The following is a 57671-nucleotide window of genomic DNA, read 5'->3' on the forward strand; positions in this document are numbered from 1 at the left end:
GCGTCACGAGAAAAACGTGTCACTACAAGGAATTCGGCAGAAATTAACTAAGTAGTTGAATTCTCAAACCACAGGTGCCGATTTCAGGCCAAAATCGGGCTGGAAGTGTCGAACTCGGGGGGACTCTTCCGCTGGTGGCCAAACGGCAGTCGCCTCGTAAAGCAGGCGGCTATGCGTCGATTCTGCGATGGCGTGCCACGGGCTTATCGCTACGATCACGGCGAGCAACAAGGCTCGGGGCATTCGCGGTTTATGCACTATTCTTGTTGCGCCCATCGCCCTGACTCCTCACAAGACTTACTTGGCCAATTCATTGGCACCGGGAAGCGTCAATAACATCGAACCCACTCCGGCACGACTGATACCCTGCTTGAGCGGGGAGTTCGGCCGAACACGCCAATCCTTCTCATTGTTGAAATTCTGTCTGGCCAGTTCGACGTCCTCTCGGGCCCCCAACACCACGCCACTCCACATGGTCCGAAAACGTGACTTTGGTAAGACCACAGTGCCGGCCGCCGGATCGCCCACCAGTACCTCGTCGTCATCGGTACCTTTGATGACCACGAAGTGTTTGTAACCATTCGTATTGATCAAGGTGATGGCCGGCATGCCGATCTTGACGAAGTCGTCCAGTGCCAGCTTGAAGCCATCCGCATCCAGGCCTCGATAGTCCAGGTAACGTTTCATGTCCAACATCGAAAAGCCCTGGGCCTGGATCTTGTTCCTGTTGCCCTCGCGAATCATGGTCTTGAATACCTCGGCTTCACCAGTCTCGCGCCCATAGTGATAGGTCAGGAGCGTTGCGACTGCCGCCGAACCGCAACTGAAGTCATACTGCTGTCGAATGACATTGTCCCAGCGCATCTCACGCAGGCTCTTGGCCTCGACATTGAAGCTTCCGAATGATCCGGCGATCGTGACCGCGCCAGCCTGGACACCGGCAGTTCCTGTCGCCCAGGCAAACACCACAAGCACAGCCGTAAATATGATGGATCGTTGTCGCATAAAGGCCTCTTCCAACGCATGAGCCAGACGAGATCGAAGTCGCATCGAACTCGGGATTACTCCGCCAGGTAGATACTGATACCTACCGCACTGGTAACCGCGTTGTTATGGCCGGTCATGATGTTGAACAGACCCACACCATCGAAACTGTCCAGGGAACGTGACTCGATCGTAATGGGTCCCGAGAACACGCTTCCTGCATTGACCGAGTTGCCACTGGCGATCGTTTTCAGATCCTGAATACTTTGCACGTTGACGAGATCGATGTTCTCGCGTCCACGAAACTGATCCAACTCATCGGCGCTGAGACCATTCAGATCACTCAATGTATCGTACCGCAGCACAGGGTCGGCTTCTTCGGAGGCGAAAGCAGCATCAATAGAGACAACGGTTATGATCATCGTTGCAAGGAAGAGGGGAACGCCCGTCTTCGAATAGCGTTGTAGTTTAACGGGGGTGACCATGATGGTGTGCTCCCAAGCAAACTCGAAAGGGCCGGCGAACATCAGGTTCGCCGGCCTCGGCGCAGATGGCCGATCGATTAGTTACCGATACTCACACCGCTGTGGGCTGCGATGTTGGTCGCGGCCTGCTGCGAGTTGTAGAGACCGCTGGATACGTTGACGTTGGCGACACCGCCGAAGGCACCCATCGATAGGCTGGCGTTGCCGGTGTAGAGCATGCCGCCGTCTCCATCGCCACCGTCGCCGCCATAGCCTCCATCGCCGCCGTAAGCTGTGGCGTCACCACCAGCCGCATCGGCATAACCGCCGTCACCGCCTTCGCCATAGGAGTAGCCGCCATCACCGGATTCGGCATAGCCACCATCACCGCCATAGCCGCCGTCTCCGCCATAGCCGCCATCGCCATCGCCAGCGTCGCCGCCATACCTCCTGGAGTTGCCTCCTTCGCCATCGCCGCCATCACCGCCATAGCCCCCATAACCGCCATCGCCACCATGGGCATAGGAGTCACCGCCGTCGCCACCCTTGCCATCACCACCGTTACCGCCGTAGGAATAGGTGTTCGAATCGGCGTCGGCATAGTCACCGTTGCCACCATCGCCGCCACGGGCACCATTACCGCCATACACTCGGACACTCGAACCGGAGACCGAGGAATCCAGAGTCTGATAGGCCACCACGTCGACCTTGGTGTTGTAGGAGTCGCTCATGGCCCAGGCGTTACCGCCATCGCCGGTGCTGCCGCCATCGCCGCCCCGACCGCCATAGCCGCCCCAACCGGTACCGGTACCGCGTCCATCCGCATCGCCGGAGGTGGCTTCGCTGTAGATATTGTTGTCGTCGCTGTAGTCATCGGCCCGACCATAGTTGTCGGAGTAGGCATCGCTATACCCTTTGCCATACCCCTTACCGTAGCCATCACCGCCATAGCCGCCATCGCCGCCTTTGGAATAGCCTCCATTGCCCCCGACAGCGAGAGCATCGGCATTGGCGGTAGATACAGCCAACGCCAATGCCAGCACGGAGCATCCGCTTATTACGTACCTATTCATGATGTTTCTCCACAGATTGTCATGCACGACTGTTGTTTCCCGTTGACCCGAGCCGATACTCGAGATGTATCGTGATCCCTAGGGTTTTGCTCGCGATCATCAAGAGACCAGCATTATCTATGCCAACAAACTGTTACAATTAATAAACTATTGAATAAAAAGAGTATTTAGAACCGAACAAAGCCCGGAGCAAGCATCAAGCGGAGAGAAGAACGGAAAAGAGAGAAGAAGTGTGAGGCATCTGTTTCGTAAAACTTACACTTTTTCATGAAAAGATATTCGAGGCATATTTTTTATAGAAAAAACAATTAATATGCCGATTTACTGAAGTGAAACGTCCTTGTTACTCCCTTGAGTTACTGTAAAGGAACCGCCGGCACTCAATGAAAACCCAGCTGATTTCCGTATGAGTAGGCCAGCGATTCTTTACCCCTTTCGCTCCAGCCGCAGTTGCTCCTGGATCAATTCCACCAGCCTCAGATTGGCATCCTTTGCCGTGGTGTCCAGGTGGATCAGATGGCGGCGCTCGTCATCATCAAAGGGCTCGAACTCGTCGAGCTGGTGCTCGAGCACCGCTAGACCTGCCTCGGAAGGATCGCCACTGCGCCGGGCGCGTTTCTCGATTCGCTGGCGGAGCGTCGCCTCGTCAGCCTCGAAACTGATCAGCAGTACGGGCAGCCCACGCCCCTCGGCCTGGTGACGCAATAAGTCTCGTTGCTCACGCTTGAGGCAAGTGGCGTCGATGCATACCGGTCGCCCTGCCTCGAGCAGAATCCCGGTCAAGCGTGCCAATTGTGCATAGGTTTGCGTGGTGGTCTCGCCGGTGTAGATATCCATAGCCTGCTGGGCGCTGTCGGCCTCTGGCTCGAACCCGAACAGCCGCTTTCGCTCGACATCGGAGCGCAGGCGCACATTGCCCAGCTTACAAACCACTTCGGCGGTGAAACGGCTCTTGCCACTACCTGAAACCCCCACACCGATCAGCAGATAAGGGAAATCGAACTCGGCATAGCGAGCCGCCAGTTCGATATGCTGTCGATAGGTGGCCATGACTGCAGATCGATCAGATGAATGCAACTGCGGCTGGTGATAACGCAGAATGGCGACCTTGGCGCGAACAAGGGCTCGATAGAACTTGTAGAAAGGCAACAATCGCACCAGGGAGTGATCCCCGGAAAGTTCGAGATAGCGATTGAGGGCATGATGCGCAAGGCCTTCTTCGCCACGAGCCTCGAGGTCCATGAGCAGGAATGCGAGATCGCCGCCCACGTCGTTCCAGCGCAACTCATCATTGAACTCGATGCCGTCGAACATCGAGGCTCGCCCTTGGTGATCCACGGCATTACCCAGATGCACCTCGCCGTGAGTCTCGCGTACATAGCCCTCTCGACGGCGCCGCTTGAACTCGCTATCGAATCTTTCTAACGCCTCTTCGGCCCAGGTCTGCAGAAAGGTCAGTTGCTGGCGATCCTGCTCATCCTCGAGCCGCGGCGCGATCAACGCGAGCTCATGCTCGATGCTGCGTTGCATGCTCTCCCGAGTGCCCAGTTCGCTTTCTTCCGGCGCGCGCTCGGCCTGTTCGTGGAACATCACCAGTTGATCGATCAAATCGTCGAGCAATTCCAGGGACAACTCACCGCCTGCCTGGAGCGTACTGAACAGATGCCGATTGCTGAAATGGCGCATCTTCACCGCATACTCGAAGGGCGTCGAGGCATCATTGATCCGAGGCGAATCGAGACTACCCGAAATCGGTACCGCCTCAAGATACAGTGACGGTGCCAGACGCCGATTGAGACGCACTTCCTGCTCGCAGAAATGCCGTCGCTTGTCCAGGGTCGAAAAATCCAGAAAGCTGCCAAACGCCAGCGGCTTCTTGAGCTTGTAGGCATAGTCGCCAGTCAGCACGATCCAGGAAACATGCGTCTCGAGGATCTCGACGGACGCCACCGGATGGTCATAACAGTCGGCATCTTGCAGTGCCGTGATCAGGGCCTGGCTCACGATTGACTCCCGGCTGTGTTCTAAATCAACGGCGGTTTAGGCCAGCGAAGACCCGCTCGGATGCATCCAGGGTGTGCTGAATGTCCTCAGGGGTATGCGCGCTGGACATGAAACCGGCCTCGTAGGCCGAGGGCGCCAGATAGACCCCTTCGTCTAGCATGCCTGAAAAGAAGCGGCGAAAGGCACCGGCATCACAGGCGGTCGTCTGTACGAAATTATCGACACGGGATTGCCCGGTAAAGAAGATTCCGAACATGCCCCCGGCACCCTGGGTCAGCATTTCCACCCCGGCATTGTGGGCGCGCTCGTTTAATCCATCGCAAAGGGTCGTGACCCGCTGGGTCAGCGCCTCGTGAAATCCAGGCTGGCGAATCTTGTTCAACAGAGCGACCCCCGCCGCCATGGCGAGCGGATTACCCGCCAGGGTGCCGGCTTGATACACCGGCCCCAGCGGTGAGATGTGTTCCATGATGCTGCGCTTGCCGCCAAAGGCGCCTACCGGCATGCCGCCGCCGACGATCTTGCCCAGGCAGGTCAGATCGGGGATCACACCATAATGCGCTTGAGCGCCGCCCAGGGCGACACGAAAGCCGGTCATCACCTCATCGAAGATGAGCACACTCTGATATCTATCGCAGACTGCGCGAAGTGCCTCGAGGAATTCCGGCTGAGCGGGAATGCAATTCATGTTGCCCGCCACCGGCTCAACGATGATGCAGGCGATCTGATCTCCTATCTCATGGAAACACTCATGCACTGCGTCAGTGTCATTGAAGGATAGCGTGATCGTATGCTCGGCAAGCGCCGCGGGCACCCCGGGAGAACTTGGCTCACCGTGGGTCAGCGCGCCGGACCCGGCCTTGACCAGTAGCGAATCGGAATGCCCGTGGTAGTTGCCCTCGAACTTGACGATCTTGTCCCGACCGGTGGCACCACGCGCCAGCCGGATGGCGGACATGGTCGCCTCGGTACCAGAGTTGACCATCCGCACCATTTCGATCGAGGGGATGATCTCGCAGATCAGCTCGGCCATGGTGGTTTCGATGGCGGTCGGGGTGCCAAAGGAAAGGCCTGCATCCAGACGTTCGCGCACCGCACCCAGGACATCGGGATCGGCATGACCGGTGATCATTGGCCCCCAGGATCCGACATAGTCGACATAGCGCTTACCTTCGACATCAAAAAGATAGGCGCCCTGAGCACGCTCGATGAACACCGGTGGCCGTTCCAGGCCTTTGAAGGCACGCACCGGGGAATTGACCCCCCCCGGAATACGACGGCAGGCCTGTTCGAAGAGTTGAGCAGAAGTTGTCATGTAACGCCTCTCGCCAAGTTGTGGATAATATTCTGGACAAACTGTATAACCCTTGAGGGTTACCTGTGGATAACTTATTGGCCGATGCGCATGCCGGCATCCTAGTGGCGCTGTTTATCAACAGCGATCCCAGATTAGCATTGGTGGCCGGACGACCCCACGGCCTTCAGGAAAAGCATCGCCTCATATCCATCGACGCGGCAATCGCTGTCCATTGCCCGGCTGCCAGCCATGTCGCAGGCTTTCCCAAGTGAAGCGCTGGGCCTGTTCACAGGCATTCACCAGTCGTTCGCCAACAGCCAAACGCGCCGCCAGGGCCGCGGACAAGGTGCAGCCGGAGCCATGATAGTGACCCGGCAGGCGCGGCCAGCGCCACTGACGGCTGGTCTCCGGCGTATGCAAGGTATGCACCACCTCGTCTTCGGGAGTACCCGGCATTGGCTCGTCGGTTGCCGTCACCAATACGGCTTGACAGCCCAGGGACATCAAGGACACCACCCGTTCGACATCATCAGGTGCTGAATTCGCCGCCAATCTTGCCAATTCCTGGCGATTCGGGGTCAGGATATCGACCAATGGCAGCAGGCGCCGGCAAAACTCGTCGATCAAGGCATCGGTAGACAGCGTAGCGCCCCCGCCTGCCTTGAATACCGGATCCACCACCAGAGGAATACCGGGACAGGCCCGCACGATATCCTCGATGGTCTCCAGGGTCGTGACGTCAGCGATCAAACCGAGCTTGATGGCCTTGACCTCGAACTCGTCGAGCAGAGACCAAGCCATGTCGCGAATAGCGTCGGCGGGGCAGGGCATGACCTTGAGCACATTGTGTGTCGTCTGCACGGTGAGGGACGTCGGCACCGTCACCGCCCAACCCCCACAGGCGGCGATCGCTTCGCTATCGGCAATCAATCCGGCGCCACCGGTCGGATCGTGGCCCGCCATCACCAGCACCACGGGTAGCTTGGCAGTGCTCATCAGAAGGGTTTCACTATGGCCAGAATGACGATCGCGATCAGTGCCAGCACCGGCGCCTCATTGAAAAAACGGAAGAACTTCTCACTTTTGCGACAAGTGGCGCTCGCCAGGCGTTTCATATAGGCCAGGCACAGGTGGTGATAGGCCACCAGCAACACCACCAACAGCAATTTGACATACATCCAGCCGGCGCTGAGATGCGCGGGTACCAGCCACAATAACCAGGCGCCCAAGACGATGACCGCGATCATCGAGGGCGTCATGATGCCTCGGTACAGCTTACGTTCCATGACCTTGAAGTAATCGATAGCCTGGGTATCGCCCTTGTCCCGGGCCATGGCGTGATAGACGAACAGACGTGGCAGATAGAACATGGCAGCGAACCAGGTTACTACCGCCATCAGATGAAATGCTTTTACCCATAAGTACATGCCGTTCCTCGTATCAAATCATGTCGTCGTGCTTATGGCTTATAACGATAGTAACTTTCGATGGCGTCTCGAGTAATGATACCGGAAATCCGCTGTATCGTCGGCGCCGTCGTATGATGAACGTAGAGCGCATCCACACCGTATTCATTCAAGCGCTCGAAGGCTTCGTTGAGAGTCGCCTGCAGATGAATAGGCGCCAGTTCCAGACGCTGGCCGGGCACTTCAAGCAGATCGAAGGTCTCCTCCCCGGCCATTTCTTCATCGAGCAGCGCCCGGGCTAGATCGGCGGCCTTCAAGCCAATCGGAGTCTTCTCCTCGCTGGAGCGGGTGATCACTAACCAGGTAGGTTCACCTTCGAGCAGGGTTTGTGCCTGCTCACGGCTGATCTTGCGCTGAGTTTGCTCCACGCTGCGCTCCATCACCGCGGGCACCGCCACCCGGGAAAGCACCTGACGCAAGGGATGCTGCAGCAGATGCATGCCATTTTGCGTCTGCGCGATAAAGAATCCCTGGCAGCGGCACAGTTGGCGGACGGTGAGTCCAGCCACGACCACGCTGAGCATGCCGGGCAGGATAATGTTGGGATTGTGGGTCAGTTCAAGCAGTGCCATCAGCGCCGCCAGCGGTGCCTGCAGAACGGCACCCATCATCGCCGCCATGCCGAGCATGGCATAAACCTCGGGCCCCGAGGCTAGCGTCGGCATCAATACGGCGCCGACCATGCCGCACAAGGTGCCGACGGCGGCCCCGACGACCAATACGGGCCCGATGATGCTGACTGGGATGCCGCAGGCAACGGTAATCGCCGTCAGCAACAGCTTGCCGATGGCCACCGCGACCAGCACATCGAGGGGTAACGTCGACGTCAGCGTCAATTCCAGGGTATCGTATCCCATGCCTTGTACCTGGGGATACCACCAGGCGACCCCCCCGACCAGCAGGCCGACCAGCAGAAAACGCAGCCACTTGGGAATATGCTGGAGACGCTCCCCACTCCGGGCCACACGCACGAATAGCCCCGCCAGCAGCCCGATGAATAGTCCACTGACCACGATCCAGGGCAAATCCATCAGCGATTGCAGGTGCAGACTGGGGATATTGAAGGCGGGTTCTGGACCATACACGATCTGCGCCACCACCGCCCCCATGCTCGAGGCCAGGATCACCGGGATGAAACCGACAATGGTGTACTCCATCACCACCACCTCCATGGCGAAGATGACGCCGGCGATCGGCGTGTTGAAGGAAGCGGCGATACCCGCCGCGGTGCCACAGGCCACCAGCACCCGCATGCTGTTGTGCGGCAGACGCAATCGCTGACCGATGCCGCAGGCCGCCGCAGCCCCCAGATGAATAGCCGGTCCTTCACGACCCGCCGAGAGTCCGCCGAGCACCGACACCAGGCCGACCCACCATTGAGTCAGCCAGTTACGCAGTGGAAACTTGCCCTGATGATAGGCCAGACGTTCGATGACATGCGCCACGCCGATCTTGCGCGCCGCCGGGGGCTGGCGCCACATCCAGATACCGATCAATGCCACGGCAAGCAGTGGCAGGGCACTGCGTCCCAGGGCGGGCAAGGCCTCGAAGGCCTCGTAGTCGCCTCCCGGCATGAAGGCCAGCCCCCCGAGGCTCAGCAATAGGCGAAACAGCACCATCAGCACGCCGGTGGTCAACCCCGAAACCACGCCCAGCACGCAGAGTTGCGGCAACGCATCGACATTCGCCAAGCGGCGTCGGAAGCGTTCGAGACTAAAATCTGGAAAAGGAAAACGGGGCAAGTGAAGGTCCTTGTACCAAAGCAGCGTCTTTGCCATCGCCCGGCGATAAGCAGATCCTGTTAGAAATGCCTAGACTCACTTATGTATCATATTCCTCGGGTAGCGTCTCATGCCAGAAAGCTGCTCAGCCCATTACAGTCCCTATGCAGGAGAGTACAGTGATCAAGGTCGGTATCGTCGGCGGCACCGGTTATACGGGGGTCGAGCTTCTGCGTCTGTTGGCGCAGCATCCTGAGGTGAATGTCGATGTCATCACCTCGCGCTCGGAAGAAGGAATCGGTGTCAGTGAACTCTATCCCAACCTGCGCGGGCATTATGACTCATTACGCTTCAGCATCCCCGATACTGCGCGCTTGGCAGCCTGTGATGCGGTGTTTTTCGCGACACCGCACGGTGTGGCGCATGCACTGGCCGGCGAACTGCTCGAACGCGGTACCCGGGTAATCGATCTGTCTGCGGATTTTCGTCTCACCGATGCTGACGAATGGGCGCGCTGGTACGACCAACCCCACGGTGCACCGCAACTGCTCAAGGATGCGATTTATGGATTGCCCGAGGTCAATCGTGAGGCGATTCGCGATGCGCGGCTGGTCGCCGTCCCGGGTTGCTATCCCACCGCGGTGCAATTGGGTCTACTGCCTCTGCTCGAAAATAATCTGATCGATGTCGATCATGTGATTGCCGATTGCAAATCCGGCGTCACTGGGGCAGGTCGTGGCGCCAAGGTATCCTCTCTGCTAGCCGAAGCCAGCGAATCGATGAAGTCCTATGGCGCTTCGGGCCATCGCCATCTGCCGGAAATACGCCAGGGATTGGTGCGCGCCGCTGGTGGCCCGGTAGCGCTCACCTTCGTGCCGCATCTGACGCCGATGATCCGTGGCATCCATGCCACCCTCTACGGCCGCTTGACCGACACCGAGTGCGATCTTCAGACGCTGTTCGAAAAGCGCTTCGCCGATGAACCGGCGGTGGATGTCATGCCTGCCGGCAGCCATCCGGAAACGCGCAGCGTGAAAGGCGCCAATCTGTGTCGTCTGGCGGTGCATCGCCCTGCAGGCGGCGATACCGTGGTGGTACTGTCGGTGATCGACAACCTGGTCAAGGGCGCTTCGGGGCAGGCGATACAGAACCTCAACCTGATGTTCGGCTTCGACGAGATGACCGGCATGCAGGCACCAGCGCTATTGCCCTGAGCTCGAAATAGGTCCCGAGGCAAGTAAAGTTGACCCTTTTACTAGGGTTTAGGGATAATGGAACAGTGTGTCAATTCAGCTTAACGGAGGCCCTTTTATGAGTGGTGTCGCATCTTTCGCTCCCACGCCGCTACTGCTCACAGATGCCGCCGTGCGTCGCCTTCGTGCCCTGGCGGCCGAAGAGGGTAACGCAGCCCTCAAGTTGCGTGTCTTCGTCACCGGCGGCGGCTGCTCGGGGTTTCAGTATGGCTTTGATTTTGCCGAGCAGACCGCAGCAGACGATACCCTGATCGAAATCGACGATGTCGGCATGGTCGTCGATCCGCTTTCCTATCAGTATCTGGTCGGTTCCACCGTGGATTTCGAAGAGGGTCTGGCCGGCGCGCGTTTCGTGATCAAAAACCCCAATGCCACCTCGACCTGCGGCTGTGGCGCTTCGTTCATGGTGTAAGCACGGTGTAAGAACACATCTTGACGGCTCCCCCGTAACTCGCCAAGGTAAAAGGCGCGTTACACAAACAACACATCAAATCGGGGAACGCTATGAATAGTGATATGTTGAAAGGAGTTTCTCTGGGTTTGGCTTTGATCGTAGGTCTGAGCCTTGCGAGCAGCGCCTCGGCAGAAACGCTGCAAGCCGCCACGGATCCAAGTTTCGTCCCTTTCGAAATGATGGATCAAGAAAGTGGTGAGATGGTCGGTTTCGATATGGATATCCTGGACGAGGTCGCCAAGCGAGCCGGCTTTGAGGTCGATCTGCGTACCATGGACTTCAACGGTATCATCCCCGCCGTGCAGACCGGCAATGTCGATCTGGCTATTGCCGGCATCACCATCACCGATGAGCGCGAGGAGATCGTCGATTTCAGCGATCCCTACTACGACTCGGGCCTGCGTATTCTGGTATCCGCCAACAACGAGGAGATCGAGGAAGTCGATGATCTCGAGGGCATGCGTATCGGTACCAAGATCGGCTCCACCAGCTACGACTATCTGCAGAAGAACCTCGGTGACAGTGCCGAGATCACTCCCTACCCCGGGAGTTCCGACATGTACATGGCCTTGATGGGCGGCAGTGTCGATGCGGTCTTCTATGATGCGCCCAATGTCGGCTACTTCTCTCAAACCAAGGGCGAAGGGCGGGTAAAGACCGTCGGACCGCTCTACGAAGGCCAACAGTATGGTATCGCCTTCGCCAATGGCAGCCAGTGGGTGGAACCCGCCAACAAGGCGCTCGCCGAGATGCGTGAAGATGGCACCTACGACGAGATTCACAAGAAGTGGTTCGGTGAGGCATCCACTACCGAATAAGACGGATAAGTAGCGCTCACGCTCCTGAAACGAGGCCGGGTCGACCGTATGCACCCGGCCTCTTGGCATTGCCATTCATAAAGGGCGAGTACGACAAACAGTATCCTTGCCCGGAGGCCCCCACGTGGATGTAACATTCCAATTCGATTGGCAGGCGGCTATCGCCTCCATTCCCTACCTGCTCGAGGGTATTCCCTGGACGCTGTTGATCTCCTTCGGCGGTTTGGCCATCGGTTTCGTCATCGGCATCGTCTTCGGGCTCGCCCGCATCAGCCCCATTCCATTGCTACGCTGGCCCGCGATTGCCTACATCGAAATCTTTCGTGGCACGCCAGTACTGGTTCAGGTGTTGTTCATCTTCTATGGCCTGCCGCAACTGCTCGGAGGCCCGATCAATGCATTGACTGCAGGCATCGCGGCCATCGCGCTCAACGCCGGTGCCTATATCTCCGAGATCGTGCGTGGTGGCGTACAGTCGATCGAGAAGGGCCAACGTGAAGCCGGGCTCTCCCTGGGCCTGTCTCGCACCCAGGCATTTCGCTACATCATTTGGCCCCAGGCCCTTCGCCGCATGATTCCCGCGCTGGGTAATCAGGGCATCGTCAGTATCAAGGACACTTCGCTGTTCTCGGTGATCGGGGTCGGCGAGTTGGTACGTCAGGGCCAAGTCTATATCGCCACTACCTTCACCGCCCTCGAAGTCTATTTTATGGTGGCGTTGATGTATCTTGCCATCACCTTGAGCCTCTCGCTTGCATTGCGTCAGCTTGAACGCCGCGGCCTGGTCGGACAGTGAGGAGGTTAAACGATGAATGACGAGAAGAAGCCCCCCATGGTGCACATGGAGAAGGTCAACAAGCATTTCGGCAAGCTGCACGTGATGCGGGATATCGATCTCGAGGTGGCTCCAGGCGAAGTGGTGGTGATCGTCGGCGCCAGTGGCTCGGGCAAGTCGACGCTGATCCGCTGTGTCAATGGTCTGGAGGAATTCCAGGGCGGGCGTATTGAAGTCGATGGCAATGAACTGCTACCCGACGGCAAGAGCGGCAAATCGCTTCAGGCAGTGCGCACCGAGGTCGGCATGGTATTCCAGCAGTTCAACCTGTTCCCCCACCTCTCGGTCCTCGATAACGTGACCCTGGCGCCCATGAAGGTACGCAGTTGGTCCCGGGAAAAATCGCTGGAGACGGCCCATCGCCTTCTCGAGCGAGTCGGTATCGAGGATCAGGCCGACAAGTACCCCAGCCAGCTCTCCGGCGGTCAGCAGCAGCGTGTGGCCCTGGCTCGTGCCCTGGCCATGGAACCGCGGCTGATGCTCTTCGACGAGCCCACCTCGGCGCTGGACCCGGAGATGATCGGTGAGGTGCTCGATGCCATGCGCGAACTGGCCAGGGAGGGCATGACCATGATGATCGTCACCCACGAGATGGGCTTTGCCCGGGAAGTCGCCGATCGGGTGATCTTCGTACATGATGGCCAAATCGTCGAGGAGGGCCCCCCTCAAGAGGTCTTGGACAACCCCCGTCAGGAACGCACTCAATCCTTCCTTTCGCGAGTGCTCAAGCACTGACGATAAAAGCGTCACCTCTCTTGGGTTCGTCCGTCTGACCCGGACGAACTCTCTTTCAGATGTTTTCCCGCCAATTTGTCTTCAAAAAGTGCCTCACAGGCAGTTTTTTTGCCCTGTGGACAACACTTCTTGCCAATCTCGCGAATTTGTCTTGAAGCGCCCGTCATTGCTGCGATTCGCGACATTGCATGGGCTTGTTGATCACCCTGCTCATAGCGACGGTATCCAGCGGTGGATAATACGAGGATGGATGCCCTTGTGCATAACAGGGCATTTCATCCACAGCCTCAGCGACGGTTGTACGCACCCTGAAAACTGCTTCTCCAACCATTGGTTAACATTTTTAAATATTGATTTAATTGAATTTTAATGGCTTATCCACAAAAAATGTCCACACCAATAAACACAACAGTAACAGAACTTCTTTATTTCTATTCTATTTTTATATTATTGCATGACGGCATCGTTGATCGTGTGACATCGAATGTGGAAAACCCCTGACGGTTACCCACAAGAACGTTATACTGCTCGGCTAGATTTTCTTCACCGATCAAACGGACGCCGTCAGGCGCAAGTCGAGGTACACCTTGGATTACCCCAACCGCTTTGACGTCATCGTCATCGGCGGTGGTCATGCGGGAACAGAAGCCGCACTGGCCGCTGCTCGCATGGGCTGTCAGACCCTTCTGCTGACGCACAACATCGAGACTCTCGGCCAGATGTCCTGCAATCCCGCCATCGGCGGTATCGGCAAGAGTCATCTGGTCAAGGAGATCGATGCCCTCGGCGGTGCCATGGCACTGGCCACGGATCAGGGGGGTATCCAGTTTCGGGTCCTCAATGCGCGCAAAGGGCCGGCGGTCAGGGCGACTCGGGCCCAGGCAGACCGCGTGCGCTACAAGGCGTCGATTCGGGGAATGCTCGAAAACCAGCCCAATCTGACCCTGTTCCAGCAAGGGGTGGACGATCTGATCGTTGAAGGCGACACGGTGCGCGGTGCCGTGACCCAGACAGGTATCCGCTTCCATGCCGAGACCGTGGTGCTGTGTACCGGCACCTTCCTGGGTGGGGTCATCCATATCGGTCTCGATCATCACAGCGGTGGCCGTGCCGGCGACCCGCCCGCCAATGCCCTAGCGCAACGTCTGCGTGCCTTGCCATTCCGGGTCGATCGCCTGAAAACCGGCACACCGCCGCGGCTGGATGCCAAGAGCCTCGATTTCTTGAATCTCGAGGAGCAGCCCGGAGACTCGCCAACACCGGTGATGTCCTATCTGGGTCATCGTGAGATGCATCCGCGCCAGGTAAAGTGCCACGTTGCACATACCAACCAGCGCACTCACGAGATCATCCTCGCCAATCTCGATCGCTCACCGATGTACTCCGATGCAGGATCGATCGGGGGTGTGGGGCCACGTTACTGCCCCTCCATCGAGGACAAGGTGCATCGTTTTGCCGACAAGCAGAGCCACCAGATCTTCATCGAACCGGAGGGCCTTGATACCCACGAGCTCTACCCCAACGGTATTTCTACCTCGCTGCCCTTCGATGTGCAGCTCCAGGTGGTACGCTCGATCGCAGGCTTCGAAAATGCGCATATCACCCGGCCTGGGTATGCCATCGAATACGATTTCTTCGATCCCCGGGATCTCAAACACTCCCTGGAAACCCGATTTATTCACAACCTGTTCTTCGCCGGCCAGATCAACGGCACTACCGGCTACGAGGAGGCCGGCGCTCAGGGACTGTTGGCAGGACTGAATGCCGCACGCCGTGCGCTGGGAGAGGAGAGCTGGTGTCCTCGGCGCGACGAGGCCTATCTGGGCGTGCTGGTCGACGATCTGATTACCCTGGGCACCCAGGAGCCTTACCGTATGTTCACGTCTCGCGCCGAGTATCGCCTGCTGCTGCGCGAAGACAACGCCGACCTGCGGTTGACCGAGATGGGCCGCCGACTGGGGCTGGTCGACGATACTCGCTGGGATGCCTTCGTCACCAAGCGCGAAGCGCTCGAACGCGAAAGCGCTCGTCTGCGCGAGACCTGGATTCAACCTGGCACCGTCGAAGCCGAACGACTAGCGACCAAGCTCGACAAGCCCTTGAACCGGGAATACACCCTGGCCGAGCTGCTCAAACGCCCGGAACTCGTCTACGCCGATGTCGCGTCCCTCAAGGGGGAGCCGGTCAGTGACGACCCTTGTGTGACCGAACAGGTTCAGATTCAGATCAAGTATCAGGGCTACATCGATCGCCAGCAGGACGAGATCGATAAGCTAAAGCGCCACGAGGCGACCCCCTTGCCCCAAGATCTGGATTACGATCGAGTCGAGGGGCTGTCCAACGAGATTCGGCAAAAACTTGGACAGGCTCGGCCCGAGACCCTGGCCCAGGCCGGTCGCATTTCCGGAGTGACGCCTGCAGCAGTCTCCATCTTGCTGATTCATCTTAAGAAACGTCGTCTGCTCGACAACCGGCCCGCGGAGAGTGCATGACCGCGAGCTGGGAGCAACGACTCGAAACAGGACTCACCCAACTGAGCATCGCGGCCGACGATCTAGCCCGACAACGGCTATCGTCGTTGCTTGCGTTGTTGCACAAGTGGAACCGCGCCTATAACCTCACGGCGGTACGCTCGCTCGACGAGATGGTCATCAAGCATCTGCTCGACAGTGCTTCGGTATTGCCCGCCATCGCTGGTCCCAAACTGCTGGATGTAGGGGCGGGCTCGGGTTTTCCTGGGTTGGTGTTGGCGATTCTGAAGCCCGAGATCGATGTCACCTTGCTCGACAGCAATGGCAAGAAGGTGCGCTTTCAGCGTCAGGCTATCCTCGAGCTTGCATTGAACAACGTGACGCCGGTACAGCAGCGAGTCGAACAGTTCAACGCGCCTGGGTTTGATCAGGTGATTTCTCGTGCCTTCGCCAGTTTGACGGATTTCGTTGGCAAGACGAATCACCTTCTGAGTGAAAGGGGCGAATGGTTGGCCATGAAAGGGCGTATCAACGAAGAAGAGCTTGCCGGTTTGCCTGCCTCGGTTATCCTGCGGGAGCGGCGTGTTCTGGAAGTACCCGGTGACGAGGCGGATCGTCATCTGCTGAGACTTGAACGCATCGGCTAGAAAGGCTCGTATGTGAAGCGAGTCGGGATCAACGTCGGTAAGGGAGTCATGCGTGACCAAAATCATTGCCCTGACCAATCAGAAAGGTGGCGTCGGCAAGACCACCACGACGGTCAATCTGGCGGCGTGCCTGGCGGCGTTGGACCGTCGCGTACTGCTTATCGATCTCGACCCTCAGGGGCATGCCACCATGGGCAGCGGCATCGACAAGCACGAGCTCGATGGCAGCGTGCTTGAGGTGCTACTGGGTGAGAAACGCGCTGCGGAAGTGATTCTCGACTGCCCCGACGCGGGTTATGCGCTGCTGCCGGGTAATGCGGATCTCACTGCCGCGGAGGTCGATCTGCTGGATCGCGACGGGCGTGAGCGCTGCCTGCACGAAGCGATCAAGGATGTGGCCAGTGAATATGACGTCGTGCTGATCGATTGCCCACCCTCGCTCAATATGCTCACCGTCAACGGCCTGACCGCTGCCGACGGGGTATTGATTCCGTTGCAGTGCGAATTCTATGCACTCGAGGGGCTTTCCGCGCTGCTCGATACCGTCGAGCAGATTCAGGCCAGTGTAAATCCGTCGCTGCAGGTATTCGGCATCGTGCGCACCATGTTCGACAATCGCAACAGCCTGACTCGGGATGTCAGCAAGCAGTTGCGCGACTATTTCGGTGATACCCTGCTCAAGACCACCATCCCGCGTAACGTGCGGGTGGCCGAAGCCCCTAGCCACGGCTTGCCGGTGACCAAGTATGCCCGCTTTTCGCGAGGCAGCCAGGCACATCGGGTATTGGCCAAGGAATTGATTCGTCGTCTCTCGCTATGATGTTGGAAACCGCATCGAAGGAATGCCCATGACCCGTAAACGCGCCCTGGGCCGTGGCCTGGACGCCTTGATTGGTGCCAATGCCCGCCGCCGCGAAATGCTCGAAGTCGACGGTCAGATCGATACGCCACTTGATGTCGAGGAGGCTCTCGAGGTTTCGGAGCAAGATGAACGTCTGATGCGTCTGCCGCTTGGCCAGCTGACACGCGGCAAGTATCAGCCAAGGCGCGAGATACAGCCCGAGGCACTCGAGGAGTTGACCGACTCGATCCGTGCCCAGGGCGTCATGCAGCCCATCGTGGTGCGCCCGATCGGCGAGGATCGTTACGAGATCGTCGCGGGTGAACGGCGCTGGCGCGCAGCCCAGCTGGCGGAGCTCGACGTCATTCCCGCCGTCGTGCGTGACGTCAGCGATCAGACCGCCCTGGCCCTGGCCCTCATCGAGAATATCCAGCGCGAGAACCTCAACCCGGTCGAAGAGGCGATGGCCCTGAAGCGCCTGCTGGAAGAATTTGAGCTGACTCAGCAGCAAGTGGCGGATGCCGTGGGCAAATCGCGCACCCAGGTCACTAATCTACTGCGTCTTCTGGCACTTGATCCTGAAGTACAGACCCTGCTCGAACGCGGTGATCTGGATATGGGCCACGCGCGGGCACTGCTGGTGCTGACCGCGGCAAAACAGCGCAAGGCCGCTCATGAGGTGGTCAACAAAGACCTCACCGTGCGCCAGACCGAAGCATTGGTAAAACAGCTTCAGGAAGGCAAACCGAGCACCAAGAAGGAGACTCAGCCACCCTCCGATGTGGTCCGTCTGGAAAATCAGCTCGGTGAGCTGTTGGGAGCACCAGTCCGCATTCAGCATGGGCGCAGTGGCAAAGGGAGGGTGACTATTCGTTATGCGAGTCTTGACGAGCTGGATGGCATTCTCGCTCATATTCGGTAATGATCTTCGCCGACTATTAATTTAGCACGTTAACGTTTTTTCTTGATATTTATTACGCTTTGGTCGTAAGTCTTCAGCTGTTAGCGCGATTTTGTATCCCATTGGTTGAAGGCTCGACGGGGCTTCCCTATAATCCGCCGAGGTCTGGCACTGGCGACTTTCAGGGCGAGCGATATCCGAGAGCCCAAGAGACGTAACGATATGCATCATCCGGTACCGGCCCGACTCAAGCGCCCAAGGTTCATGCGCCTGCTACTGGCTCAGTTGGCCATCATCCTGATCATAGTGGTGACGAGTGCCGTATTGATGGGTGGTAAAGCGTCGTTTTCAGCGCTACTTGGTGGTTTGGTGTGTTGGTTGCCTAACGCCTACTTTTCCTGGCGTGCCTTTCGCTATCAGGGAGCGCAATTTGCCAGAGACATTGTCAAGAGTTTTTACCGTGCCGAAGCCGGTAAGTTTGTTTTGACGGCCGTACTGTTCACACTGGTGTTCGTGGCAGTGCCGCCCTCAAATCCCGCTTTCTTCTTTGGCGCTTATGTGGCGACATTGTTCACGCAGTGGCTGGGACCCTGGCTACTACGACAACCGTCGCCCACCTGATATCGAGGCAATGCAATGGCAGGCAGCAATCTGACCACGACAGAGTATATTCAGCACCACCTGCAAAACCTCACCTTCGGTCATCATCCCGAGAATGGCTGGTCGATCGCGCATTCCGCCGATGAAGCGGCGGAAATGGGATTCTGGGCCATTCATCTTGATACCATGGGCTGGTCGATTGGCCTTGGCATTCTTTTTTTGTGGATCTTTCGCAAGGCAGCCAAGACTGCCAGCACCGGCGTACCTGGCGGTCTGCAGAACTTCGTCGAGTTGATGGTCGAGTTCGTCGATAATTCGGTGAAGGAGACCTTCCATGGCAAGAGCAAGCTGATTGCGCCTCTGTCATTGACGATCTTTTGCTGGATCTTCCTGATGAACTTGATGGATCTGGTACCGGTCGACTTTCTGCCCATGTTGGCGCAAAAGATTGGTGTTCTGGTGTTTGGTGCCGATCCGGCCCATGTCTATTTCAAAGTGGTGTCCACCACCGATGTCAACGCAACGCTTGGCATGTCGCTCTCGGTATTCGCTCTGATCATTTTTTATTCGATTCGCTCCAAGGGAATCGGGGGCTTTATTGGTGAGTTGACGTTGCATCCCTTCAGTGCACCCAACAAGATCGCCATGATATTTCTGATACCGGTCAACTTGCTGCTCGAGCTAGTGACTCTGCTTGCCAAGCCGGTATCACTGGCACTGCGTCTTTTCGGCAACCTCTATGCCGGTGAGCTGATCTTTATCTTGATCGCGGCAATAGGTATTTGGCAGTTGCCATTGCACTTTCCCTGGGCTGTATTTCACCTTTTGATCATCACGCTGCAGGCATTCATCTTCATGATGCTGACGATCGTCTATCTGAGTATGGCGACGGAAGAACACTGAACGCTGTAACCCCTTAACCGTTAAACCACTTGACCTAAACTGGAGTAAACCATGGAAGCACAAGTTCTGGGCATGACCGCCATCGCCGTGTCTCTGCTGATCGGTCTGGGTGCATTGGGCACCGCCATCGGCTTCGGTATCCTCGGCGGCAAGTTCCTGGAAGGCGCTGCGCGTCAGCCGGAAATGATCCCTCAACTGCAGGTGAAAATGTTCATTGTCGCCGGTCTGCTGGATGCCGTGACCATGATCGGTGTCGGTATCGCGTTGTTCTTCACCTTCGCCAACCCGTTTGTCGGTTAACTTACGGTTGGTCGATTCGACCCACCGTGACTCTAACCCCAAACCTGTGAAGCGAGAGGTGCTGGCGTGAATCTGAACCTTACTCTGATCGGTCAGGCCATTGCCTTCGCGGTCTTCGTCTGGTTCTGCATGAAGTATGTATGGCCCCCGGTCATGCAGGCTCTGCAGGAACGCCAGAAGAAGATTGCTGATGGCCTGGATGCTGCCAGCCGTGCTAATCGTGATCTCGAACTGGCCCAGGAGCAGGCCAACGAGACGTTGCGTGAAAGCAAGGAACAAGCAGCGGAAATTCTTGAACAAGCCCATAAGCGGTCGAACCAGATGGTCGAAGAGGCGCGGGACAACGCGCGTCAGGAAGGCGAGCGCATGATTGCCAATGCGCGCGCCGAGATCGATCAGGAAATCAACCGCGCCAAGGAAGAGTTGCGTGCGCAAGTCGCGCGACTCGCCATCGAAGGGGCTGAACGTATTCTGGAATCCTCCATCGACGAGAAAAAACATCGCGAGCTCGTCGACAAGCTCGCCACCGAGCTTTGAGGAGGTGACTCATGGCTGAAACGTCTACCGTCGCCCGTCCTTACGCCAAGGCGACTTACGAACTGGCGCAGGCCAATAAAAAGCTCGCAGCCTGGTCCGACATGCTGAAGCTGATGGCGCGAGTCGCCACCGACGATGACATGCAGTCCAGTGTACTGGGCAATCCCCGGCTATCCAGTGAGGAAAAAGCCGGTGTCGTCATCGATGTCTGTGGCAAGGCACTGGACGAGAAGGGGCGCAATCTTGTGCGCACCTTGGCGCAGAGGAATCGCCTGGCAGCGCTGCCAGACATCGCGGAGCAATTCGAACTGCTCAAGGCCCAGCAGGAGAAGCGTATGGATGTGACCATCGTTTCCGCCTTCCCGCTGGATAACAAGCAGGAAAAAACGCTCGCGAGTGCCCTGGCCAAGCGCCTGAACCGCGAAATTTCCATTACCACTCAGGTGGATAGCGCCCTGCTGGGCGGCGTCATCCTGCGTGCCGGCGACACCGTCATCGACGGTTCGGTACGTGGTCGACTAAGCCGTCTGCGCGACGCGCTTTCCGTTTGAGCTTGAGGGACACGGCATGCAGCAACTGAATCCTTCCGAGATCAGCGACATTATCAAGCAGCGTATCGAAAAGCTGGATGTCGCTTCCGAAGCCCGCAACCAGGGCACCATCGTCAGCGTCTCCGACGGCATCGTGCAGATTCACGGCCTGGCAGATGCGATGTTCGGTGAAATGATCGAATTCCCCAACAGCATCTTCGGCATGGTGCTCAACCTCGAGCGTGACAGCGTCGGCGCCGTCGTGCTTGGCGACTATCAGCAGCTCGAGGAGGGCATGACCGCCCAGTGTACCGGACGCATCCTCGAGGTGCCGGTAGGCCCCGAGCTGGTCGGTCGCGTGGTCGATGCTCTGGGCAATCCCATCGACGGCAAAGGCGACATCAATGCCAAGATGACCGATGCGGTGGAAAAGGTCGCCCCCGGCGTCATTACCCGTCAGTCCGTCGATCAGCCGATCCAGACCGGTCTCAAGTCCATCGATGCCATGGTGCCGATCGGTCGCGGTCAGCGCGAGCTGATCATCGGTGACCGTCAGATCGGTAAGTCCGCTATCGCCATTGATGCGATCATCAACCAGAAAGGCAAGGGCGTTACCTGTATCTACGTGGCGGTGGGCCAGAAGCAATCGACCATTGCCAGCGTGGTGCGCAAGCTCGAAGAGCACGGCGCCATGGAGCATACCGTCGTCGTTGCCGCCGGCGCCGCTGATCCGGCCGCGATGCAGTTCCTGGCCCCCTATGCCGGCTGCACCATGGGCGAGTACTACCGTGATCGTGGCGAAGACGCCTTGATTGTCTATGACGATCTGACCAAGCAGGCCTGGGCCTATCGCCAGATTTCCCTGCTGCTCAAGCGTCCGCCGGGCCGTGAGGCCTACCCCGGCGACGTCTTCTATCTCCACTCGCGTCTGCTCGAGCGTGCCGCACGGGTCAACGCCGATTACGTGGAGAAGTTCACCGAAGGCAAGGTAACCGGCAAGACTGGCTCGTTGACGGCGCTGCCGATGATCGAAACTCAAGGCGGTGACGTGTCGGCCTTCGTTCCGACCAACGTGATCTCGATCACCGATGGTCAGATCTTTCTCGAGACCAGCATGTTCAACTCGGGGGTCCGTCCGGCCATCAACGCCGGTCTGTCGGTCTCTCGTGTGGGTGGCTCGGCGCAGACCAAGATCATCAAGAAACTGGGCGGCGGTGTGCGCCTGGCGTTGGCTCAATACCGTGAGCTGGCGGCATTCTCGCAGTTTGCCTCGGATCTGGATGAAGCGACCCGTAAGCAGCTCGAGCACGGTCAGCGGGTCACCGAGCTGATGAAGCAGAAGCAGTATTCGCCGATGTCCGTGGCCGAAATGTCGCTGTCGCTGTTCGCGGCCAACGAAGGCTATCTGGATGACGTCGACGTCAACAAGGTACTCGATTTCGAAGCGGCCCTGCACGACTACATGAAGGCCGAGCATGCTGAGCTGCTCGACAAGATCAACCAGTCCGGCGACTACAATGACGAGATCAAGGATGGTCTTAAATCTGGCGTCGAAAAATTCAAGACTTCTCAGACCTGGTAAATCCTGCTGGCCCGGACCGTCGGGCCGGCGATTTCTCTGAGAGTCACGAATGAGGTAGATCGCGATGGCAGCGGCAAAAGAGATTCGCTCTCAGATCGGGAGCATCAAGAATACCCAGAAGATTACCAGCGCCATGGAAATGGTCGCGGCATCGAAGATGCGCAAGGCTCAGGAGCGTATGGCGGCGAGCCAGCCCTATGCCAAGCAGATTCGTCATGTCGTGAGCCATATTGCCAAGGCAAATCCCGAATATCGCCACGACTACATGATCGATCGTGAAGTCCAGCGGGTCGGGTACATCGTTGTTTCCAGCGACCGGGGTCTGGCCGGCGGCTTGAACGTCAACCTGTTCAAGACGGTAATCAAGGAAGCCCGGGCATGGCGGGACAAGGGCGTCGAGGTCAATTTCGTCGCCATTGGCAGCAAGGCCGGTACCTTCTTTCGTAATTACGGCGGCAACCTCATGGCAGCCAAGAGCGGCATAGGTGAGGCCCCGGAGACCAAGGATCTGATCGGTAGCGTCAAGGTGATGCTGGACGCTTACGATGAGGGCGAGCTGGATCGGCTGTACGTGGTGTACAACGAATTCGTCAATACCATGACTCAGAAACCGATCGCACGCCAATTGGTGCCATTGGTCGCCATGAAAGACGACGAAGACGAAGATCAAACTCGTTCCACCAGTTGGGACTACCTGTATGAGCCGGACGCCAAGGAGCTTCTCGACAAGCTCTTGGTGCGTTATATCGAGTCCCAGGTCTATCAGGCGGTGGTGGAGAATGCAGCCTGCGAGCAGGCGGCGCGGATGATCGCGATGAAGAACGCGACAGATAACGCCGGCAACCTGATCGACGATCTGCAACTGGTGTACAACAAGGCCCGCCAGGCGGCCATCACCCAGGAAATCTCCGAGATCGTGAGCGGGGCCGCCGCGGTATAGCGCGCCGGTAAACCAGGTTTCATTTGCAGGTATTTAAGAGGAACCAAGATGAGCGGACGTATCGTACAAATCATCGGCGCGGTGATTGACGTAGAGTTTCCGCGGGACGAAGTGCCCAAGGTCTACGACGCGCTGAAGGTCTCGGAAGCCGGGACTGTTCTCGAAGTCCAGCAGCAGCTGGGCGATGGCGTGGTGCGCTGTATTGCCATGGGCTCCACAGAAGGCCTCAAGCGCGGCTTCGAGGTGGAAAATACCGGGGCGGCCATTTCCGTACCGGTCGGTAAGGAGACCCTGGGCCGGATCATGAACGTACTCGGCGAGCCGATTGACGAGGCGGGCGAGATCGGCGAGCAGGAACGCATGCCGATTCACCGTAAGGCACCGAGCTATGCGGATCAGGCCGCCTCCAACGAGCTGCTGGAAACCGGCATCAAGGTCATCGACCTGGTCTGCCCGTTTGCCAAGGGCGGTAAGGTCGGCTTGTTTGGTGGCGCGGGCGTTGGCAAGACCGTCAACATGATGGAGCTGATCCGTAATATCGCGACGGAACACAGCGGTTACTCGGTGTTCGCTGGGGTCGGCGAGCGTACCCGTGAAGGTAACGACTTCTATTATGAGATGAAGGAGTCTGACGTTCTCGACAAGGTATCGTTGGTTTACGGTCAGATGAACGAGCCGCCGGGTAACCGTCTGCGTGTGGCACTGACCGGCCTCACCGTGGCCGAGAAGTTCCGTGACGACGGCCGTGACGTGCTGTTGTTCGTCGACAACATCTACCGTTACACCCTGGCGGGCACCGAGGTCTCGGCATTGCTGGGTCGTATGCCCTCGGCGGTAGGTTATCAGCCGACCCTGGCCGAAGAGATGGGGGTGCTCCAGGAGCGCATCACCTCGACCAAAACCGGCTCGATCACCTCTGTACAGGCGGTTTATGTCCCCGCGGACGACCTGACCGACCCATCGCCGGCGACCACCTTCGCCCACCTGGACGCCACCGTGGTACTGGCCCGCTCCATCGCCGAACTGGGTATCTACCCGGCCATCGATCCGCTGGACTCCACTTCTCGTCAGCTCGACCCGCTGACCGTCGGCGACGAGCACTACGATACCGCGCGTGGCGTGCAGAACGTGCTGCAGCGCTACAAGGAACTCAAGGACATCATCGCCATCCTGGGCATGGATGAGCTGTCCGACGAGGACAAGATGTCGGTGAACCGCGCGCGCAAGATCCAGCGTTTCCTGTCCCAGCCGTTCTTCGTCGCCGAAGTGTTCACCGGTTCTCCAGGCAAGTATGTCTCGCTCAAGGATACTATTCGCGGTTTCCAAGGTATCCTGAACGGGGAGTACGATGAATTGCCGGAACAGGCCTTCTACATGGTTGGTACCATCGACGAAGCCGTCGAGAAAGCCAACAACATGAAGTGAAGCCGTTTATGTTGCAGTTCATGTTAGAGGACTAAGGTATGGCGAACAGCTTCCAATGCGAGATCGTCAGCGCGGAGCAATCGATCTTCTCCGGCGAGATCAACCAACTCGTTGCCGCGGGTAAGGTGGGTGACCTGGGGATTCTCCCCGGGCACGCTCCCTTGATGACCGAACTGCAACCGGGTCCGTTGCGTGTGATGCGTGAGAATGGCGAAGAGGAAATCTACTACGTCACCGGCGGTTTCCTCGAGGTACAACCAAAACTGGTATCGGTGCTGGCCGATACCGCCACGCGGGCGCATGACCTCGATGAGGTCGCCGCCGAAGAGGCACGCAAGGAGGCGCTGCGTTCGATCAACGAACAGCACTCGGAGATGGATTATTCCCGAGCAGCAGCGGAGTTGGCCGAAGCCGTCGCTCAACTGCGAACGTTAGAGCAGTTACGAAAGAAAAGTGGACGAGGCTAACTCGACACGCATGATTGCTCTGTATCAAATGCCCCAGAGAGTAAATAACTCTCTGGGGCATTTTTTTATTAAGAACGCTAGTTTAATTGATTGGTCGTGTTCGATTAGTGAGCTCAGTAAGCAGTTTTTCAAACGTTAATGTAATTTAATGTAAATAACTGAGTCGTATAACGCATTGGTCTAGAAACGTCATATACGTTGGTACGTGACTCTAGAGAATTCTAGAATGGGTTCGATCACAGAAACGGACAAGGGATAGGCATGGCGCTTGATGTTGTAATTCTGGCAGCGGGTCAAGGTACCCGCATGCGCTCGGAAAAACCCAAGGTGTTGCATAGCCTGGCCGGCAAGCCGATGGTGCGCCACGTGATCGATACTGCGACAGGCCTGGGAGCAGACCGGCTGCATGTGGTGATCGGTCATGGCGGTGATCAAGTACGCGATAGCCTTGCCGATTGTTCGGTGCAATTTGCTCTGCAGGCCGAGCAAAAGGGAACCGGCCATGCGGTGGCCCAAGCGATGGAAGGGCTCGGCGAGGGCAAGGTGCTGGTGTTGTACGGCGATGTGCCGTTGATACGACGTGAAACGTTGGCGGCGCTGCTTGATGAAGTCAACGATCAACGTATGGCCCTCTTGACCGTGACACTGGACGATCCTGCGGGTTACGGCCGTATCAAGCGTGACACCGAGGGACGTGCCGTGGCGATCGTCGAGCACAAGGATGCCTCCGAGGCGGAGCGCGCCATTGCCGAATGCAATACCGGCATCATGGCGATGACCGCAGAGCAGTTACGTCGCTGGCTGCCACAGCTTTCTGCCGACAATGTGCAGGGCGAATACTATCTCACCGATGTGATCGCCATGGCGGCGGGCGAGGGCACTGTCATTGCCACCGCCCAGCCGGCAACGCCGGTGGAGGTGGAAGGTGTCAATAATCGGTTGCAATTGGCTCGCCTCGAACGCGCCTATCAGCTTGCCCAGGCGGAGCGGTTGATGACCGAGGGAGTAGCTCTGGCCGACCCGGCACGCCTGGATGTGCGCGGACATCTACAGTGTGGACGCGACGTCGAGATCGATGTCGGCTGTGTTTTCGAAGGCGATGTCGAATTGAGCGATGGTGTGCGGGTGGGCCCCTATTGCGTGATCCGCAACAGCCGGATCGGGGCCGCCAGCGTGATCGAAGCGCACAGCGTGCTCGACGGCGCCGTCCTCGAAGGGAAGAGTCAGATCGGCCCCTTTGCACGGTTGCGTCCCGGAACACATCTGGCCCAGGGCGCCAAGATCGGCAATTTCGTCGAGACCAAGAATGCCACGCTGGGCGAAGATGCCAAGATCAATCATCTCAGTTATGTCGGGGATGCCCGTCTGGGGCGCGAGGTCAATATCGGGGCCGGGACCATTACCTGTAACTACGATGGTGCCAACAAGCATTTCACCGAAATAGGCAACCGTGCCTTCATCGGATCCAATACGGCCTTGGTGGCGCCGGTCACGATAGGCGAAGGTGCCACCGTGGGTGCTGGCTCCACCATCAACAAGAATGTCGATGCCGGTGCTTTGGCAGTCGCGCGTGGGCGCCAGATTGGCAAGTCGGATTGGCCGCGTCCTCAGAAAACCCCAAAGCAGGAACACTAAGGAGTCAGCACGATGTGTGGAATCGTCGGAGCAGTAGCCGAACGTAACGTTCAGGGGATCCTGCTGGAGGGATTGAAGCGCTTGGAGTATCGCGGCTACGACTCCGCCGGTATGGCGGTGGTGTCCGAGGACGCAAGGCTTAATCGTCAACGGGCAGCGGGCAAGGTCGCAATGCTCGAGGAGCGGCTTGTCGAGGCTCCTCTCGCCGGTCACCTGGGTATCGCGCACACCCGTTGGGCCACTCATGGTCGACCCAGTGAACACAATGCCCACCCGCACCAATCCGGTGAAAGTCTCGCGGTGGTTCACAACGGCATTATCGAGAATTACGAATCGCTGCGCGACGAACTGGAAGGGCAGGGATACGTATTCACTTCGGAGACCGACACCGAAGTCGTTGCGCACCTGTTATCACGAGAATTCACCCTATCCCAGGATTTGCTGACCGCGGTACGTAGCGCCGTTGCCCTGCTGGAGGGTGCCTACGCGCTGGCGGTGGTGCACAAGGCCGAACCTCATACCATTATCGGCGCCCGCAAGGGCAGTCCGCTGGTGGTGGGCGTCGGGGTCGAGGAGGCGTTTCTTGCGTCGGATCCCCTGGCGCTGTTGCAGGTCACCGACCGCTTCATCTACCTCCAGGAAGGCGACGTGGTGCGTCTATCCAAGGGTGGCGATATCAGCGTTTTCGATACCACCGGTGAGCCGCAGACACGTCCGACACAGATCTTCGAGCACGGCGACGGTGCCGCTTCCAAGGGGGATTATCGCCACTTCATGCTCAAGGAGATTCACGAGCAACCGCAAATGATTGCCGCGACCCTGGAGGGTCGTCTTTCCGAGCGTCATGCACTGGTCAACAGCTTCGGTACCGAGGCCGAAGCCTTGTTCGAAAAAGTCAAACAGATTCATATCATCGCCTGTGGCACCAGCTACCATGCCGGCATGGTGGCGCGCTACTGGCTGGAGAAGTACGCTGGCGTGCCGACCCAGGTCGAGGTCGCCTCGGAGTATCGCTACCGCAAGGTGGTGGTTCCCGCGGGGACCTTATTCGTCACCCTGTCTCAGTCCGGCGAGACCGCCGACACCCTGGCCGCGCTGCGCTTCGCCAAGGATGGCGGCTACATCGGCAGCCTGGCGATCTGTAACGTGCCGGGTAGTTCGCTGGTGCGTGAATCCGACCTGGCGCTGATGACCCATGCGGGACCCGAGATCGGTGTGGCCTCGACCAAGGCCTTCACCACTCAATTGACCGCATTGATGTTGATGACGCTGAGTCTGGGACGCGTGCGCGGCATGAACGAGGAGGATGAATCGCGGATCGTCCAGGCGTTGCGTTCGCTGCCACGTCTCATCACACAGGTACTGGCGCTGGATAGCGATATCGAGAAGCTGTCCATGGAGTTCGCCGAGAAGCATCATGCGTTGTTCCTGGGCCGTGGCGCACACTTCCCCATCGCCCTCGAGGGCGCGTTGAAGCTCAAGGAAATTTCCTACATCCACGCCGAGGCCTATCCCGCCGGCGAACTCAAGCATGGCCCCCTGGCCCTGGTCGACAGCGAAATGCCGGTCATCTCCGTTGCGCCGAACGATGAATTGCTCGACAAGCTCAAATCCAACCTTCAGGAAGTGCGCGCGCGCGGCGGCGAACTGTTCGTTTTCGCCGATGAGCAGGTCAATATCAAGGAGAGTGAAGGCGTTCGGGTCTTGCGTCTGCCCCACGTCGACGACGCCTTGGCCCCAATCCTGTATACCCTGCCGCTGCAGCTGCTCTCCTATCATGTGGCGGTACTCAAGGGAACCGATGTCGATCAGCCGCGCAACCTGGCCAAGTCGGTGACCGTCGAATAGTTGTCGTGCAAGCGTTGAGTAAGCCCCAATGGGGGAATTTCATCTCGGCCTGCCCATGTGGGCCAATAGCGACTGGCGTGGCGGGCTTTATGCCCCCCACACCCCGTCCGAGACGTTTCTCGAGGAGTATGCCCGGGTCTTCTCCTGCGTCGAGGGCAACACCACCTTCTATAGCGGTGCGCCGCGAGAAGAGGTGGTGCTGGCCTGGGCCCGCCAGGCGCCCACGGATTTTCGCTTCTGCTTCAAGCTGCCCGCCCGTTTGACCCATGACAAACGCTTGGTTGGCATCACCGATGAACTCGATGATTTCATTGCGCGCCTGGCTCCGCTTCACGATCGGCTGGGTCCGTTGATGATTCAACTGCCCAGGGATTTCGGCGCCGATGAGTTACCCAGTTTGATCGGACTACTCGAACGCTGGCCCAGTAAGATCCCCTGCGCAGTCGAGGTACGTGCCAGTGAATTTTTCCACAAGGGGGACGCCGAGCGACAACTTAATCGCTTGTTGATAACTCATCATGTCGATCGTGTCATGCTCGATATCAGAGCACTTTTTTCAACACCGCCCGGGAACGACCCGAGGCTACTCAAGGCCCAGGGTGAAAAGCCCAAACGCCCGTTACACGTGCTTTCCACGGCAGAGACACCGATCGTTCGGTTTATCGGACATCTTGACAAAACGATAAATGAACGATACTTCCGTGCCTGGAGCGAACGGCTTTCCCTGTGGATAAAACAGGGGAAAACCCCTTTCTTATTTGTGCATACCCCCGACAATCGCCAGGCGCCTCAACTGGCAAGACACTTCCACTCGATGCTTTCGAGCCTCCAGTCACTTCCAACGCTTCCGAGGTTCCCCGGCGAGCGACAAACATCGCTTTTTTAATGCTTCGTAGAACCGATACGACGTTCCAGACTGGCCATTGGGCTCATCATCGGATAGTTTTGTCGTGAACTTATGCCTGTGCGCTTCATCGCACTCGGCGACAACAAAACAAGACGTCGCTTTCTCCAGGCGAGAAGTGACGACATGCGACATTAGGGTACAACATGGCAAAAATATCCCACGCACAGTGGTCTTCGAAGCTGACCTTCATCCTGGCGGCTACCGGTTCTGCAGTCGGCCTGGGCAATATCTGGAAATTCCCCTATATGGTGGGCGAAAGCGGTGGTGCCGCCTTCGTCCTCGTCTATCTCATCTGTATCGCTCTGGTGGGCTTGCCCATTCTGGTCGCCGAATGGCTGTTGGGTCGGCGCGGTCAGAAGAATCCCATCAATACCATGTCGGATCTGGCCAGACAGGAGGGGCGTAGTAAGGCCTGGGCCGTGCTGGGTATCAGCGGGGTATTGGGTGCCTTTATTATCCTGTCGTTCTACAGCGTGATCGGCGGCTGGTCGCTCTCCTACACATTGGGCTCCGTTACCGGGGATTTCAGCGGGCAGGACGCGGATGCCATCGGTGAATTGTTCAACGGCCTGCTGGCCGATTCGAGTACGTTGCTGCTGTGGCACTCGGTATTCATGGTACTGGTCATCGGTATCGTGGCGCGAGGAGTGACTGCGGGGCTTGAAGGAGCCGTGCGTACCTTGATGCCGGCCTTGGGTATTCTGTTGGTAGTATTGGTGGGCTATGGCCTTTTCTCGGGCTATTTCGTCGAGGCGATAAGCTTCATGTTCAATCCCGATTGGAGCAAGCTGGGAGGCGGTGTGGTATTGGCCGCCATGGGGCAGGCATTCTTCACCCTGTCCTTGGGCATGGGCATCATGATGGCCTACGGCTCTTATCTTGGTGAAGAGGTCAATTTGCTGAGCACCGCGCGCACCGTCATCATTCTGGATACGCTGTTTGCGCTGGTCGCGGGTCTGGCGATCTTTCCCATCGTGTTCGCCAACGGGCTCGATCCGAGTTCTGGCCCGGGCTTGATCTTCGTTACCTTGCCGCTGGCCTTCGGTAACATGACCGGCGGCGTGATCATCGGGCTTTTGTTCTTCCTGCTGCTGACCTTCGCCGCTCTGACCTCGGCGATTTCCCTACTCGAGCCGGTGGTGGAGACCGTCGAAGAGCGTACCCCGCTGTCCCGCGTTGGCGCCACACTGGTAGCGGGGGCAGCAACCTGGGCACTGGGCATCGCCGCGCTACTGTCGTTCAATGCCTGGTCCGAGATCAGTATTCTGGGGCTGAGCATCTTCGACTTCCTGGATACGCTGACCAGCAAGTATTTGTTGCCATTGACTGGGCTCATGGCAGTGGTATTCGTCGGCTGGTTCATGGATGGTGAGAAGGTGCGTCAAGAATTGGGGCTAGGAAGCACGGGAAGCGCGCTGTGGAAACTGACCACACGCTTTGTGGCCCCGATCGGCGTTATCGTGGTATTTATCAGCAGTCTTTGAATTGCTTATAGCGAAGCATCGCGGGCCCCAGAAGCGGGGCTCGCGAATGTAGTTAGAACGATGAAAACGATGAAGCAGGATAGCAACGACTTACTGCTTTATATCGTCGTAATCGGCAAGATCCTGTTCCAGACGTTTTGCCTCGTTGCGGATCTCGATACCGCGACGAGCGCGCAAGTAGCGCAGCGCGGCATTCCTTTTGCGGGCTTCGTGCTCGGCGACCTCCATGGACAAGAAAATATCGAGAAGTTCGCTTTTTAATGGTGTCAATTGTTCGGCATTACGCATACGCGACGCTCCTTGCCATCAAGAACCAATGTTATCGATGCGTCGATTCTGAATATAACGCAGCCATTATAGCGATGGCGTTGAATACGAATTCTCAAGTAACTCTCATTAAAGACGAGTATTCTTCATATCAAACGCGCTTAAACGGTGTAGTGCTATGGAGAACCCAGGAGTGAATACGTGAGCCGTGCCCTATTCGATGAAATGAGGCGTCGCATGGAGCACTTTCGTCGCTCCGAGCAAAAAGTGGCGCGCTTCGTGTTGCGCAACCCTGAGGAAGTCATCCACATGCGTATCGTCGATCTGGCCACCGAGGCCAAGGTCAGCGAACCGACGGTAGTACGCTTCTGCCGTGCGTTGGGCTGCAATGGCTTTCAGGATTTCAAGCTCAAGCTTGCTCAAATGCTGGCCTCCGGCAGTCAGTTCGCTCAGTTCTCGATGAACGACAGCGACAGCGTGGCGGAGTTCTCCCACAGCATCTTCGACTCCACCGTGGGCACGCTGTTATCGGTGCGGGATCGGCTCGACAATGACGCACTGAACAAGGCGATCAATGCGCTGGCCATGGCCAATCGGGTCGAATTCTATGGTTTTGGCGCCTCCGGTGCGGTGGCCTTCGATGCCCAGCACAAGTTCTTTCGCCTGCAGATATCGACCTCTGCTTATTCGGATCCGCATATGCAGAACATGTCGGCGGCAACCCTCAAGGAGGGAGATGCGGTGGTGGCCATTTCCCAGACCGGACGCACCCGGGCGCTGGTCGCCAGCGTGCGTATGGCCCGTGAGGCTGGCGCCACGGTGATCGGTCTGTGCCCGAGCGGTTCACCGCTAGCCGACGAGGTGACACTACCCTTGCCTATCGATGTACATGAAGACACCGAGATCTACACGCCGATGAGCTCCCGCATCGCACACTTGGTATTGATCGATGTGCTGGCGGTAGGGGTCGCCAAGACCCGTGGACCGCGCCTGGCCGAGCAATTGAAAGCGGTGAAGAGGAGCCTGAATCCGCTGCGCTTTCCCGAGGTAGAATAGGACTGGCTGCACCGGACGGGACACGGCTCTGTCGCTGTGGCGAATATGCTAAGCTGGACGTTCATTTTCGATGCCGATAGCCGCTTCCATGGATGATGTTTCACCGGGCGACGTTTCGCCACTTCTCGACGATCTCAATCCGGCTCAGCGCGAGGCCGTCAGCGCTCCTCAGGGCAATATGCTGGTGCTGGCGGGGGCCGGCTCCGGCAAGACAAGAGTGTTGGTGCATCGCATCGCCTGGTTGATGCAGGTCGAGCGTCTTTCGCCCTACGCCATTCTTGCCGTGACCTTCACCAACAAGGCGGCTCGGGAAATGCGCACCCGTCTCGAGGCGCTCTTGGGCCTGTCGCTGCGCAACATCTGGGTCGGCACCTTTCACTCCATCGCCCATCGCCTGCTGCGCACCCACTGGCAGGATGCGCGGCTGCCGCAGCATTTTCAGATCATCGATTCCGACGATCAGCTGCGCCTGGTCAAGCGTCTGTTGAAAGACCACAACATCGATGACGAACGCTACCCGCCGCGTCAGGTGCAGTACTTCATCTCTGGCTGCAAGGAGGAAGGGTTGCGCCCGCAACAGGTGCAGACCCACGGTGACGTCTACATGGGGCAGATGGTCGAACTCTATGAGCGTTATCAATTGACCTGTGAGCGCGGCGGACTGGTGGATTTCGGTGAGCTATTGCTGCGCAGCCTGGAGCTCTTGCGTGACAACCCGCGCCTGCTTGCCCATTACCGTGAGCGTTTCGCCCATCTGCTGGTCGATGAGTTCCAGGACACCAATACCCTGCAATACGCCTGGCTCAAGCTGCTTGCCGGCGAGCAGGCCGGGGTGACCGTGGTCGGCGACGACGATCAGTCTATCTACGGCTGGCGTGGCGCCCGGGTCGAGAACATCCGCCGCTTCGAGCAGGAATTCAAGAACACCCACACCGTACGGCTGGAACAGAACTATCGCTCCACCAGCGCCATTCTCGACGCGGCCAACACCTTGATCAGCCAAAACGCCGGGCGCATGGGCAAGGAATTGTGGACTGCCGGCGCCAAGGGCGAGCCGATCTCCGTCTATGCGGGCTTCAACGATCTGGATGAGGCCCGGTTCATCGTCGATACCATCAAGGAGAAGGTCGACGAAGGCTTCCATCGCCGTGAGATCGCCATTCTCTATCGTTCCAATGCACAGTCCCGAGTGCTCGAAGAGACCCTGATCCGCCAGGGGATGCCCTATCGCATCTATGGCGGGCAGCGCTTCTACGAGCGCCTGGAGATCAAGAATGCCCTGGCCTATCTGCGTTTGCTGCTCAATCGGGACGACGATGCCTCCCTGGAACGCGTCATCAACGTACCTGCCCGAGGTATCGGTACCCGTACCGTGGAGGTCCTGCGCGAACGTGCCCGAGATCAGAATATTTCGCTGTGGCAGGCGCTGCACGACAGCCTGAGCGACGCCACCCTCAAGGGACGCGCCGCCAACGCCGTGCAAGGCTTCGCCAATCTGATCGAGCGGCTCGATAACGACACCGCAGGCCTGACGCTGCATGAGATCATCGCCCACGTGAACGAGATCTCCGGTCTCATCGAGCATCATCGCAATGAGAAAGGCGAGAAGGGACAGGCTCGTGTCGAGAACCTGGAGGAACTGGTCAATGCCGCTCGGGCCTTCACCCAGGGCGAAACTCCCATGATGCAGGAGGCCGGCGAGGGTGCCGCCGCCCTGGAGCCGTTCCTGGCCGAGGCGGCGCTCAATGCCGGCGATCACGAGGCGGATGAGTTCGAGGATGGCGTGCAACTGATGACGCTGCACTCTGCCAAGGGCCTAGAGTTTCCTGTCGTGTTCATTGCCGGGGTCGAGGAGGGGCTCTTTCCCCACAAGATGTCCCTGGAGGAGCCGGGGCGCCTCGAGGAGGAGCGCCGGCTGTGCTATGTCGGCGTGACCCGGGCAATGCACAAGCTTTATCTGACCTATGCTGAACTGCGCCGGCTGCATGGCAAGGAGACCTTCCAGCGGGCCTCGCGTTTTCTGCGCGAGCTGCCGGAAGAACTGCTGGAAGAGGTGCGTCTGCGCGGCCAGATATCGCGGCCGCTCGCCTCGCGCCCAAGCCACGGGCTGCGCCAGGAGTCGGTTTCCGGAGGAGACGAGTTGCCCTCGCTTTCCCTGGGTCAGCGGGTGAGTCATCCGCTGTTCGGTGAAGGAATAATTCTCAACGCCGAGGGCCAGGGCGAGCGCGCCCGGGTGCAGGTCAGCTTCGAGGGCGAAGGCGACAAATGGCTGGTACTGGGGTTCGCCAAGCTCACTCCCCTTTGAATACCCGATTTCGCCCTACCTTTTCCATCATATCGCCTCGCTAATGTGCTTTTAGCGAGGCTTCTTGATATGGATCAATTCACATTGGTTTTCCGGTGGTACGCCTATCCTGGGGCGAGTATGTTTACAGCATAAACGTTAGGACGCTTAATTAGGCACAAGTCAGTCCCCTGCCGAATCAGAGTGCTCGAGTGTAATGAAAACGCTTGAGCTACCTGCTATTCACCCTGCAACGCGCAGCGATCATTGCGGCAACCATTGGGAGCAAGCCATGGCCAGCATAGGCAAGAAGATTTCCATTACGGTGGCGGTAGTCGCCATTCTCGGCGTTGCCGGGTTTCTCGTACTGACCTCGCCCTGGACCTGGTCACTGACCCATAGCCTGCCACCGGCGGCCAATGCTGACAGCCCGGCGGATATCGATAATGGCCGGCTCGTGTTCGTCGCCTCCGACTGTGCTACCTGCCATGCCACGACAGGACAGGACAGCGACGAGCAGCTTGGCGGTGGCAAGGTGCTCGACACCGATTTCGGCAAGTTTCACATGCCCAACATTTCGCCGGACCCGGAGCACGGCATCGGCAATTGGACACTTGCGGAATTCGACCGTTCGGTGCGCGAGGGTGTTGGCCCCGACAGTCTTCTGCCCGACGGCAAGAATCTCTATCCGGCGTTCCCCTATACCTCTTATCAGCGCTTGAAGCCAGAAGACGTGCGGGATCTCTACGCCTACATGATGACGCTGCCGGAAAGCGACAAGGTCGTGCCGGATCATGAACTCAAGTTTCCCTACAATATTCGTCGCGGTATCGGCGTCTGGCGCCTTGCCTTCCTCGATGGCAAGAGTGCCGCGGAGATTGGTGCCGATACTGCCGATCTTCCCGAAGACGTTGACCATGCCAAATTCGAGCGTGGCCGCTATCTGGTAGAGGGGGCTGCACACTGCGCGGAATGTCACTCGCCACGTACCTTCATGGGTAACATTCCCGATGACAAGCGCTACGCCGGCGGGCCGAACCCCGAGGGCACCGGCCACTTCCCCAACATCACGCCGGACGAGACCGGCATCGGCTTCTGGTCCGCGGCGTCGATCGCCAACTACCTGCATACCGGTATCAATCCGATCGGGCGCAAGTCCGGTGGCGACATGGCAGAGGTCATCGAGAACACCTCCCAGCTACCCTGGCAGGATCTGCAGGCCATGGCGACTTATCTCAACCATATCCCCGCCGTGGACAAACCGGCCCCGGGCATGCCCGAACCAAACCGCACAGAGGAAGTGGTGATGCTCGATACCGCCTTCGACAACCGTCCCCCTTTGCCGACCAGCGATCCGAAAGAGATTAGCGAGGGAGATGAAGTCTTTGTCGCCGGTACCAAGTCGCTCTATACGACGCCCGACCTGGAGCAAGCCGAGAGCGAGGACGGCAAGTTCCTGGGCGCGGCGCAAGCCAAGGTGCTTGCCAAGGAAGGCGACAAGCTGCAGCTCGAGATTGCCGGTTGGCAGCCAGAAAACGCCCCCTCGGTCATCTATCAGGAGAAGGGCCAGCGGGTGATCATGGCCGCCCTGGGTGATGCTGCCGTTGAGGCCACCGAGCGCGGTGAGGCGGAAACCGACCCCAATACGGATCAGGTCTGGCTGCCGGTCACCCTGACACTCTGGACCGATGCAAGCCAGCTCAACCTCGATCAGGAAGAACTCTGGACGTACAGCCAGAATGCGTACCAGAAAAGCTGCTCGTCTTGTCATACCCTGCCGGGCAAGGAACATTTCACGGCGAATCAATGGATCGGCACCCTCAAATCCATGAAGCGCTTCACGACCTTCAATGACGATGAGTACCGCCTGATTCTTTCGTATCTGCAGAATCACTCCAAGGATCTTGGTCCTGATACTGGCGCACCGGTGGTTCAGCATGCCAGCGAGGGAGTGCCGCAATGAGCCGCGACGCTATCGCTGAAGGGCGCATCGCTGGCCCGGAGACCAGCGCGCTCATTGTCGCTGCCGAATGGTTGAGCGGTATCTTCATTGCTCCGATGTCATCGCAGCAGGTGGCACAGGCCTGCGCCCGGCCAGGCCAGGACGCATTGCGTTGGATAGGGGCGCAGCTGGAGGCTTCGGCAGCGGCGGAAGCACTCTGTCGTACCCTTGAGCAGGATGACTCGGAGAATCTGGCGGTGCATCTGCAGCGCCGCTACACGGCGCTGTTCGAAGGCATCTTCCGACATCGTGCCGTACTGCCCTACGAAAGTGCCTGGCAAGAGGAAGACGGATCGACGCTTGGCGGCGAACCCGTCGTCGACATGAAGGCGGTACTGCGCGCGCTCGATCTGCACGTCAGCACGGACTGCTGTGAGCCACCGGATCATCTTGCCATTGAGCTGGCTGCCCTGGCGGCAGCGCTTCGCGGCGGTCAGAACATGATCGCGGCGGACCTGGCGCGTCGGCTGCAAGACTGGGTGCCGGCATTCACTAAGGCGCTGAACCGGCAGGACCTAGATGGCTTCTATGCTGGCGCCGGCAAGCTGCTGCTCGCTTTGGTCCGCGAAGCCCCTGCCTCACCGACGGCTAATGAATTCGCAGCGGCTTCCGTGCCTGAATTTGTGCTTGAGCAACGTGAAGGAGAATCTGCATGAGCAAGAAAACTGACGAGTTACGCGTTGTATCCGACGCGGACGTTGCTTCCCCCGGACGGCGACGCTTCCTGCAAGGCTCCGCCGCGACCGCGGCCCTCAGCGCCATGCCGTTTTCGCTCTCGTTTTTGAGCAAGGGCGCGCTTGCTCAGAGTGCATCGACAGAAGTCATCTCCGGCTGTCACTGGGGGGTGTTCAAAGGTGTCGTCGAGGATGGGCGTGCCGTCGAATTCAAACCCTGGGGCGGTGATCCCCAGCCTACATCCATGCTCAAGGGGGTGCGGGATTCGATCTACTCCGCCTCGCGCATCCGCTACCCGATGGTGCGTCGTGCCTGGCTCGAGCAGGGCCCGGGGGCCGATCCGGACGGTCGCGGCGACGGTGATTTCGTACGGGTCTCCTGGGACAAGGCGATCGAGCTGGTGGCCAACGAAATCACTCGGGTCCGCGAGCAGCATGGGCAGAATGCGATCTATGGCGGCTCCTATGGCTGGAAGAGCCCGGGCAAGCTGCACAACTGCAAGACGCTGCTACGGCGCATGTTGAACCTGACCGGTGGCTTTACCTCCAGCATCGGCGACTATTCAACCGGTGCGGCCCAGGTCATCCTGCCCTATGTCACGGGTTCCATTGAAGTCTACGAGCAGTGCACCACCTACCCGGTGCTCGCCGAAAATACCGATCTCATGGTGTTCTGGGGCTGCGACCCTCACAACAACTCCCAGATTTCCTGGCAGGTGGCGGACCACGGGGCTTTCCCGGGTATCGAGGCGCTCAAGAAAGCCGGCGTCAAGGTCATTTCCATCGATCCGCTCAAGACCCTGACCTGCGACTATCTCGACGGTGAGTGGATCGCCCCCAAACCGCAGACCGATGTCCCGCTGATGCTGGGTATCGCCCACACGCTGTTGAGCGAAGATCTGCACGATCAGAAATTTCTCGATCGCTACACCAGTGGCTTCGAGGAGTTCAAACCCTACCTGACCGGCGAGTCCGACGGTCAGCCCAAGGATGCGGACTGGGCAGCGGAGATTTGCGGCATCGACGCGGACACCATTCGCGATCTGGCTCGGCGTTTTGCCAACAACCGCACCATGCTGGCACTCGGCTATTCCATGCAGCGCCAGCATCACGGCGAGCAGTCCACCTGGATGCTGGTGACCCTGGCCTGCATGCTCGGTCAGATCGGCTTGCCCGGGGGCGGCTATGGCCTGAGCTATCACTACTCCTCCGGCGGCGCGCCGACCCACAATAGTCCTATTCTCAAGGCGATCGGCGATGCCGCCGGCGGGGGTAGTGGCGGGTCGGTCGACGAATCCGGCAGCGACGTCATGATCCCCGTGGCGCGTTTCGTCGAAACCCTGTTGAACCCCGGCGAAACCATGCAGTTCAACGGCAGCGAGATCGAGCTGCCGCTGATCAAGATGGCCTACTGGGCCGGTGGCAACCCGTTCGCCCACCACCAGGATCGCAACGAGATGCTCAGGGCCTGGCGCGAGCTGGATACCTTCGTCGTCAACGACTTTCAGTGGACGGCCACCGCTCGCCATGCGGATATCGTGCTGCCATGCACCACGTCTTACGAGCGCAACGACATCGAGCAGGTCGGGGACTATGCACTGTCCCATATCGTGGCAATGAGGAAGATCGTCGAGCCGCAATTCGAAGCCCGGGATGATTTCGACATCTTCGCCGCCATCGCGGACAAGCTGGGCAAGGGGCGTGAATTCACCGAAGGTCGCGCTGAGATGGATTGGATCCGCGGGTTTTATGAGGCCGCCAAGATCGAATCCCGGGCCAAGGGCATGGAAATGCCGATCTTCGATGTGTTCTGGGAATCGAACAAGCCGCTGGCCTTTCCATTGAAGGACGAACAAAAGAACTTTGTCCGCCATGCGTCGTTTCGCGAGGACCCGATTCTCAATGCGCTGGGTACCGCCACCGGCAAGTTCGAGATCTATTCCCGAGCCATCGCGAAATACGACTACGACGATTGTCCGCCACACCCGACCTGGCTGGAGCCGATCGAGCGTCTCGACGGGCCAGATACCAAGTACCCGCTGAGCATCGCCAGCAACCACCCCCGCGGTCGGCTGCATTCGCAGCTGTGCGGCACGGAGTTTCGCAAGACCTATGCGGTGCAGAATCGCGAACCCTGCTGGATGAACCCACGCGATGCGAAGGAGCGCGATATCAAGGATGGCGATGTGGTGCGGGTCTTCAACGATCGTGGGCAGATTCTCGCCGGTGTCGTGGTGACTGACGACATCATGCCGGGGGTGATCCAGGTGTCGGAAGGCGGCTGGTTCGATCCCCTCAATCCCCGGGAGATCGGCAGCCTGTGCTGCTACGGTGACGTCAACAACCTCACGCCAGGGATCGCCACGTCCAAGCTCGCGCAAGCCAACTGTGGGCAGACCGGCGTTGGAGACGTCGAGAAGTTCGAGGGCGAGCTGCCCGAGGTGTTGGTCTTTTCCCAGCCCGAGATCAGGGAAGGTTCCAACACTACCAGCTGAGAGGTGTCTCACTTCTGACAAGAATTTACCGGGCCGCCAGTGCGGCCCGGTTCTTTTTGGTTTGAGATTGGATCAGCGTGGCTTATACGGCGTACTTGCCGCGTAAATCCTCCGTCGCGCATACTGCGAGCGTCAAGAACAACGCACATGGAGTCACGCCATCATGCAACGTCGCAAGTTTCTCACCGGCCTAGGCGCCGGTGCCGCGGGTATTGCCGCCGCCCCTTTCGTCTCCACGGCCCGAGCCCAAGAAGACAAACCCATCAAATGGAAGATGGTCACCTCCTGGCCGAAAAACTTTCCGGCTCTGGGCACCGGTGCCAACGATCTAGCAGAGCGTATCAACACTCTATCGGGAGGTCGTCTGCAGGTCGATGTCTATGGCGCCGGCGACCTGGTGCCGGCACTTGAGGTATTCGATGCGGTTTCCAGCGGTACCGCGCAGATGGGCCATTCCGCCGCCTATTACTGGCGCGGCAAGGTGCCGGCAGCACAGTTCTTCACCGCGGTGCCCTTCGGCATGACGGTCAACGAGACCAACGCCTGGTTGTATCGCGGTGATGGCATGCAGCTATGGGATGCGCTTTACGGAGAGCACAATCTCAAGCCCTTTGTGGTGGGCAACACCGGTACTCAAATGGCAGGCTGGTTCAAGAAGGAAATCAATTCCCTGGAGGACATGAAGGGGCTCAAGATCCGCCTGCCGGGATTGGCCGGTGAGGTGATGAATCGCATCGGCGCCACGGCGGTGAACATGCCCGGCTCGGAGATCTTCACCTCGATGCAGACCGGGGTGCTGGATGCCGCAGACTGGGTCGGCCCCTATAATGATCTGGCCTTCGGCCTGCACCAGGTCGCCGATTATTACTATACCACCGCCTGGAACGAGCCCAGTGCGGCGCTGGAAGGCACCGTCAATCTTGACGCCTGGAATGAGCTCCCCGACGAACTCAAGGCGGTGGTCGAGGAGGCTGCACGCTCCGCCAATCTGGCCATGATCAACGAGTTTACCCATCGCAACGCGGAATCCTTGAAGGCGCTGGTAGACAAGCACGGCGTGAAATTGCGCTCCTTACCCGAGGATGTCATCAAGGCGCTGGCCAAGGCTTCCGAGGAAGTGCTGCAGGAACAGATCGACAAGGACGACAGTTCGAAGAAGATCTACGACTCCTACAAGGCCTTCCAGCAGCTCGTGTCCTCCTATACCGATGTGGGCGAGTTCGCCTACCTGAAGAATCGTCAGCTGGTGAGCGAAGCGAAGTAATTAGTCACTCGCCGGGTACGGCACGTATCCGGCCGTTGTCGTCCAGGGCGACCATCACGAAACGCGCCTCGGTGACCTTGTAAAGCTCATCGGGGTTGCGCTCCTGAGGCGGGCGTATCCAGACCTCGACATTGACCTTGATCGAGCTACGCCCGATGTCCTGTGCGTTGGTATAGATGTTCACCACGGAGCCCACCCGTACCGGGCACAAGAAATCCATGGTTTCAATGGCGACCGTTGCGGTGCGTCCATGGGCCAGGCGACCGGCACAGAGTTCAGCGGCCTGATCCATATGATTGACCAGCCAACCACCGGCGATATCGCCGTAAAAGTTGGTGTCTTGCCGTGAAGTGATCAGCTTGAGGGTCAGATCGCCTTGAGGCGCGGGGATGTCGTCGAGATCGGTCATGAACATCTACTTCCAATGGCTTGTTATGGTTTTATAGGGAGCGAGTATCTTAAACGCCATGCCGGGCAAACGGCCAGAGAAGCTCACGACCACGTTTGGGGCGGACAGCCCAGGGCGGTGCTTAACGGAACCGTCATCTTTGTGTGTCATCATCTTCCGCTACAACCTACGGCGCCGGTGATAGCATCGACCACAGGGCTATACGGCGGATTCAGGAGAGCTCCATGGAAATCACCAGTGACACTCACAGTCAGCATATCTCCAAACAGTTCAATCAGGAGCTCGAGGCACTCAAGACGCACCTGATGGCGATGGGTGGGCTAGTCGAAAAGCAGGTCCAGGACGCCATCCATGCGCTCCTCGAGGGCGATAGCCGTCTCGCGGAGGACGTCTGCGACAACGACCAGGCCGTCAACACCCTGCAGATCAAGATCGACGAAGAGTGCACCCGAGTGCTGGCGCGCCGTCAACCGGCGGCGTCGGATCTGCGTCTTGTGTTGGCGGTGATTCGTGCCACCTCGGATCTCGAACGCATCGGTGATGAAGCCAGCAAGATCGCGCGCAACGCCCTGGCTCTGGCGGAGGCGGGGCGTGATCCACGCGGTTTCGTCGAGGTGCGTCACATCAGCGAACATGTGCGCAAGATGGTGCGGGATGCCCTGACCGCCTTCGCGCGCTTCGATACGGATCTGGCGCTGAGCGTCGCCCGGGAAGATGAGCTGGTGGATACCGAGTACACCACCGCCATGCGCTCGCTGATGACCTTCATGATGGAAGATCCGCGCTCGATCAGCTCGATTCTGAGTGTGATGTGGATCCTGCGGGCCCTGGAGCGCATCGGCGATCATGCGGACAACCTCGCCGAGTACGTCATCTACCTGGTCAAGGGGCTGGATATTCGTCATATCGATGCCGACAAACTTGACGAGGCGGCGCTCAAGGGTAAGGTTTAGGCTTTTCCCGGAGTTAAGCCTTTCTATGCTCAATGCCTTTGGTGCCCTGACCCAGGGAACGCGGCTGGTTCTGTCGAAGGGCCTGCGGCGCTATGTCTTTCTGCCGATACTGGTCAATCTGGTGCTCTATGTGGGCACCATCGCCTATCTGCTCAACAATTTCGGCGGCTGGCTCGATTACTGGATGCTCAAGGTGCCCGGCTGGCTCGAATGGCTGGAGTGGCTGATCTGGCCGCTGCTGGTGATCAGTCTTGTCCTGATCGTGTTCTTCACCTTCACCCTGGTGTCCAATCTCATTGCCGCGCCGTTCTACGGCTTTCTCGCCGAGAAGGTGGAACTGCGCGTCACCGGCAGCCCGCCCCTGGACGATCGCGGATTTGTACGCAGCGCCCTCGATGCCTTGGGCCGCGAACTGGTCAAGCTGGCCTATATTCTGCCGCGCATGGCGCTTCTGTTTCTGCTCGGGTTCGTGCCCGGTCTCAACCTGGTCATGCCTTTCCTATGGGCAGCATTCTCCGCTTGGATGATGGCCATCACCTACCTTGATTATCCGATGGACAACAACCGAGTCAGCTTCGATGACATGAAACGCCGACTGCGTTCGCGCTGGTGGCCGACCCTGACCTTCGGTGGCTGGGTGTTGCTGGCGACCTGGATTCCCGTGGCCAATCTCATCCTGCTGCCCGGGGCGGTGGCCGCCTCGGTATTGATGTGGCAGCAGCACTACAAGGCGCTGCCGGCGCGTCTGTGACTGGCGGCGATCAGGCCATCCCGGACGTTCAATCCCATCAGCACAATGTTCGTCGCCCCCGCCAGTAACTCGATGCCTTGAATGGCGTAGAACATGGCATCGAGTTCACCTTGGTTTGCCTTCCAGGCCAGGAAGAAGGCTGAAGGCACGAGAACAAGAATACCCAGCGCCGCAATGATCGGCATACGACGTTTCTTTGCCAGGATGAGTGCATCGGTGCGCCGCTTGCCCATCGCCATGCCGGATCCGCCGGTGATCATCAGCGCTGGAATAAGAACGATCAATCCCCAGGGAATCGCCGTCTTGACCCAGACGATCAGCTCATGAGTGCCGAAGAGCTCGACCAGCACCGTCGAAAACCAGAATGTCAGAATGGTGAATAGTGCGATCATTGCGGCGGTTACATGGATACGCGGTTTCATGAAGCACCCCTGAATAGCATGGCGTCGTTTTGACAATATGCTGTCAATTTGGGAGGCTGTCAAACTATCTCGACGAGACATGGCCAATTTGTCACTATGCTGTCGACATGCTGATGCGAGGTGAGACAAGAGAGTCATGACGCAGGACTATACCGAGAGCGGTGCGCTATTTACCGACATTGCCCTGGAGACCTTTCGCCTGAACGGCATGCTGGTAGCGGAGGGTGATCGTCTGACTGCAGATCTAGGTCTGACCAGTGCCCGTTGGAAAGTGCTGGGCGCCATCGATATCGAGGAGCGACCGCTCACCGTCGCTCAGATCGCGCGACGCATGGGGCTCGCTCGTCAGTCCGTGCAGCGCATCGTCGGGGAACTGCAGAAGGCGGGCTATATCACGCTTTCCACCAACCCCGATCACAAGCGCTCGCCCTTCGTCGAACGCACGATCGAGGGTGAAAGGATCTATGCCATCGTCATGGCGCGGTATGTGCAGTGGGCCAACCGATTGGCCGAGACGCTGGATCGCGAGGCGCTGGCGCAGACCTTTGCCGTACTCAAGCAGATGAGCGAGCGTCTGGAGGACGTACCCTACCTGCCGGAACGGGCGGCATCGTCCTGATCGATACGGCATCATCGTCGGCGCAGGCTACCAGAGGTGAGGTTCGGTTCCTCCGAGATATCGCCAGTGGCCTGCAACAGCCGCGCTGCGGGAAAGACGCAGCGAAACAGCGCCCCCTGGCCCAGGCGGGATTCGATTTCCAGATGAGCATCGTGGCGCAACAGCACATGCTTGACGATGGCCAGGCCCAGTCCCGTACCGCCGGTGGCGGTGCTGCGGCCCTTGTCGACGCGGTAGAAGCGTTCGGTGAGGCGCGGAAGATGCACCGGATCGATACCCTCCCCATCATCGATCACTTCCAGGGCGGCGCCGGCGCGCCAAGGGTGCCAGCGCAGGGTGATGGTGGTGCCCGGGGCGGTGTAGCGCACGGCATTGAAGACCAGGTTGGAGAGGGCGCTGCGGAGCTCTTGCTCGTCGCCTAGGAGGTCTCGCGGATCGTCGATCTCGAGACGCAGGGTATGGCTGCCTTCCGAAAGCGTCTCGGCATCCCGGCGAATGGTTTCCATCAGGCCGGGAAGATCGATGCACGTGGTTCGCTTCGCACGATGATCGGTTTCCAGGCGCGACAGCAGCAGCAAATCCGTCACCAGATTCTGCATGCGGTGGGTCTGTTCCTGCATCTGCTGTAGACCGCGCTGCCAGCGCGGCGGCAGTTGCCCGGCATGCTCGCTGTAGGTTTCCAAATAACCGACTAATACCGTCAGCGGCGTCTTCAACTCGTGAGAGACGTTGGCGACGAAATCCTGGCGCATCTGCTCCAGGCGCTGAAGGCGAGTGATGTCCCGGACCAGGATCAGGCGTTCGTCGTCACCGAACAGGGTCAGTTGAAATTGCAGCACCAGATCACCGCGCACCGGCGAGGACAGGATCAGGGGCTCACGATAGTCCCGGGCCTCGAAATAGGCGATGAACTGCGGATCGCGCAGCAGATTGGTGACGTGCTGGCCGCGATCCTGGGGGGACTTCAGGCCCAGCATGTGTTCGGCGGCACTGTTCCACCAGTCCAGGTTGCCGCGTCGGTCGAGCATCACCACGCTGTCGCGCATGGCTTCCGCGGACTCCTGGACGCGGCGAATGACGTCGCGCAAGCGTGCCTGGGCCTTGTGCTGCGCTTTTTGATAGCGATACAGGCGATCGAAGAGATCGCCCCACACACCGGTGCCGGCGGGCGGCTCCTGGTGGGGGTTCTGATACAGCCAGGCATAGAGCTGGCGCAGATGGCGGATGTGAATGGCGATGAATAGCGCAAGCCCCGCGGCCAGTCCCCAGCCGGGCAGGCCGATGAGCCAGCCCAGGCCGCCCATGCCGATGATCAGATAGGCAAGCCGCCAGAGTTCATTGGTCCAGTAGTACATGAGTCGGGTTCATAGCCGGGTCGAAAAACGATAGCCGGTGCCGCGCACGGTCTGGATCAGATGTTGATGAGACTCCCCCAGCGCCTTGCGCAGGCGGCGGATATGCACATCCACGGTGCGCTCCTCGACATAGACATTACCCCCCCATACCTGATCCAGCAGTTGGCCCCGGGTATAGGCACGCTCCTGATGAGTCATGAAGAACTGTAACAGGCGATATTCGGTAGGCCCTATCTCCAGCGCCTGGCCTTTGGACGATACCCGATGACTGACGGGGTCGAGCAACAGGCCCTCGACCTCCAACGCCTCCTCGATGCCGCGAGGCGTGGTGCGACGCAGGACCGCCCGTAGCCGGGCCACCAACTCTCGGGGTGAAAACGGCTTGGTGATGTAATCGTCGGCACCGGCTTCAAGGCCCAGTATCTTGTTGTCTTCCTCGCTTTTGGCGGTGAGCAGAATGATTGGCAGCTCGCTGGTGACCTCTTCGCGCTTCAATCGACGCGCGAACTCGATGCCACTGGTGCCCGGCATCATCCAGTCGAGAAGCAACAGATCGGGTTGCTCATCCACGATCAGGGCATGGGCCTCCTGGGCGTTGTTCGCTTCCAGGACGCGGTAATCCGCCATCTCCAGCGCCACGGCGATCATCTCGCGAATGGCGGCTTCGTCATCGACGATGAGAATGGTCTTGGCAGTCATCCATTGGCCTCGTTGAAACGCGAAGCGAACCTGCGTTCAGGTTGCTTCGCAATGACAGGACGACGACGATTACACCGCGTATACATGACAACCGTATGACAAGCTCTTTTCAGACCGGCCAGAGTTCCAGGACCAACCCCGCACACACCACCAACCCTGCCCAGTGATTATTGAGAAACGCCTGAAAGCAGCGTTCCCGGGAGCGATGACGGATCAGCCAGTGCTGATAGACGAAGATCAGCGCCATCGCCCCGAGCCCCAGCCAGAAAAAGCCTCCCAGCGCAAGGCGGGCGCCGATGACGGACAGTAGCGTCAGGGTGGCCAACTGCAACAGGCCGATCATCAGCCGGTCGTAATGGCCGAACAGCACCGCAGTGGATTTGATACCGACCTTGAGGTCGTCATCGCGATCGACCATGGCGTACTCGGTGTCGTAGGCCACCGTCCAGGTCAGATTGGCACAGAACAGGAGCCAGGCTTCCACGGGAACCGTTTCCAGCACGGCGCCGAAGGCCATGGGGATCGACCAGGAAAACGCCGCACCGAGAAACAGCTGCGGCCAGTGGGTATAGCGCTTCATGAAGGGATAGATAAACGCCAGCGCCACGCCACCGAGAGAGAGCATCACGGTAAAGACATTGGTGAAGCACACCAGCAGGAAGGCGGCGAGCACCAGACCGGCGAAAAGCCCTTTGGCCTCGTTTTCGCCGATCCGCCCGGTGGCCAGGGGACGTGCCTTGGTGCGCTTGACATGACCATCCCAGTGGCGATCCGCATAGTCGTTGATCACGCAGCCGGCGGCGCGCATCAGATAGACCCCTGCGACAAAGATCAGCAGCGTGCCCCGGGCTGGTACACCATCGGCAGCAACCCATAGGGCCCACAGCGTCGGCCACATCAGCAACCAGGTGCCGATCGGCCGGTCTAGACGCGTCAACTGCAGGAAGTCGGGCAGGCGGCCAAGGCCGCGCAGGTGTGTGGCTTGAACCATGGAAGTCTCCGAAAGCCAATCGCGGGCCCAGTCTAGCGCCTAGGCAGTTTCAGATCATCCGCCATGCGCGCAAGGAAAAACTCCTGTACCAATACCTGGAAGCGGCCATGGCGAAACAGCGAACGCCGCCCCCAGGGACCGGGCTTGGCAGAATGGAAGGGCGCCGGCTGCCGGGTTATCTCGATCGGGCCTCGCTCGAGATCCGGCTGGCGGAACAACCAGCTCCCCAAGGAGCGTTCGCCCAGTTGCCTCAGACGCTGCCCTTGCAGTGAACTCAGTGGTGCGACGGAGCGAGCCACGACCCAGGGGTGTCCACCGACACACAAGGCCACTTCGCGCCGCCAGACTCGCTGGGCAAAAGGAATGTTCAGCGCCATGGCCTCGTCTCGGCGCGGCCGATCCAGACGTTGCACGAGCAAACGGACATTGAATTCACCATCCGCCGCATCGATCAAGCGCTGTGTGAGCGAATCCGTGGAAGCGATCCAGTGCCACCAGTCGCTGCTCATGGCCGGTCGCCAGGCGGCGGCGGGCCTCCAGGACACTTTCAAGAATGGGTAGGATCGATGTTCGGCGCTCACATGGGCTCCGGGTCAAAACAAGGGGCGGTAGTGTATCATGTGGCGTTTATTATGAATCGCCTGGCAGGAGTTCCATGAGCGTACCCTTGACCGTTCTCGGCACCGGCATGGCCGGACTCGGGCTGGCTCGCCAGCTGCGTGCCCGGGGCTCGGAGCGTCCGATCACGCTGATTACCGCGGACAGCGGCGACGACTATTCCAAACCCTTGCTCTCCACCGGTTTTGCCAAGAAGATGCCCCCCCAGAGGCTGGTCAGCCGTGATGCCCTGCAGGCCGCCGATGAGTTGCAGGCGGTCCTGCGTACCCACACCCGGGTCGATGCCATCGATACACAGGTCGGCCAACTGGCGCTGGGCAGCGAGCGCCTTGTCTACGGCGAGCTGGTGCTGGCCACCGGTGCCGCTCCCCGGCCACCCTTTGACATCCCCGAGTCTCTTGGCGGGCGTGCCTTCACCATCAACGATCTCGATGATTATCGTGCTTTTCATGCGGCCTTGATGACGCTAGGTCGTCCCGGGCGAGTGGCCATCGTGGGTGCAGGGCTGGTGGGCTGCGAATATGCCAACGACCTGCGCGCCGGCGGTCATGAGGTGGTGATGATCGCACCGGAAAGCACGCCGTTGATGCGGCTTCTTCCGGAGCCGTTGGGCCGCGCGCTGGGGGAGGCGTTCATGGACATCGGCATCGACATGAAGCTGGGTCGTGTGCTCGAAGAATTGCAGGGCGAGAAGGCCGGTGCAGCGCTGACGCTCGATGACGGGTACTCCCTGGAGGCCGATCTGGTACTGATCGCTACCGGCTTGGTGCCGCGCATTGAACTGGCGCGTCAGGCAGGACTCGAGGTCAGTGCCGAAGGCATCCATACCGATCGCTACCTGCGTACCTCGGTGCCCGGTATCTATGCCCTGGGCGATGGCGCCTGCGTGGCCGGGCTCAACGCCATGTATGTCCAGCCACTCCAGGCCAGTGCCAAGGCCCTGGCGGCCACTCTGACGGGAACCCCGACGCCGGTCAGCTATGGCGCCTGGCCGATACTGGTCAAGACACCGGCCTGTCCAGTGGTGGCGTTACCCCCTCGTCAAGCCCCCGCACGCTGGCGCGTCGAGGGTGAAGGCGCCGACCTCACGGCCATTGCCGAGGATGAGGAGGAGAACGTGATCGGCTTTGCGTTGACAGGGCGCTGTGTGCGGAGGAAAGTCGAACTGGCGCGAGCCGCGCCCGCGCTGTTAGTCTAAGCGCGTAATGACTTTTCGTTGGCATTAATAATGCTGAGAAAAGTAATTTCGTAATTATTTGTAGAATAATAATGGATGGTGAACGTTACCATCTTGTCACAGCTAAACTCATCAGGAGTGCTACATGCGTAAGCCAGAACTCGCCGCGGCAATTGCCGAGCGTGCCGATCTTTCCAAGGATAAAGCCAGTCAGGTACTCAACGTGATTCTCGATGAGATCACCGGCACCGTTGCCAAGGGCCAGGACGTCTCGCTGATCGGTTTTGGTTCGTTCGTGGTACGTGAACGCGCCGCCCGTACCGGCAAGAATCCTCAGACCGGTGCGGCACTGAAGATCCCTGCCAGCAAGACCGTTGCCTTCAAGGCCGGTAAATCTCTCAAGGATGCGGTTGCCAAATAGGCAGGACACTATTGGGTGAGCGTGCAGCTCATGTGTCGAATGCTCCTGGAGCTTGTCCACGATCTAGTGAGTGGGTATCGAATAAAGTGAAACTGGTTTCAACGCCGTATGTTCGCACTGCAATAGATCAAGAACGGGCTCTTCTTAGTGTGCCGGCTGTACGACAGCCGGCAGTTTCTTCCTACCGCTATCGGTAATGCCATGAAGCTGAAACTGATCTTGTGGCTACTCGGTGTGATGTTGAAACGTGCCAGGCGCGGCAATCGGCGCTTTCGCGAAACCCTCGATGATCTGCGCAGTCTGGACTGGGGGATTGCCACCGAGGACCTGAGCATTGCACGCCATTACCGCATGACCTCGGATGCCATCGAAACCGGACCAGGCTTGCCGGTGGATCTCGATCTCGAGTTGCGCTTTCGCGATGCCGAGGCCGCTATTGCCATTTTGAAGAAGCCCACCCAGCGCGCCTTTCTCGACGGCATGATGGAGGGCCGCGTACGTCTGGTCGGCGATTCGAAGGATCTGACGAAACTGCAGAAGCTGTTGCAATATCTGCGCTAGGCTTGCCTCTAAACCTGCCCGTAACGTCCCGCTTCCTCGCCTAACCAGCGGCGAATCAATATTTCGCTGGCGTCTGGGGCTTCTTCCAGTAACGCCTTGGCCAAGGGACTGACTCGTTCCAGCAAATCCTTGTCGCGCTCCAGATCGGCGATCTTCATCTGGGCCAGTCCTGTCTGGCGAGTACCCAGGACTTCGCCGGGACCGCGCAGTTCAAGGTCCTTCTCGGCGATGCGAAAGCCGTCGGTGGTCTCGCGCATCACCCCCAGGCGCTCCCGGGAGTGGGCCGACAGCGGTGGATGATAGAGCAGTACGCAGAAGCTCTCGGTGCCGCCACGCCCGACCCGACCGCGCAGCTGGTGCAACTGGGAAAGGCCCAAACGTTCGGGGTTCTCGATGATCATCAGGCTGGCATTGGGCACGTCGACTCCCACCTCGATCACCGTAGTCGCCACCAGCAGATCCAGTTCACCGGCCTTGAAGGCATCCATCACCTCGGCTTTCTCGGCGGCCTTCATGCGCCCGTGAACCAGGCCGACGGCCAGTTCCGGTAAAGCCTCGGTCAGGGCGTCCCGGGTCGCCTCGGCGGCCTGGCACTGTAGCGCTTCCGACTCCTCGATCAGGGTGCACACCCAATAGGCCTGCCGCCCCGCTGCGCAGGCACGACGAATGCGCGCGACCACCTCAGGACGGCGTTCGTCGGGCACGGCGACGGTCTGCACGGGGGTGCGCCCCGGGGGGAGTTCGTCGATCACGGATAGATCGAGATCCGCGTAGGCGCTCATCGCCAGGGTTCGGGGAATCGGCGTGGCGGTCATGATCAGCTGATGCGGCGTCAGGCCGCCGGCCTCGCCCTTCTGACGCAGTGCCAGGCGCTGATGCACCCCAAAGCGATGCTGTTCGTCGACGATGGCCAGGCCCAGACGCTTGAAGTGCACATCCTCCTGGAACAGCGCGTGAGTGCCCACCGCCATCTGCACGCGACCATCGGCAATGGCCGCCTTGGTATCGAGACGCGCCTTGCCCTTGAGCTTGCCGGCCAGCCAGGCGACCTCGATGCCCAGCGGAGTCAGCCAGTCGCGAAAATTACAAAAGTGCTGTTCGGCGAGAATCTCCGTGGGTGCCATCATCGCCGCCTGGCAGTCGCCGGCGATGGCCTGGAGCGCGGCCATGGCGGCGACCACGGTCTTGCCCGAGCCAACGTCACCCTGCACCAGGCGCAACATGGGTGTGGCAGTCTCCAGGTCCCGGGCGATCTCATCGAGCACTCGGCGTTGAGCACCGGTCAGGGCAAAGGGCAACTGGGTGAGAAAGCGTGCCTGCAGGCCACGTCCGGACGGTAGCGACGGTGCGCCATCGGTCTGGATGCGCAGACGCACCTGGCGCAGACTGAGCTGATGGGCGAGCAGTTCCTCCAGCGCCAGACGGCGCTGGGTGGGGTGGGTGCCACTGGCCAAGCGCTCGAGATCCGCATCCGGCGGCGGCTCATGTAGATAGTGCAGACAGGCGTGTAGTTTGGGTAGCCGGAAACGCTCGCGCAGCGGTTCGGGAATGCCGTCCGGCAGTGACTGCGGATATTGGTCGAGTGCCTTGAGTGCCTGAGTGATCAGGCCACGTAACCGCGCCTGGTTCAGCCCTTCGGTCGTCGGGTAGATCGGTGTCAGATGCTCTTCGACCGGCGCGTCGTCCTGACGTAACAGGCGGTATTCGGGATGATAGAGCTCGAGGCCAGTGGCGCCGGCTCGGGCTTCTCCGAAGCAGCGCACATGTACCCCTCGAGCAAACTGCTGCTGCTGGGCCGGGGAAAAATGAAAAAAGCGCAGGCTGAGAATGCCGGAACCATCCTTGAGCCGCACCAGCAGGCTGCGCCGTCGCCCCTTGACCACCTCCGCGGCGCAGACTTCGCCGTCCACCACTGCTTCCTGACCGGCGCGCAGGGTGGCGATCGGGGTGATGCGCGTACGATCCTGATAGCGTAGCGGCAGATGGAACAGCAGATCGGCAACCCGCTCGATGCGCAGTCGCTCCAGCTTGGCGGCCATAGCATCCCCGACGCCGGCCAGGGTAGTGACGGCTTGATCAAGCTCAGTCCGATTCATGTACTGATTCATGCCGGCACGGCGTCCGGTTGGTCCTGATAAGCGTGCTTGACGGCGTCGATCAGCACATCGACGGCCTTGGGTCGCGGAAAGCTGGCGCGCCAGGCCACCGCCACGGTGCGACTCGGCGCTTCTGGAGTGAAGGGGCGGCTCTCCAGCATGCCGGTTTCGTAGTGCCCGGTGCCGATCGCGGATTGCGGCAACACCGTGATGCCCAGCTTGGAGGCGACCATATGGCGAATGGTTTCCAGAGAGCCACCTTCCGCGGTCAGGGTGTTGGAGGGGCTATTCAGTTGAGCGCTGATCGCCGGGCACGCCTCGAGAATCTGATCGCGAAAACAGTGACCTTCTCCGAGCAGCAGCAAGCGTTCCTTGAGTAGATCCTCTTTGTCGATGCTGGTCTTGTGTGTCCAGGGATGATCGCTCGGGATCAGCACTTCGAAGGGCTCTTCATAGAGGGGCCGAGTGACCACATCGACCTCGGTGAAAGGCAGTGCGACGATGATCGCATCGAGTTCGCCACTGCGCAGTTTATGGCGTAAATTGGCGGTGAAGTTTTCCTCGATATAGAGCGGCATGTGCGGCGCCATGCGCGCCAGTTGAGGAATCAGATGTGGAAACAGATAGGGCCCGATGGTGTAGATGGCGCCGATACGCAGAGGGCTGCTCAGTTGATCCTTGCCTTCGCTTGCCAGCTCACGAATGATGCTTGCCTGTTCGAGCACCCGCTGGGCCTGTTCGACGACCTTCGCACCCAAAGGCGTTACCTGAACGGTCGCCTTGGAGCGCTCGAAGAGCGCTACCTCGAGTTCGTCTTCGAGCTTCTTCACCGCCACGGACAAGGTGGGTTGCGAGACGAAGCAACGCTCCGCGGCACGCCCGAAATGCCGTTCCTGGGCCAGGGTTACGATGTACCGGAGTTCTGTTAGAGTCATGATTGGGCCCTAAGGGCTTCCTGTCGATTCGATGGATTATGTTCGTTTTACCAAGGAGCCAGGTAAAGGTGAAGAATACGTGTTTGATTCTCGGCTGTGGCGATATCGGCAAGACATTGGGAACCCAGCTGATCGAGGCGGGCCATCGCGTGATCGGTGCGCGCCGCAACCCCGAGGAATTGGCCGCTAGTGGCATCGAGCCATTGGCCATCGATCTCAACGATCCGGAATCGCTCAAGAACCTACCGGATGCCAACATCGTCATCTATGTCGTCAGTGCCGATCGCTTCGACGAACAAGCTTACCAGGCCGCCTACCGGGATGGCCTGAGAGCGGTATTGGCCGAACTTGACCAACGCACGCATAAACCGGCGCGGATGTTCTTCGTTTCATCGACCAGCGTTTATGCCCAGCAGGACGGCGAGGCTGTCGATGAGAACACCCTGACTCAGCCGACGGGATTTGCGGGTCAACTGATGCGCGAAGCCGAACAGACCCTCATCGCCCACGATCTGCCCGGCACCGTGGTGCGTTTCTCGGGCATCTATGGTCCGGGGCGCGACCGGCTCATCCAACAGGTACGCGAAGGACGCATTGCCGCGGCCACCCCGCCCATGTACTCCAATCGCATCCACCGCGACGACTGCGCCGGCGTACTGTCGCATCTGATCGCCAAGACCTTGAACGATGAGCCCCTTGATGAGCTCTATCTGGCCAGCGACTGCGAGCCGGTACCCTTGCACGAGGTGATGGCCTGGCTGGCCAAGCGTCTCGAGGTCGAGACCCACGAAGTCATTCAGTCGCCACTACGCCGGCGCTCCAGCAAGCGCTGCGACAATTCTCGCCTGCGCGAGACCGGCTACGAGTTCCGCTACCCAACCTTCCGCGAGGGCTACGCTCAAGTCCTTGCGAGTGCCCACCAAGGTCGTTCACAGAAGGCGTGATACCGCCCCGCCACCCGCTGGTGGCGGGGTTCGGTGTCTCAATCACCGAGCACCATGACGGCCTCTGCCTCGAACTGGCTTTTCTTGGGCAGCGCCTTGATGCCTACGGCTGCTCGGGCTGGGTGGGGAGCGGTGAAGAACTCTTCCATGATCTGATTGACCACGCCGAAGTTGTCCAGATCGACCAGATACAGATTGAGTTTGACGATATCCTTGAGCGAGCCGCCGGCTTCCTCGCAGACCGCGCGGAGATTGGTGAAGACCTGACGGACCTGATCCTCGATATCACCGGATACCAGCTCCATGGTCTGGGGATCGAGGGGAATCTGACCGGACATATAGACCGTATTGCCGGCCTTGATGGCCTGTGAATAGGGGCCGATGGCAGCGGGTGCCTTTTGGGTCTGGATGATGGCCTTGTTACTCATGGGTGACTCCTCGTCATGTTCATCGGAATAAAAACGATCACCCGGTCGCAGACATGGGCGACAGGGTGATCATGGATTATCAATTGTGGACGCGGGTGACCTTGTCTACATTATGCAGATTGCGAATGCGCTTGATGATTCGTGCCAGATGCACTCGGTCTCGTACCGCCAGGGTCAGATTGACCAGTGACAGGCGCGCATCTCGCTCCTCGATTCCCACTCGTTCGATATTGGCATCCGCGTCTGTTACCAGGCTGGCAAGCTCGGCTACCAGCCCACGACGCGATTCCATGGCAATACGCAGCGCCACGGGAAAATCGCCGCTGATGTCCGGTGACCACTCCAGGGTCAGCAACTTATCCGGCTCATTACGTAATTCGATGATATTGCGACAGGCGCTACGGTGCACCACGATACCCTTGCCTACCGATAGATGCCCAATCACTGAATCGCCCGGCAACGGATGACAGCAACGGGCGAAGCTGATGACCATGCCCTCGGTGCCGTTGATGGTCACCGGCCCTTCCAGCCCCGTCACCGCATGTGCTATTTCCTGACGCTCGCCGTCCACCAAGCGTCGCGCCACCGTGTGGGCCATACGGGTGCCCAGGCCGATGGACTCGAGAAGATCATCGATATGCGCCATGTCCAATTCGCTGAGTAGCCTCAGCACCGGCTCGTCGGCAAGGTCTTCGAGGCTGGTGGCATAATCGGCCAGAGCACGATTGAGAAGACGTTGACCGAGCTGAATGGATTCACTGCGCTGCTGATTCTTGAGGGCGTGGCGAATCGCCGAGCGTGCCTTGGCGGTAACGACGAAATTCAACCAGGCCAAGCTCGGGCGCGCCCCCGGTGCGGTGATGATCTCCACCGTCTGGCCGCTTTCCAGACGTGTCGATAAGGGGGCCAGGTGGCGATCGATGCGACAGGCAATGCAGCTGTTACCGATGTCGGTATGCACCGTGTAGGCGAAATCCACTACCGTGGCGCCCTGCGGCAGCTCCATGATGTCGCCGCGGGGGGTGAAGATGTACACATCGTCCGGGAATAGATCGTTCTTGACGTGTTCGATGAACTCCAGGGAATCCCCGGCCTGGCGCTGCATCTCGAGTAGACCGCGCACCCATTCTCGAGCCCGGGCGTGGCTGCCCAACGCGATAGGGTGCTCGGTCTGACCGGCCTTGTAGAGCCAATGGGCGGCAATACCGTTGTTGGCCATCGCCTCCATCTCGCGAGTACGAATCTGCACCTCGATGGGAATGCCATTGGCGCCGAACAGCGTGGTATGCAGGCTCTGATAGCCGTTTGCCTTGGGGATGGCGATGTAATCCTTGAAGCGCCCCGGCACTGGTTTGTACAGATTGTGTACGGCACCCAGAATACGATAGCAGCTATCGACATTGTCGGTGATGATGCGAAAACCGAACACATCCATGATCTCGGCGAAGGGTTTGCGCTGATCGCGCATCTTGCGATAGATCGACAGGAGATGTTTCTGGCGTCCGATCACGGTACCGTGCAGGTCATCGTCATCCAGGCAGTTCTGTAGCGTGGTCTGGACCTGACGAATCATCGTGCGGCGATTGCCCCGAGCCTTGGAAACGGCACGCTTGATGCGTTCGGCACGCATCGGGTAAAGCGCTTGGAAGGAGAGATCCTCGAGTTCGATACGGATGGTGTTGATGCCCAGACGCCCGGCGATGCGGGCGTAGATTTCCAGGGTTTCCCGGGCGATACGGCGCTTCTTGTCGGGGCGCAGCGCACCCAGGGTACGCATGTTATGCAGGCGATCGGCGAGCTTGACGATGATCACGCGGATATCCTGGGACATCGCCATGACCATCTTCTGAAAGTTCTCGGCCTGAGCGACCGCCTTGTCCTCGAAGGTGATCTGGGTCAGCTTGGAGACGCCATCGACCAACTCAGCCACCGGCTCGCCGAACTGGTTGGCCAGGGCCGTCTTGGAAATACCCGTGTCTTCGATCACGTCGTGCAGCATGGCGGCCATCAGGCTCTGATGATCCATGTGCATGTTGGCGAGGATATTCGATACCGCTAACGGATGAGTAACGTAGGGCTCACCCGAGCGCCGATGCTGGCCATCATGGGCCTGTTCGGCATAGTAGAAGGCGCGCTTGACCTGCTGAATCTCGTCCAGAGGAAGATAACCGCCAAGGCGATCAGCCAGGTCATCGATGGTGAACATACAGGGCGCCTATTCTGAAGATCTACGTCAAGAGCCACGAATCTTGTATACCCTATCCTGAATCTCCACGACGCTAGACCGCAAGTCCTGCCGGCGCTTGGCAAACGCCGGGGTCGACGTCTTTCTTGGGATGGCGTTGCCGCCTGATCTCTATATACGCTATCTATGTAAGCTATACAGGCACGTCGGAATCGTAGCTGACAGGCTCGGGCCGAACGCGAACCGGCGCCTCCACGGGCTCATCGAGAACGTTCTCGTCGATTTTGCCGGCCGCAATCTCGCGCAGCGCCATGACCGTGGCCTTATCATTTTCCCAAGGCAGTAATGCATCGCGGGAGCCTCGGGCCAGCTGACGAGCGCGCTGGGTGGAGATCATGACCAGCTTGAAACGGTTTTCGACATTCTCAAGGCAATCTTCAACGGTAACTCGCGCCATGGATAGTATCCTGATGTGCTGTTCGTACAGGCGGCGACTACGAAAAACAGCGACCCGTAACCGACGCCAATTGAATGGGTAGGACCGAGTAGTCTACTCGACCCCTTCACTATGAGACAAGAGCGCCTGAAGGAGCGGGCCCTGGCGTTCTCGAACCCGCTCCAGACGCGAGCGCTCGGCAAGCACCAGGCCTACCAATTGGTCCCGAGCAGCACCGAAGTCGTCATTGACGATGACATGAGCGTATTCAGCGAAATGCGACATCTCGCTGACGGCATCGCGCATGCGCCGGTCGATCGTCGCCGTATCGTCGGTGCCACGGTTCGACAACCGTTCCCGCAGTGCTTCCCGAGAGGGGGGCAGGATGAACACCGACACCGCCTTCGGCATTTGCTCGCGCACCTGACGCGCGCCCTGCCAATCGATCTCGAGAATCACATCCTGACCGGCAGCAAGCAGTGCCTGCACCGCCGGTCGCGAGGTGCC

The 57671-nt window shown here is 59.1% G+C and carries 56 protein-coding genes (1 of these 56 running past the window's edge); 35 read left to right on the forward strand and 21 right to left on the reverse strand.

Annotated features, from left to right (window positions below):
* Positions 1-297 precede the first annotated feature (297 nt).
* The 8 genes from ACPF7Z_RS14220 to ACPF7Z_RS14255 all read right to left on the reverse strand — a co-directional run bounded on the left by ACPF7Z_RS14220 (position 298) and on the right by ACPF7Z_RS14255 (position 9030).
* Positions 298-1005: a C39 family peptidase gene (locus tag ACPF7Z_RS14220; RefSeq protein ID WP_425193910.1), complete on the reverse strand. Its 708-nt coding sequence runs from the start codon at positions 1003-1005 to the stop codon at positions 298-300.
* 56 nt (positions 1006-1061) lie between these two features.
* Positions 1062-1511: a hypothetical protein gene (locus ACPF7Z_RS14225; protein ID WP_425193911.1), complete on the reverse strand. Its 450-nt coding sequence runs from the start codon at positions 1509-1511 to the stop codon at positions 1062-1064.
* 35 nt (positions 1512-1546) lie between these two features.
* The gene (locus ACPF7Z_RS14230) at positions 1547-2521 is read right to left on the reverse strand and encodes a hypothetical protein (RefSeq protein WP_425193912.1); all 975 of its coding nucleotides are present in this window, start codon (positions 2519-2521) and stop codon (positions 1547-1549) included.
* Positions 2522-2947: 426 nt separating this feature from the next.
* Positions 2948-4525, reverse strand: a complete 1578-nt coding sequence (locus ACPF7Z_RS14235) for an AAA family ATPase (protein WP_425193913.1) — start codon at positions 4523-4525, stop codon at positions 2948-2950.
* 25 nt (positions 4526-4550) lie between these two features.
* Entirely contained in the window at positions 4551-5840 is a 1290-nt protein-coding gene (gene hemL, locus ACPF7Z_RS14240; RefSeq protein WP_425193914.1) for a glutamate-1-semialdehyde 2,1-aminomutase, read from the reverse strand.
* Positions 5841-6023: 183 nt separating this feature from the next.
* Positions 6024-6818 (reverse strand): bifunctional hydroxymethylpyrimidine kinase/phosphomethylpyrimidine kinase, encoded by a 795-nt coding sequence (gene thiD, locus ACPF7Z_RS14245; RefSeq protein ID WP_425193915.1) that lies wholly within the window; start codon positions 6816-6818, stop codon positions 6024-6026.
* On the reverse strand, positions 6818-7249 hold the full coding sequence (gene hemJ, locus ACPF7Z_RS14250; protein ID WP_425193916.1) for a protoporphyrinogen oxidase HemJ: 432 nt from the start codon (positions 7247-7249) through the stop codon (positions 6818-6820). The genes thiD and hemJ overlap by 1 nt, the downstream gene beginning before the upstream one ends.
* 32 nt (positions 7250-7281) lie before the next feature.
* Entirely contained in the window at positions 7282-9030 is a 1749-nt protein-coding gene (locus tag ACPF7Z_RS14255; RefSeq protein ID WP_425193917.1) for a chloride channel protein, read from the reverse strand.
* A 158-nt stretch (positions 9031-9188) separates the two neighbouring features.
* Here ACPF7Z_RS14255 and argC point away from each other — a divergent pair, with 158 nt between their 5' ends.
* The 22 genes from argC (at position 9189) to ACPF7Z_RS14365 (ending at position 31122) form a co-directional block, all read left to right on the forward strand.
* Positions 9189-10223 (forward strand): N-acetyl-gamma-glutamyl-phosphate reductase, encoded by a 1035-nt coding sequence (gene argC, locus ACPF7Z_RS14260; RefSeq protein ID WP_425193918.1) that lies wholly within the window; start codon positions 9189-9191, stop codon positions 10221-10223.
* 97 nt (positions 10224-10320) lie between these two features.
* Positions 10321-10674 (forward strand): iron-sulfur cluster insertion protein ErpA, encoded by a 354-nt coding sequence (erpA, locus tag ACPF7Z_RS14265; protein WP_425193919.1) that lies wholly within the window; start codon positions 10321-10323, stop codon positions 10672-10674.
* Positions 10675-10766: 92 nt separating this feature from the next.
* Complete coding sequence (locus tag ACPF7Z_RS14270; RefSeq protein WP_425193920.1) at positions 10767-11534, forward strand: transporter substrate-binding domain-containing protein; 768 nt, start codon at positions 10767-10769, stop codon at positions 11532-11534.
* Between the two features lie 124 nt (positions 11535-11658).
* Positions 11659-12330, forward strand: a complete 672-nt coding sequence (locus ACPF7Z_RS14275) for an amino acid ABC transporter permease (protein WP_425193921.1) — start codon at positions 11659-11661, stop codon at positions 12328-12330.
* A 12-nt stretch (positions 12331-12342) separates the two neighbouring features.
* Complete coding sequence (locus ACPF7Z_RS14280; RefSeq protein WP_425193922.1) at positions 12343-13104, forward strand: amino acid ABC transporter ATP-binding protein; 762 nt, start codon at positions 12343-12345, stop codon at positions 13102-13104.
* A 587-nt stretch (positions 13105-13691) separates the two neighbouring features.
* Positions 13692-15596 carry a tRNA uridine-5-carboxymethylaminomethyl(34) synthesis enzyme MnmG gene (gene mnmG / locus ACPF7Z_RS14285; RefSeq protein WP_425193923.1) on the forward strand — a complete coding sequence of 635 codons (1905 nt, stop codon included), beginning with the start codon at positions 13692-13694 and terminating at the stop codon, positions 15594-15596.
* Positions 15593-16222, forward strand: a complete 630-nt coding sequence (rsmG, locus tag ACPF7Z_RS14290; protein ID WP_425193924.1) for a 16S rRNA (guanine(527)-N(7))-methyltransferase RsmG — start codon at positions 15593-15595, stop codon at positions 16220-16222. Before mnmG ends, rsmG begins: the two co-directional genes overlap by 4 nt.
* 52 nt (positions 16223-16274) lie before the next feature.
* A complete protein-coding gene (locus ACPF7Z_RS14295; RefSeq protein WP_425193925.1) occupies positions 16275-17042 on the forward strand; it encodes a ParA family protein in 768 nt (255 codons plus the stop codon).
* Between the two features lie 28 nt (positions 17043-17070).
* The gene (locus ACPF7Z_RS14300) at positions 17071-17985 is read left to right on the forward strand and encodes a ParB/RepB/Spo0J family partition protein (protein WP_425193926.1); all 915 of its coding nucleotides are present in this window, start codon (positions 17071-17073) and stop codon (positions 17983-17985) included.
* Between the two features lie 201 nt (positions 17986-18186).
* A complete protein-coding gene (locus tag ACPF7Z_RS14305) occupies positions 18187-18585 on the forward strand; it encodes a F0F1 ATP synthase subunit I (protein ID WP_425193927.1) in 399 nt (132 codons plus the stop codon).
* Between the two features lie 15 nt (positions 18586-18600).
* Positions 18601-19467, forward strand: coding sequence for a F0F1 ATP synthase subunit A (atpB, locus tag ACPF7Z_RS14310; protein WP_425193928.1), 867 nt, complete (start codon positions 18601-18603; stop codon positions 19465-19467).
* A gap of 51 nt (positions 19468-19518) precedes the next feature.
* The gene (gene atpE / locus ACPF7Z_RS14315) at positions 19519-19767 is read left to right on the forward strand and encodes a F0F1 ATP synthase subunit C (RefSeq protein WP_011508579.1); all 249 of its coding nucleotides are present in this window, start codon (positions 19519-19521) and stop codon (positions 19765-19767) included.
* Positions 19768-19833: 66 nt separating this feature from the next.
* Positions 19834-20304: a F0F1 ATP synthase subunit B gene (locus tag ACPF7Z_RS14320; protein WP_425193929.1), complete on the forward strand. Its 471-nt coding sequence runs from the start codon at positions 19834-19836 to the stop codon at positions 20302-20304.
* A gap of 11 nt (positions 20305-20315) precedes the next feature.
* Entirely contained in the window at positions 20316-20855 is a 540-nt protein-coding gene (locus tag ACPF7Z_RS14325) for a F0F1 ATP synthase subunit delta (RefSeq protein WP_425193930.1), read from the forward strand.
* 16 nt (positions 20856-20871) lie between these two features.
* The gene (gene atpA, locus ACPF7Z_RS14330; protein ID WP_425193931.1) at positions 20872-22416 is read left to right on the forward strand and encodes a F0F1 ATP synthase subunit alpha; all 1545 of its coding nucleotides are present in this window, start codon (positions 20872-20874) and stop codon (positions 22414-22416) included.
* A 64-nt stretch (positions 22417-22480) separates the two neighbouring features.
* A complete protein-coding gene (gene atpG / locus ACPF7Z_RS14335) occupies positions 22481-23356 on the forward strand; it encodes a F0F1 ATP synthase subunit gamma (protein WP_425193932.1) in 876 nt (291 codons plus the stop codon).
* Between the two features lie 48 nt (positions 23357-23404).
* Complete coding sequence (gene atpD / locus ACPF7Z_RS14340; RefSeq protein ID WP_425193933.1) at positions 23405-24781, forward strand: F0F1 ATP synthase subunit beta; 1377 nt, start codon at positions 23405-23407, stop codon at positions 24779-24781.
* A 38-nt stretch (positions 24782-24819) separates the two neighbouring features.
* Positions 24820-25248 (forward strand): F0F1 ATP synthase subunit epsilon, encoded by a 429-nt coding sequence (locus ACPF7Z_RS14345; protein ID WP_425193934.1) that lies wholly within the window; start codon positions 24820-24822, stop codon positions 25246-25248.
* A gap of 261 nt (positions 25249-25509) precedes the next feature.
* Positions 25510-26883 carry a bifunctional UDP-N-acetylglucosamine diphosphorylase/glucosamine-1-phosphate N-acetyltransferase GlmU gene (gene glmU / locus ACPF7Z_RS14350; RefSeq protein WP_425193935.1) on the forward strand — a complete coding sequence of 458 codons (1374 nt, stop codon included), beginning with the start codon at positions 25510-25512 and terminating at the stop codon, positions 26881-26883.
* A gap of 12 nt (positions 26884-26895) precedes the next feature.
* Complete coding sequence (glmS, locus tag ACPF7Z_RS14355) at positions 26896-28731, forward strand: glutamine--fructose-6-phosphate transaminase (isomerizing) (protein WP_425193936.1); 1836 nt, start codon at positions 26896-26898, stop codon at positions 28729-28731.
* Positions 28732-28759: 28 nt separating this feature from the next.
* Positions 28760-29617, forward strand: a complete 858-nt coding sequence (locus ACPF7Z_RS14360) for a DUF72 domain-containing protein (RefSeq protein ID WP_425193937.1) — start codon at positions 28760-28762, stop codon at positions 29615-29617.
* Positions 29618-29781: 164 nt separating this feature from the next.
* Positions 29782-31122, forward strand: coding sequence for a sodium-dependent transporter (locus tag ACPF7Z_RS14365; RefSeq protein WP_425193938.1), 1341 nt, complete (start codon positions 29782-29784; stop codon positions 31120-31122).
* A gap of 90 nt (positions 31123-31212) precedes the next feature.
* On the opposite strand, the gene ACPF7Z_RS14370 is transcribed toward ACPF7Z_RS14365, so the two are convergent.
* Positions 31213-31410: a PA3496 family putative envelope integrity protein gene (locus ACPF7Z_RS14370; protein WP_425193939.1), complete on the reverse strand. Its 198-nt coding sequence runs from the start codon at positions 31408-31410 to the stop codon at positions 31213-31215.
* A 180-nt stretch (positions 31411-31590) separates the two neighbouring features.
* Here ACPF7Z_RS14370 and hexR point away from each other — a divergent pair, with 180 nt between their 5' ends.
* The 6 genes from hexR to ACPF7Z_RS14400 all read left to right on the forward strand — a co-directional run bounded on the left by hexR (position 31591) and on the right by ACPF7Z_RS14400 (position 41164).
* On the forward strand, positions 31591-32445 hold the full coding sequence (gene hexR, locus ACPF7Z_RS14375; RefSeq protein WP_425193940.1) for a transcriptional regulator HexR: 855 nt from the start codon (positions 31591-31593) through the stop codon (positions 32443-32445).
* A gap of 88 nt (positions 32446-32533) precedes the next feature.
* Positions 32534-34750 carry a DNA helicase II gene (uvrD, locus tag ACPF7Z_RS14380; protein WP_425193994.1) on the forward strand — a complete coding sequence of 739 codons (2217 nt, stop codon included), beginning with the start codon at positions 32534-32536 and terminating at the stop codon, positions 34748-34750.
* A 196-nt stretch (positions 34751-34946) separates the two neighbouring features.
* Entirely contained in the window at positions 34947-36692 is a 1746-nt protein-coding gene (locus tag ACPF7Z_RS14385) for a c-type cytochrome (RefSeq protein WP_425193941.1), read from the forward strand.
* A complete protein-coding gene (locus ACPF7Z_RS14390; RefSeq protein WP_425193942.1) occupies positions 36689-37387 on the forward strand; it encodes a TorD/DmsD family molecular chaperone in 699 nt (232 codons plus the stop codon). The genes ACPF7Z_RS14385 and ACPF7Z_RS14390 overlap by 4 nt, the downstream gene beginning before the upstream one ends.
* Complete coding sequence (gene torA, locus ACPF7Z_RS14395) at positions 37384-39900, forward strand: trimethylamine-N-oxide reductase TorA (RefSeq protein WP_425193943.1); 2517 nt, start codon at positions 37384-37386, stop codon at positions 39898-39900. The genes ACPF7Z_RS14390 and torA overlap by 4 nt, the downstream gene beginning before the upstream one ends.
* Positions 39901-40063: 163 nt before the next feature.
* A complete protein-coding gene (locus tag ACPF7Z_RS14400) occupies positions 40064-41164 on the forward strand; it encodes a TRAP transporter substrate-binding protein (RefSeq protein ID WP_425193944.1) in 1101 nt (366 codons plus the stop codon).
* A 4-nt stretch (positions 41165-41168) separates the two neighbouring features.
* Here the strand turns inward: ACPF7Z_RS14400 and ACPF7Z_RS14405 are convergent, their stop codons facing one another.
* The gene (locus ACPF7Z_RS14405; protein WP_425193945.1) at positions 41169-41573 is read right to left on the reverse strand and encodes an acyl-CoA thioesterase; all 405 of its coding nucleotides are present in this window, start codon (positions 41571-41573) and stop codon (positions 41169-41171) included.
* A 224-nt stretch (positions 41574-41797) separates the two neighbouring features.
* Between ACPF7Z_RS14405 and phoU the strand changes: the two genes are divergently transcribed.
* A complete protein-coding gene (gene phoU / locus ACPF7Z_RS14410) occupies positions 41798-42526 on the forward strand; it encodes a phosphate signaling complex protein PhoU (protein ID WP_425193946.1) in 729 nt (242 codons plus the stop codon).
* A 25-nt stretch (positions 42527-42551) separates the two neighbouring features.
* Positions 42552-43277, forward strand: a complete 726-nt coding sequence (cysZ, locus tag ACPF7Z_RS14415) for a sulfate transporter CysZ (RefSeq protein ID WP_425193947.1) — start codon at positions 42552-42554, stop codon at positions 43275-43277.
* On the opposite strand, the gene ACPF7Z_RS14420 is transcribed toward cysZ, so the two are convergent.
* On the reverse strand, positions 43250-43699 hold the full coding sequence (locus ACPF7Z_RS14420) for a hypothetical protein (RefSeq protein ID WP_425193948.1): 450 nt from the start codon (positions 43697-43699) through the stop codon (positions 43250-43252). The genes cysZ and ACPF7Z_RS14420 overlap by 28 nt on opposite strands.
* A gap of 136 nt (positions 43700-43835) precedes the next feature.
* Between ACPF7Z_RS14420 and ACPF7Z_RS14425 the strand changes: the two genes are divergently transcribed.
* Positions 43836-44318, forward strand: a complete 483-nt coding sequence (locus ACPF7Z_RS14425; protein ID WP_425193949.1) for a MarR family winged helix-turn-helix transcriptional regulator — start codon at positions 43836-43838, stop codon at positions 44316-44318.
* 11 nt (positions 44319-44329) lie between these two features.
* Here the strand turns inward: ACPF7Z_RS14425 and phoR are convergent, their stop codons facing one another.
* From phoR to ACPF7Z_RS14445, 4 genes are all read right to left on the reverse strand, one after another.
* Positions 44330-45673, reverse strand: a complete 1344-nt coding sequence (gene phoR, locus ACPF7Z_RS14430) for a phosphate regulon sensor histidine kinase PhoR (RefSeq protein WP_425193950.1) — start codon at positions 45671-45673, stop codon at positions 44330-44332.
* A gap of 9 nt (positions 45674-45682) precedes the next feature.
* Positions 45683-46372, reverse strand: a complete 690-nt coding sequence (gene phoB, locus ACPF7Z_RS14435; RefSeq protein ID WP_425193951.1) for a phosphate regulon transcriptional regulator PhoB — start codon at positions 46370-46372, stop codon at positions 45683-45685.
* Between the two features lie 109 nt (positions 46373-46481).
* Positions 46482-47363 (reverse strand): 4-hydroxybenzoate octaprenyltransferase, encoded by an 882-nt coding sequence (gene ubiA / locus ACPF7Z_RS14440; RefSeq protein WP_425193952.1) that lies wholly within the window; start codon positions 47361-47363, stop codon positions 46482-46484.
* Positions 47364-47395: 32 nt separating this feature from the next.
* Complete coding sequence (locus ACPF7Z_RS14445; RefSeq protein WP_425193953.1) at positions 47396-47872, reverse strand: chorismate--pyruvate lyase family protein; 477 nt, start codon at positions 47870-47872, stop codon at positions 47396-47398.
* 146 nt (positions 47873-48018) lie between these two features.
* On the opposite strand from ACPF7Z_RS14445, the gene ACPF7Z_RS14450 reads away from it, so the two are divergent.
* The 3 genes from ACPF7Z_RS14450 (at position 48019) to ACPF7Z_RS14460 (ending at position 50140) form a co-directional block, all read left to right on the forward strand.
* Positions 48019-49179 (forward strand): NAD(P)/FAD-dependent oxidoreductase, encoded by a 1161-nt coding sequence (locus tag ACPF7Z_RS14450; RefSeq protein ID WP_425193954.1) that lies wholly within the window; start codon positions 48019-48021, stop codon positions 49177-49179.
* Between the two features lie 124 nt (positions 49180-49303).
* Positions 49304-49579, forward strand: a complete 276-nt coding sequence (locus ACPF7Z_RS14455) for an HU family DNA-binding protein (RefSeq protein WP_425193955.1) — start codon at positions 49304-49306, stop codon at positions 49577-49579.
* A 201-nt stretch (positions 49580-49780) separates the two neighbouring features.
* The gene (locus ACPF7Z_RS14460) at positions 49781-50140 is read left to right on the forward strand and encodes a hypothetical protein (protein ID WP_425193956.1); all 360 of its coding nucleotides are present in this window, start codon (positions 49781-49783) and stop codon (positions 50138-50140) included.
* 8 nt (positions 50141-50148) lie between these two features.
* Here ACPF7Z_RS14460 and recG read toward each other — a convergent pair whose 3' ends face one another.
* Both recG and ACPF7Z_RS14470 read right to left on the reverse strand, forming a co-directional pair.
* Entirely contained in the window at positions 50149-52236 is a 2088-nt protein-coding gene (recG, locus tag ACPF7Z_RS14465; RefSeq protein WP_425193957.1) for an ATP-dependent DNA helicase RecG, read from the reverse strand.
* Positions 52237-52244: 8 nt separating this feature from the next.
* Positions 52245-53171, reverse strand: a complete 927-nt coding sequence (locus ACPF7Z_RS14470; protein WP_425193958.1) for a hydrogen peroxide-inducible genes activator — start codon at positions 53169-53171, stop codon at positions 52245-52247.
* Positions 53172-53239: 68 nt separating this feature from the next.
* On the opposite strand from ACPF7Z_RS14470, the gene ACPF7Z_RS14475 reads away from it, so the two are divergent.
* Complete coding sequence (locus ACPF7Z_RS14475; RefSeq protein WP_425193959.1) at positions 53240-54115, forward strand: NAD-dependent epimerase/dehydratase family protein; 876 nt, start codon at positions 53240-53242, stop codon at positions 54113-54115.
* A 38-nt stretch (positions 54116-54153) separates the two neighbouring features.
* Here ACPF7Z_RS14475 and ACPF7Z_RS14480 read toward each other — a convergent pair whose 3' ends face one another.
* The 4 genes from ACPF7Z_RS14480 to gmk all read right to left on the reverse strand — a co-directional run.
* On the reverse strand, positions 54154-54543 hold the full coding sequence (locus ACPF7Z_RS14480; protein ID WP_425193960.1) for a RidA family protein: 390 nt from the start codon (positions 54541-54543) through the stop codon (positions 54154-54156).
* A 79-nt stretch (positions 54544-54622) separates the two neighbouring features.
* Positions 54623-56749: a bifunctional GTP diphosphokinase/guanosine-3',5'-bis pyrophosphate 3'-pyrophosphohydrolase gene (gene spoT, locus ACPF7Z_RS14485; protein ID WP_425193961.1), complete on the reverse strand. Its 2127-nt coding sequence runs from the start codon at positions 56747-56749 to the stop codon at positions 54623-54625.
* Positions 56750-56921: 172 nt separating this feature from the next.
* Complete coding sequence (gene rpoZ, locus ACPF7Z_RS14490) at positions 56922-57185, reverse strand: DNA-directed RNA polymerase subunit omega (protein WP_425193962.1); 264 nt, start codon at positions 57183-57185, stop codon at positions 56922-56924.
* Positions 57186-57278: 93 nt separating this feature from the next.
* On the reverse strand, positions 57279-57671 hold the 3' portion of the coding sequence (gene gmk, locus ACPF7Z_RS14495; RefSeq protein ID WP_425193995.1) for a guanylate kinase. Its footprint extends 240 nt past the window's final position; only the last 393 of its 633 coding nucleotides appear in the window; its start codon lies off the right edge, out of view; the stop codon is at positions 57279-57281.

This window comes from Halomonas sp. GXIMD04776 (assembly GCF_049808615.1).
Taxonomy (GTDB): Bacteria; Pseudomonadota; Gammaproteobacteria; order Pseudomonadales; family Halomonadaceae; genus Modicisalibacter.

Coding starts and splice junctions, on each gene's coding strand:
- ACPF7Z_RS14220 (WP_425193910.1), bottom strand. CDS start 1,005: ATGCGACAACGATCCATCATATTTACGGCTGTGCTTGTGGTGTTTGCC.
- ACPF7Z_RS14225 (WP_425193911.1), bottom strand. CDS start 1,511: ATGTTCGCCGGCCCTTTCGAGTTTGCTTGGGAGCACACCATCATGGTC.
- ACPF7Z_RS14230 (WP_425193912.1), bottom strand. CDS start 2,521: ATGAATAGGTACGTAATAAGCGGATGCTCCGTGCTGGCATTGGCGTTG.
- hemL (WP_425193914.1), bottom strand. CDS start 5,840: ATGACAACTTCTGCTCAACTCTTCGAACAGGCCTGCCGTCGTATTCCG.
- thiD (WP_425193915.1), bottom strand. CDS start 6,818: ATGAGCACTGCCAAGCTACCCGTGGTGCTGGTGATGGCGGGCCACGAT.
- hemJ (WP_425193916.1), bottom strand. CDS start 7,249: ATGTACTTATGGGTAAAAGCATTTCATCTGATGGCGGTAGTAACCTGG.
- erpA (WP_425193919.1), top strand. CDS start 10,321: ATGAGTGGTGTCGCATCTTTCGCTCCCACGCCGCTACTGCTCACAGAT.
- ACPF7Z_RS14270 (WP_425193920.1), top strand. CDS start 10,767: ATGAATAGTGATATGTTGAAAGGAGTTTCTCTGGGTTTGGCTTTGATC.
- ACPF7Z_RS14280 (WP_425193922.1), top strand. CDS start 12,343: ATGAATGACGAGAAGAAGCCCCCCATGGTGCACATGGAGAAGGTCAAC.
- rsmG (WP_425193924.1), top strand. CDS start 15,593: ATGACCGCGAGCTGGGAGCAACGACTCGAAACAGGACTCACCCAACTG.
- ACPF7Z_RS14300 (WP_425193926.1), top strand. CDS start 17,071: ATGACCCGTAAACGCGCCCTGGGCCGTGGCCTGGACGCCTTGATTGGT.
- ACPF7Z_RS14305 (WP_425193927.1), top strand. CDS start 18,187: ATGCATCATCCGGTACCGGCCCGACTCAAGCGCCCAAGGTTCATGCGC.
- atpB (WP_425193928.1), top strand. CDS start 18,601: ATGGCAGGCAGCAATCTGACCACGACAGAGTATATTCAGCACCACCTG.
- atpE (WP_011508579.1), top strand. CDS start 19,519: ATGGAAGCACAAGTTCTGGGCATGACCGCCATCGCCGTGTCTCTGCTG.
- ACPF7Z_RS14325 (WP_425193930.1), top strand. CDS start 20,316: ATGGCTGAAACGTCTACCGTCGCCCGTCCTTACGCCAAGGCGACTTAC.
- atpA (WP_425193931.1), top strand. CDS start 20,872: ATGCAGCAACTGAATCCTTCCGAGATCAGCGACATTATCAAGCAGCGT.
- atpG (WP_425193932.1), top strand. CDS start 22,481: ATGGCAGCGGCAAAAGAGATTCGCTCTCAGATCGGGAGCATCAAGAAT.
- atpD (WP_425193933.1), top strand. CDS start 23,405: ATGAGCGGACGTATCGTACAAATCATCGGCGCGGTGATTGACGTAGAG.
- ACPF7Z_RS14345 (WP_425193934.1), top strand. CDS start 24,820: ATGGCGAACAGCTTCCAATGCGAGATCGTCAGCGCGGAGCAATCGATC.
- glmU (WP_425193935.1), top strand. CDS start 25,510: ATGGCGCTTGATGTTGTAATTCTGGCAGCGGGTCAAGGTACCCGCATG.
- glmS (WP_425193936.1), top strand. CDS start 26,896: ATGTGTGGAATCGTCGGAGCAGTAGCCGAACGTAACGTTCAGGGGATC.
- ACPF7Z_RS14360 (WP_425193937.1), top strand. CDS start 28,760: ATGGGGGAATTTCATCTCGGCCTGCCCATGTGGGCCAATAGCGACTGG.
- ACPF7Z_RS14365 (WP_425193938.1), top strand. CDS start 29,782: ATGGCAAAAATATCCCACGCACAGTGGTCTTCGAAGCTGACCTTCATC.
- ACPF7Z_RS14370 (WP_425193939.1), bottom strand. CDS start 31,410: ATGCGTAATGCCGAACAATTGACACCATTAAAAAGCGAACTTCTCGAT.
- uvrD (WP_425193994.1), top strand. CDS start 32,534: ATGGATGATGTTTCACCGGGCGACGTTTCGCCACTTCTCGACGATCTC.
- ACPF7Z_RS14385 (WP_425193941.1), top strand. CDS start 34,947: ATGAAAACGCTTGAGCTACCTGCTATTCACCCTGCAACGCGCAGCGAT.
- ACPF7Z_RS14390 (WP_425193942.1), top strand. CDS start 36,689: ATGAGCCGCGACGCTATCGCTGAAGGGCGCATCGCTGGCCCGGAGACC.
- torA (WP_425193943.1), top strand. CDS start 37,384: ATGAGCAAGAAAACTGACGAGTTACGCGTTGTATCCGACGCGGACGTT.
- ACPF7Z_RS14400 (WP_425193944.1), top strand. CDS start 40,064: ATGCAACGTCGCAAGTTTCTCACCGGCCTAGGCGCCGGTGCCGCGGGT.
- ACPF7Z_RS14405 (WP_425193945.1), bottom strand. CDS start 41,573: ATGACCGATCTCGACGACATCCCCGCGCCTCAAGGCGATCTGACCCTC.
- phoU (WP_425193946.1), top strand. CDS start 41,798: ATGGAAATCACCAGTGACACTCACAGTCAGCATATCTCCAAACAGTTC.
- cysZ (WP_425193947.1), top strand. CDS start 42,552: ATGCTCAATGCCTTTGGTGCCCTGACCCAGGGAACGCGGCTGGTTCTG.
- ACPF7Z_RS14420 (WP_425193948.1), bottom strand. CDS start 43,699: ATGAAACCGCGTATCCATGTAACCGCCGCAATGATCGCACTATTCACC.
- ACPF7Z_RS14425 (WP_425193949.1), top strand. CDS start 43,836: ATGACGCAGGACTATACCGAGAGCGGTGCGCTATTTACCGACATTGCC.
- phoR (WP_425193950.1), bottom strand. CDS start 45,673: ATGTACTACTGGACCAATGAACTCTGGCGGCTTGCCTATCTGATCATC.
- phoB (WP_425193951.1), bottom strand. CDS start 46,372: ATGACTGCCAAGACCATTCTCATCGTCGATGACGAAGCCGCCATTCGC.
- ubiA (WP_425193952.1), bottom strand. CDS start 47,363: ATGGTTCAAGCCACACACCTGCGCGGCCTTGGCCGCCTGCCCGACTTC.
- ACPF7Z_RS14445 (WP_425193953.1), bottom strand. CDS start 47,872: ATGAGCAGCGACTGGTGGCACTGGATCGCTTCCACGGATTCGCTCACA.
- ACPF7Z_RS14450 (WP_425193954.1), top strand. CDS start 48,019: ATGAGCGTACCCTTGACCGTTCTCGGCACCGGCATGGCCGGACTCGGG.
- ACPF7Z_RS14455 (WP_425193955.1), top strand. CDS start 49,304: ATGCGTAAGCCAGAACTCGCCGCGGCAATTGCCGAGCGTGCCGATCTT.
- ACPF7Z_RS14460 (WP_425193956.1), top strand. CDS start 49,781: ATGAAGCTGAAACTGATCTTGTGGCTACTCGGTGTGATGTTGAAACGT.
- recG (WP_425193957.1), bottom strand. CDS start 52,236: ATGAATCGGACTGAGCTTGATCAAGCCGTCACTACCCTGGCCGGCGTC.
- ACPF7Z_RS14470 (WP_425193958.1), bottom strand. CDS start 53,171: ATGACTCTAACAGAACTCCGGTACATCGTAACCCTGGCCCAGGAACGG.
- ACPF7Z_RS14480 (WP_425193960.1), bottom strand. CDS start 54,543: ATGAGTAACAAGGCCATCATCCAGACCCAAAAGGCACCCGCTGCCATC.
- spoT (WP_425193961.1), bottom strand. CDS start 56,749: ATGTTCACCATCGATGACCTGGCTGATCGCCTTGGCGGTTATCTTCCT.
- rpoZ (WP_425193962.1), bottom strand. CDS start 57,185: ATGGCGCGAGTTACCGTTGAAGATTGCCTTGAGAATGTCGAAAACCGT.